Source organism: Klebsiella sp. A52, assembly GCF_018388785.1.
Lineage (GTDB): Bacteria > Pseudomonadota > Gammaproteobacteria > Enterobacterales > Enterobacteriaceae > Klebsiella > Klebsiella aerogenes.
This window is the reverse complement of the sequence record NZ_CP074437.1, coordinates 573676-630635: the sequence shown is the minus strand read 5'-3', so window position 1 is coordinate 630635 and position 56960 is coordinate 573676. Positions and strand designations below refer to the sequence as shown.

57 protein-coding genes, 3 tRNA genes and 1 other annotated feature (2 of these 61 only partly in view) are annotated in these 56960 nt (G+C 54.3%); of the genes, 42 read left to right on the top strand and 18 right to left on the bottom strand.

Translation table 11 applies throughout. The features are described from left to right. The 4 genes from pobA to bglJ all read left to right on the top strand — a co-directional run. Positions 1–659 carry the 3' portion of a 4-hydroxybenzoate 3-monooxygenase gene (pobA, locus tag KGA69_RS02890; RefSeq protein WP_063447351.1) on the top strand. Its footprint begins 526 nt before the window's first position, so only the last 659 of its 1185 coding nucleotides appear in the window; its start codon lies beyond the left edge, outside the window; it ends in the stop codon at positions 657–659. Positions 660–683: 24 nt separating this feature from the next. Then, a complete protein-coding gene (locus KGA69_RS02885; protein WP_045395518.1) occupies positions 684–1553 on the top strand; it encodes a helix-turn-helix domain-containing protein in 870 nt (289 codons plus the stop codon). A gap of 257 nt (positions 1554–1810) precedes the next feature. Then, on the top strand, positions 1811–2533 hold the full coding sequence (locus KGA69_RS02880) for a helix-turn-helix domain-containing protein (RefSeq protein ID WP_045395520.1): 723 nt from the start codon (positions 1811–1813) through the stop codon (positions 2531–2533). Beyond that, positions 2494–3174: a DNA-binding transcriptional activator BglJ gene (gene bglJ / locus KGA69_RS02875; RefSeq protein ID WP_045395522.1), complete on the top strand. Its 681-nt coding sequence runs from the start codon at positions 2494–2496 to the stop codon at positions 3172–3174. Before KGA69_RS02880 ends, bglJ begins: the two co-directional genes overlap by 40 nt. 8 nt (positions 3175–3182) lie before the next feature. Here the strand turns inward: bglJ and KGA69_RS02870 are convergent, their stop codons facing one another. Beyond that, positions 3183–3641: a YbaK/EbsC family protein gene (locus tag KGA69_RS02870; RefSeq protein ID WP_045395524.1), complete on the bottom strand. Its 459-nt coding sequence runs from the start codon at positions 3639–3641 to the stop codon at positions 3183–3185. Between the two features lie 336 nt (positions 3642–3977). Between KGA69_RS02870 and KGA69_RS02865 the strand changes: the two genes are divergently transcribed. Continuing rightward, the gene (locus KGA69_RS02865; RefSeq protein ID WP_045395526.1) at positions 3978–5321 is read left to right on the top strand and encodes a PTS sugar transporter subunit IIC; all 1344 of its coding nucleotides are present in this window, start codon (positions 3978–3980) and stop codon (positions 5319–5321) included. A 37-nt stretch (positions 5322–5358) separates the two neighbouring features. Here the strand turns inward: KGA69_RS02865 and fhuF are convergent, their stop codons facing one another. Together fhuF and KGA69_RS02855 are read right to left on the bottom strand one after the other, a co-directional pair. Continuing rightward, on the bottom strand, positions 5359–6147 hold the full coding sequence (gene fhuF / locus KGA69_RS02860) for a siderophore-iron reductase FhuF (protein ID WP_049061349.1): 789 nt from the start codon (positions 6145–6147) through the stop codon (positions 5359–5361). Between the two features lie 112 nt (positions 6148–6259). After that, positions 6260–7306 (bottom strand): GGDEF domain-containing protein, encoded by a 1047-nt coding sequence (locus KGA69_RS02855; protein ID WP_045395530.1) that lies wholly within the window; start codon positions 7304–7306, stop codon positions 6260–6262. 265 nt (positions 7307–7571) lie between these two features. On the opposite strand from KGA69_RS02855, the gene KGA69_RS02850 reads away from it, so the two are divergent. After that, on the top strand, positions 7572–7811 hold the full coding sequence (locus KGA69_RS02850) for a DUF1435 domain-containing protein (protein ID WP_045395533.1): 240 nt from the start codon (positions 7572–7574) through the stop codon (positions 7809–7811). A 21-nt stretch (positions 7812–7832) separates the two neighbouring features. Here the strand turns inward: KGA69_RS02850 and KGA69_RS02845 are convergent. The 4 genes from KGA69_RS02845 to rsmC all read right to left on the bottom strand — a co-directional run bounded on the left by KGA69_RS02845 (position 7833) and on the right by rsmC (position 9351). Beyond that, a tRNA-Leu gene (locus tag KGA69_RS02845) sits at positions 7833–7919 on the bottom strand. A gap of 29 nt (positions 7920–7948) precedes the next feature. Next, positions 7949–8035, bottom strand: a tRNA-Leu gene (locus KGA69_RS02840). Positions 8036–8063: 28 nt separating this feature from the next. Beyond that, positions 8064–8150: transfer RNA gene (locus KGA69_RS02835), tRNA-Leu, on the bottom strand. A gap of 172 nt (positions 8151–8322) precedes the next feature. Next, the gene (gene rsmC / locus KGA69_RS02830; protein WP_045395931.1) at positions 8323–9351 is read right to left on the bottom strand and encodes a 16S rRNA (guanine(1207)-N(2))-methyltransferase RsmC; all 1029 of its coding nucleotides are present in this window, start codon (positions 9349–9351) and stop codon (positions 8323–8325) included. A 102-nt stretch (positions 9352–9453) separates the two neighbouring features. Between rsmC and KGA69_RS02825 the strand changes: the two genes are divergently transcribed. From KGA69_RS02825 to deoD, 12 genes are all read left to right on the top strand, one after another. After that, the gene (locus KGA69_RS02825) at positions 9454–9867 is read left to right on the top strand and encodes a DNA polymerase III subunit psi (protein ID WP_045395927.1); all 414 of its coding nucleotides are present in this window, start codon (positions 9454–9456) and stop codon (positions 9865–9867) included. Next, entirely contained in the window at positions 9836–10282 is a 447-nt protein-coding gene (gene rimI, locus KGA69_RS02820; protein WP_015368389.1) for a ribosomal protein S18-alanine N-acetyltransferase, read from the top strand. The genes KGA69_RS02825 and rimI overlap by 32 nt, the downstream gene beginning before the upstream one ends. 14 nt (positions 10283–10296) lie before the next feature. Further along, a complete protein-coding gene (yjjG, locus tag KGA69_RS02815) occupies positions 10297–10974 on the top strand; it encodes a pyrimidine 5'-nucleotidase (RefSeq protein ID WP_045395924.1) in 678 nt (225 codons plus the stop codon). A 91-nt stretch (positions 10975–11065) separates the two neighbouring features. Beyond that, positions 11066–12655, top strand: a complete 1590-nt coding sequence (prfC, locus tag KGA69_RS02810; protein WP_045395922.1) for a peptide chain release factor 3 — start codon at positions 11066–11068, stop codon at positions 12653–12655. 217 nt (positions 12656–12872) lie between these two features. Further along, entirely contained in the window at positions 12873–13484 is a 612-nt protein-coding gene (osmY, locus tag KGA69_RS02805) for a molecular chaperone OsmY (RefSeq protein WP_213292785.1), read from the top strand. A 123-nt stretch (positions 13485–13607) separates the two neighbouring features. Next, positions 13608–13769: a DUF1328 domain-containing protein gene (locus KGA69_RS02800; protein WP_015368384.1), complete on the top strand. Its 162-nt coding sequence runs from the start codon at positions 13608–13610 to the stop codon at positions 13767–13769. Positions 13770–13920: 151 nt separating this feature from the next. After that, a complete protein-coding gene (locus KGA69_RS02795) occupies positions 13921–14994 on the top strand; it encodes a patatin-like phospholipase family protein (RefSeq protein ID WP_045395919.1) in 1074 nt (357 codons plus the stop codon). Then, positions 14991–15776, top strand: a complete 786-nt coding sequence (locus tag KGA69_RS02790; RefSeq protein WP_213292784.1) for a metal-dependent hydrolase — start codon at positions 14991–14993, stop codon at positions 15774–15776. The genes KGA69_RS02795 and KGA69_RS02790 overlap by 4 nt, the downstream gene beginning before the upstream one ends. Before the next feature lie 408 nt (positions 15777–16184). Further along, entirely contained in the window at positions 16185–16964 is a 780-nt protein-coding gene (deoC, locus tag KGA69_RS02785; RefSeq protein WP_045395915.1) for a deoxyribose-phosphate aldolase, read from the top strand. A 113-nt stretch (positions 16965–17077) separates the two neighbouring features. Beyond that, entirely contained in the window at positions 17078–18400 is a 1323-nt protein-coding gene (deoA, locus tag KGA69_RS02780; protein WP_045395933.1) for a thymidine phosphorylase, read from the top strand. Positions 18401–18452: 52 nt separating this feature from the next. Further along, positions 18453–19676 (top strand): phosphopentomutase, encoded by a 1224-nt coding sequence (deoB, locus tag KGA69_RS02775; protein WP_213292783.1) that lies wholly within the window; start codon positions 18453–18455, stop codon positions 19674–19676. 197 nt (positions 19677–19873) lie between these two features. Beyond that, positions 19874–20593: a purine-nucleoside phosphorylase gene (gene deoD, locus KGA69_RS02770; protein ID WP_002887789.1), complete on the top strand. Its 720-nt coding sequence runs from the start codon at positions 19874–19876 to the stop codon at positions 20591–20593. A 79-nt stretch (positions 20594–20672) separates the two neighbouring features. Here the strand turns inward: deoD and lplA are convergent, their stop codons facing one another. Further along, entirely contained in the window at positions 20673–21689 is a 1017-nt protein-coding gene (gene lplA / locus KGA69_RS02765) for a lipoate--protein ligase LplA (protein ID WP_213292782.1), read from the bottom strand. Between the two features lie 17 nt (positions 21690–21706). After that, positions 21707–22339 carry a YtjB family periplasmic protein gene (locus tag KGA69_RS02760; protein ID WP_015368377.1) on the bottom strand — a complete coding sequence of 211 codons (633 nt, stop codon included), beginning with the start codon at positions 22337–22339 and terminating at the stop codon, positions 21707–21709. Between the two features lie 104 nt (positions 22340–22443). Between KGA69_RS02760 and serB the strand changes: the two genes are divergently transcribed. The 3 genes from serB (at position 22444) to nadR (ending at position 26107) form a co-directional block, all read left to right on the top strand. Then, complete coding sequence (serB, locus tag KGA69_RS02755) at positions 22444–23415, top strand: phosphoserine phosphatase (RefSeq protein ID WP_015704324.1); 972 nt, start codon at positions 22444–22446, stop codon at positions 23413–23415. A gap of 9 nt (positions 23416–23424) precedes the next feature. Further along, positions 23425–24807 (top strand): DNA repair protein RadA, encoded by a 1383-nt coding sequence (radA, locus tag KGA69_RS02750; protein ID WP_015368375.1) that lies wholly within the window; start codon positions 23425–23427, stop codon positions 24805–24807. A 67-nt stretch (positions 24808–24874) separates the two neighbouring features. Beyond that, positions 24875–26107, top strand: a complete 1233-nt coding sequence (gene nadR / locus KGA69_RS02745) for a multifunctional transcriptional regulator/nicotinamide-nucleotide adenylyltransferase/ribosylnicotinamide kinase NadR (RefSeq protein ID WP_045395907.1) — start codon at positions 24875–24877, stop codon at positions 26105–26107. 503 nt (positions 26108–26610) lie between these two features. Here the strand turns inward: nadR and ettA are convergent. Continuing rightward, entirely contained in the window at positions 26611–28278 is a 1668-nt protein-coding gene (gene ettA / locus KGA69_RS02740; RefSeq protein ID WP_023291900.1) for an energy-dependent translational throttle protein EttA, read from the bottom strand. A 219-nt stretch (positions 28279–28497) separates the two neighbouring features. Between ettA and sltY the strand changes: the two genes are divergently transcribed. Next, positions 28498–30435 carry a murein transglycosylase gene (gene sltY / locus KGA69_RS02735; protein WP_047043908.1) on the top strand — a complete coding sequence of 646 codons (1938 nt, stop codon included), beginning with the start codon at positions 28498–28500 and terminating at the stop codon, positions 30433–30435. A gap of 87 nt (positions 30436–30522) precedes the next feature. Next, positions 30523–30849, top strand: a complete 327-nt coding sequence (trpR, locus tag KGA69_RS02730) for a trp operon repressor (protein WP_015368371.1) — start codon at positions 30523–30525, stop codon at positions 30847–30849. Here the strand turns inward: trpR and yjjX are convergent. Then, positions 30836–31351, bottom strand: coding sequence for an inosine/xanthosine triphosphatase (gene yjjX / locus KGA69_RS02725; protein WP_045395903.1), 516 nt, complete (start codon positions 31349–31351; stop codon positions 30836–30838). The genes trpR and yjjX overlap by 14 nt on opposite strands. Positions 31352–31464: 113 nt before the next feature. Here yjjX and gpmB point away from each other — a divergent pair, with 113 nt between their 5' ends. Continuing rightward, positions 31465–32112, top strand: coding sequence for a 2,3-diphosphoglycerate-dependent phosphoglycerate mutase GpmB (gene gpmB / locus KGA69_RS02720; protein ID WP_015368369.1), 648 nt, complete (start codon positions 31465–31467; stop codon positions 32110–32112). Here gpmB and robA read toward each other — a convergent pair. Continuing rightward, positions 32109–32978, bottom strand: a complete 870-nt coding sequence (gene robA, locus KGA69_RS02715) for an MDR efflux pump AcrAB transcriptional activator RobA (RefSeq protein WP_045395899.1) — start codon at positions 32976–32978, stop codon at positions 32109–32111. The genes gpmB and robA overlap by 4 nt on opposite strands. Before the next feature lie 208 nt (positions 32979–33186). On the opposite strand from robA, the gene creA reads away from it, so the two are divergent. From creA to creD, 4 genes are read left to right on the top strand one after another with little or no spacing between them, the layout of a single operon-like run. Beyond that, positions 33187–33660 (top strand): protein CreA, encoded by a 474-nt coding sequence (gene creA, locus KGA69_RS02710; RefSeq protein WP_020079661.1) that lies wholly within the window; start codon positions 33187–33189, stop codon positions 33658–33660. Positions 33661–33672: 12 nt separating this feature from the next. Then, positions 33673–34362 carry a two-component system response regulator CreB gene (gene creB, locus KGA69_RS02705; RefSeq protein ID WP_213292781.1) on the top strand — a complete coding sequence of 230 codons (690 nt, stop codon included), beginning with the start codon at positions 33673–33675 and terminating at the stop codon, positions 34360–34362. Further along, entirely contained in the window at positions 34362–35786 is a 1425-nt protein-coding gene (creC, locus tag KGA69_RS02700; RefSeq protein WP_047043913.1) for a two-component system sensor histidine kinase CreC, read from the top strand. The genes creB and creC overlap by 1 nt, the downstream gene beginning before the upstream one ends. A gap of 59 nt (positions 35787–35845) precedes the next feature. After that, a complete protein-coding gene (gene creD / locus KGA69_RS02695; protein ID WP_213292780.1) occupies positions 35846–37201 on the top strand; it encodes a cell envelope integrity protein CreD in 1356 nt (451 codons plus the stop codon). Positions 37202–37266: 65 nt separating this feature from the next. Here creD and arcA read toward each other — a convergent pair whose 3' ends face one another. Continuing rightward, complete coding sequence (gene arcA / locus KGA69_RS02690; RefSeq protein ID WP_002887843.1) at positions 37267–37983, bottom strand: two-component system response regulator ArcA; 717 nt, start codon at positions 37981–37983, stop codon at positions 37267–37269. Positions 37984–38078: 95 nt separating this feature from the next. Between arcA and yjjY the strand changes: the two genes are divergently transcribed. The 7 genes from yjjY (at position 38079) to KGA69_RS02655 (ending at position 44834) form a co-directional block, all read left to right on the top strand. Then, positions 38079–38219, top strand: coding sequence for a YjjY family protein (gene yjjY / locus KGA69_RS02685; protein ID WP_001541509.1), 141 nt, complete (start codon positions 38079–38081; stop codon positions 38217–38219). A gap of 395 nt (positions 38220–38614) precedes the next feature. Next, positions 38615–39301: a tRNA/rRNA methyltransferase gene (locus KGA69_RS02680; RefSeq protein WP_047078009.1), complete on the top strand. Its 687-nt coding sequence runs from the start codon at positions 38615–38617 to the stop codon at positions 39299–39301. Between the two features lie 210 nt (positions 39302–39511). Then, positions 39512–39580, top strand: coding sequence for a thr operon leader peptide (gene thrL, locus KGA69_RS02675; RefSeq protein WP_004222578.1), 69 nt, complete (start codon positions 39512–39514; stop codon positions 39578–39580). Then, positions 39519–39637, top strand: a sequence feature (Thr leader region). (Overlaps the previous gene by 62 nt.) A gap of 25 nt (positions 39638–39662) precedes the next feature. Then, complete coding sequence (gene thrA, locus KGA69_RS02670) at positions 39663–42125, top strand: bifunctional aspartate kinase/homoserine dehydrogenase I (protein ID WP_045395882.1); 2463 nt, start codon at positions 39663–39665, stop codon at positions 42123–42125. 1 nt (position 42126) lies between these two features. Further along, positions 42127–43056, top strand: a complete 930-nt coding sequence (gene thrB, locus KGA69_RS02665; RefSeq protein ID WP_045395879.1) for a homoserine kinase — start codon at positions 42127–42129, stop codon at positions 43054–43056. Positions 43057–43059: 3 nt separating this feature from the next. Beyond that, positions 43060–44340 (top strand): threonine synthase, encoded by a 1281-nt coding sequence (gene thrC, locus KGA69_RS02660; protein ID WP_047078008.1) that lies wholly within the window; start codon positions 43060–43062, stop codon positions 44338–44340. A 194-nt stretch (positions 44341–44534) separates the two neighbouring features. Then, positions 44535–44834 (top strand): DUF2502 domain-containing protein, encoded by a 300-nt coding sequence (locus KGA69_RS02655; protein ID WP_045395872.1) that lies wholly within the window; start codon positions 44535–44537, stop codon positions 44832–44834. 38 nt (positions 44835–44872) lie between these two features. On the opposite strand, the gene yaaA is transcribed toward KGA69_RS02655, so the two are convergent. After that, positions 44873–45646, bottom strand: a complete 774-nt coding sequence (gene yaaA, locus KGA69_RS02650; protein WP_045395869.1) for a peroxide stress protein YaaA — start codon at positions 45644–45646, stop codon at positions 44873–44875. Positions 45647–45723: 77 nt separating this feature from the next. Next, positions 45724–47154 carry an alanine/glycine:cation symporter family protein gene (locus tag KGA69_RS02645; protein ID WP_213292779.1) on the bottom strand — a complete coding sequence of 477 codons (1431 nt, stop codon included), beginning with the start codon at positions 47152–47154 and terminating at the stop codon, positions 45724–45726. Between the two features lie 202 nt (positions 47155–47356). Between KGA69_RS02645 and tal the strand changes: the two genes are divergently transcribed. The 3 genes from tal to KGA69_RS02630 all read left to right on the top strand — a co-directional run bounded on the left by tal (position 47357) and on the right by KGA69_RS02630 (position 50426). Then, on the top strand, positions 47357–48310 hold the full coding sequence (gene tal / locus KGA69_RS02640) for a transaldolase (protein WP_045395864.1): 954 nt from the start codon (positions 47357–47359) through the stop codon (positions 48308–48310). Positions 48311–48420: 110 nt separating this feature from the next. Beyond that, on the top strand, positions 48421–49008 hold the full coding sequence (gene mog / locus KGA69_RS02635; protein ID WP_045395860.1) for a molybdopterin adenylyltransferase: 588 nt from the start codon (positions 48421–48423) through the stop codon (positions 49006–49008). 113 nt (positions 49009–49121) lie between these two features. Next, positions 49122–50426 carry an MFS transporter gene (locus KGA69_RS02630; protein ID WP_045395857.1) on the top strand — a complete coding sequence of 435 codons (1305 nt, stop codon included), beginning with the start codon at positions 49122–49124 and terminating at the stop codon, positions 50424–50426. 40 nt (positions 50427–50466) lie between these two features. On the opposite strand, the gene satP is transcribed toward KGA69_RS02630, so the two are convergent. Then, a complete protein-coding gene (gene satP, locus KGA69_RS02625) occupies positions 50467–51033 on the bottom strand; it encodes an acetate uptake transporter (protein ID WP_045395854.1) in 567 nt (188 codons plus the stop codon). 442 nt (positions 51034–51475) lie between these two features. Here satP and dnaK point away from each other — a divergent pair, with 442 nt between their 5' ends. From dnaK to KGA69_RS02605, 4 genes are all read left to right on the top strand, one after another. Further along, a complete protein-coding gene (gene dnaK / locus KGA69_RS02620; RefSeq protein WP_045395850.1) occupies positions 51476–53392 on the top strand; it encodes a molecular chaperone DnaK in 1917 nt (638 codons plus the stop codon). A gap of 87 nt (positions 53393–53479) precedes the next feature. After that, a complete protein-coding gene (dnaJ, locus tag KGA69_RS02615) occupies positions 53480–54622 on the top strand; it encodes a molecular chaperone DnaJ (RefSeq protein ID WP_045395847.1) in 1143 nt (380 codons plus the stop codon). Between the two features lie 169 nt (positions 54623–54791). After that, positions 54792–55736, top strand: a complete 945-nt coding sequence (locus KGA69_RS02610) for a LysR family transcriptional regulator (RefSeq protein ID WP_015704338.1) — start codon at positions 54792–54794, stop codon at positions 55734–55736. A 126-nt stretch (positions 55737–55862) separates the two neighbouring features. After that, the gene (locus tag KGA69_RS02605) at positions 55863–56207 is read left to right on the top strand and encodes a phage holin family protein (RefSeq protein ID WP_015704339.1); all 345 of its coding nucleotides are present in this window, start codon (positions 55863–55865) and stop codon (positions 56205–56207) included. Between the two features lie 60 nt (positions 56208–56267). Here the strand turns inward: KGA69_RS02605 and KGA69_RS02600 are convergent, their stop codons facing one another. Together KGA69_RS02600 and KGA69_RS02595 are read right to left on the bottom strand one after the other, a co-directional pair. Then, positions 56268–56801 (bottom strand): glycoside hydrolase family 108 protein, encoded by a 534-nt coding sequence (locus KGA69_RS02600; RefSeq protein WP_045395844.1) that lies wholly within the window; start codon positions 56799–56801, stop codon positions 56268–56270. A 15-nt stretch (positions 56802–56816) separates the two neighbouring features. Further along, a protein-coding gene (locus KGA69_RS02595; protein WP_045395843.1) for a winged helix-turn-helix domain-containing protein crosses the window boundary here: on the bottom strand, positions 56817–56960 show its 3' end. 300 nt of this gene lie beyond the right edge of the window; 144 of the gene's 444 nt are visible here — the last part of the coding sequence; its start codon lies beyond the right edge, outside the window; its stop codon occupies positions 56817–56819.

Below are 56960 nucleotides of genomic sequence, written 5' to 3'. Positions count from 1 at the left end.
AGTATGAAAGCGTGTGGCCGTTTGGTTGGTTAGGTTTGCTGGCGGATACGCCGCCGGTGAATCCGGAACTGATTTACGCCCATCATGAACGCGGGTTTGTATTGTGTAGTCAGCGCTCACTCACCCGCAGCCGCTATTACCTGCAGGTGCCGCTAAGCGATAGCGTCTCGGCGTGGTCTGATGAACGCTTCTGGGATGAGCTAAAACGCCGTCTGCCGGAGGATCTGGCAAATAAGTTAGTGACTGGTCACTCACTTGAGAAAAGTATTGCGCCGCTGCGCAGTTACGTCGTTGAGCCGATGCAGTACGGCAGACTGTTTCTGGTCGGCGATGCCGCGCATATCGTGCCGCCAACCGGCGCAAAGGGGCTGAATCTGGCGGCGTCGGATGTCAATTATTTATGGCGGATCCTGCGTGAATATTATCACCATGGCCGCGAGGACCTGATCGCCAGCTATTCACGCTTTGCTCTCGACCGCGTGTGGAAAGGAGAAAGATTCAGCTGGTTTATGACTCGCCTGTTGCACGACTTTCCTGAACAGAATGAATTCGATAAAAAAATGCAGGCCGCCGACCGCCGCTACTATCTGGGTTCTCGCGCTGGGCTAACGACCATTGCCGAAAACTATGTGGGGTTGCCGATGGAGCGCGTCACGTAACGACAAACGAAAACTGGAGAGACCATGTTAACCGCGAACACGATTCCCGTTTTTACCTTGTATGGCGAAGAGCGCGGTTGGCCGACGCCGGATCTGCTGCATTGCGAATCCATTTTGCAGCGCAGCAGCCTTTATGAGTGGCATATCCGCGTACATCAACATGCCGAAATGGTACAGCTGTTATATCTGCATAAGGGGCGTGCTGAAATTGAAATTGAAGGCGTCACCAGGGTGATGACCGAAGCCTGTATTCAGGTCGTGCCGGCATTATGCATCCACGGCTTTCGTTTCTCGCCCGGTACCCAAGGGTTTGTCCTGTCGCTGTCGCAGCCGTTGCTGAGCCGCTTTGAAAACCAGTTTGGGCGTACGCTTGATGTGCTATCGCAGCCGCAATGCGTTGCGGTGAAACGCTCCCGCGGCCATATTCGTTCACTGTTTACCGCCTTGCGTGAAGAGTATTGCGAGGAGCATGATGCGCGCGAAATGATGCTGCATTCGCTGCTGGGAGCACTATTGGTATGGTTAAATCGCCAGTGCCAGCCGACACCAATGACAGAGGACAAAGCAGAGCGTAAGCGCAGCGTCATGCGGCATTTTTCACGTCTGATTGAAAGCCACTATCGGGAACATCTGCCGCTGGCTGAATATGCAAGGCTAGTGGGGCTCTCCACAACGCATTTAAATTATTTGTGTCGTGAATTTCATGGCTGCAGCGCATTAGGCGTATTACATCAACGTTTAATGTTAGAAGCACGGCGTAACCTACAATATACCAGCATGACTATCACCCAACTTTCTGATTATTTAGGATTTACTGATGCTGCTTATTTTTCGAGATTCTTTAGGCGCTATAGCGGGATCTCACCGAAAGCATTTAGGAAAGAAATTAAATAAGTTATTTATTTAATTTTTAAGGTAATTTTACTAATGAGGGTTTTAATTTTTTCTAATTTATTGATGACATCATTTTGTGTTAGGGTAAATCGCTGGTGAGAGTAATGCTAATATATCTCTCATGGTTATGGAATGAAGTTCAGGGCATACGTCATGCCCGCCAGGGACGATAAAGATTCAATTGGCAAATAATATTATTGTAGCCATTAATCCATTACTTATTTGGGTTTGAATCTTTGACAGGAGGTGGAGGTTTTATGTTGCCAGGACAAGGTAAGTTTGGCGTCATCATTAGTAGAATACCGGTTATGCAATCGGGTTTGAACGCTATTTTAAGGGAGCATCTCCCTGATTACGATTTGAGTTTCTGTGCTTCACAGGATGAACTCACGCTACTTCAGCTTCGGCGCGCCGTGCTGATCCTCGTCGACCTCTCCGGTCACATTGAACACCCGCGAGATATTTGTGAGCATTATTATTCATTAATGAATCAATACCGGGACATTCACTGGATCTTTATGGTTGGTCACTCCTGCTTTCCACTGGCAGTTGAGTTTTTGATGCGGCCGGAAAGCTCTCTGATTTCTGATAGCGAGCCGGTTAAACGTTTCATCGAGGTCATCCGTGCTGGTAAAGCTTCTGCCGAAAGAATTAGTCAGACACTTTTTTCACCCGAGATGGACAACTTAGGTGATGATGCTAGTGATACGGTCATCTTAACCTTTTCAGAGCGTAAAGTTTTGCGGCTACTGGCAAAAGGGTGGGGAATTAACCAAATTGCTGCCTTGCTGAAAAAAAGCAATAAAACGATAAGCGCGCAGAAAAATAGCGCCATGCGCCGACTGTCGTTACGCAGTAATGCAGAAATGTATGCCTGGATCAATAGCGCTCAAGGAATGAAGGAACTGAATCTGTATTCAGCCTATGGAGATAACACGGAATGGAAAAAAATCTCACAACACGATGTGTCGCTATCGTAGAAAAATGCGCAATGACTGAAATGGCGCTTCGTTATATTTTAGATAACGAAGCAGGTAAAAAATATAGCATTCATTTTTATAAAAATACTCAGGCCTTAAAGCGTGAATTCGCTTCCAAAAACTTTATCGCCGTTATCTTTTCCCTTTCCGGTAGTCGACGTATTCGTCTGGAAAGCCTGCTTTTTTTACATGAAATAGCGCAAACACGCCCCGAAATACAGCGAATTGTACTGGCGGATAATACTGCGGAAATGCGTCTAATCAGTCATCTGACACCTTCAAGCCCGCAAACTATTTTGAATAAATCATCTTGTCTTACTCGTTTGCAGGAGCGTTTACTGCAGCTGATCGAGCAGGCGCCGCTGGATAAAGAAAGCATTCTGGAGCGTAGCAATAGCTCCTGCGGGCAAATTCTTAGCCCGACGGAGCATACGATACTTCGTTATATGACCTATGGTTATTCGTTGCCCGAAATCGCTACCCAGCTTGATAGAAATATCAAAACTATTCGCGCGCATAAATTTAACGCGATGACCAAACTGGGCGTTAACTCTGATATTGGCCTGCTCAGCGCGGCGGACATTCTGCTGTGTCTGCCGGCGAATAACGACGATGGGCAGGGAATGTGCCTGGCGCAATAACTGGCAATTTACAGACAGACGTCAACCCAGTCGGCTTCTGTCAGTTGTGCCATGCGCTCAGGCGAAATTCGTACCGCGCTATGAATGGCACCTGCTGCCGGTAGAACCTCGGCATACTGCTTGAGTGAAACATCACAATAGACCGGCAGAGGGTTTTCCAGGCCAAACGGACAGACGCCGCCGACGGGGTGGCCGGTTAGCGTAACAACTTCATCACTGCTGAGCATCCGCGCTTTTGCGCCGAAGGCGTCTTTCAGCTTCTTGTTATCAAGGCGAGCATCGCCTTTAGCGACGATCAATATAACCCGATCTTTTACCTTTAAAGATAAAGTCTTAGCGATTTGCCCCGGCTCGACACGATGCGCGGCGGCGGCAAGCGCAACGGTCGCCGTACTTTGATTCAACTCGATGATTTCAATATCGGGGGCATGTTCAGCAAAAAACTGCCTCACGGACTGCAGACTCATGGGGTTCTCCTGGTAGTTATCCGCTTAAATCTGTCACAAGGCCGGAAATCTGTAAATATTGTCGATGGATAATCAGGAATTATTCCGATTTCTGGATCTTCTTCACAATCGCCGCAACCGGTTACTGTAACCGGTTGCAGGATCGCGCTCGTCGATGAATACTGACAGGGTAACTCCCTGTTCCAAAGATAACTAACAGCCGCGCATGAGATGTTCCTGCTGACAATATGGCGACCTGACATCCCGGTCAGCCACAATCCGTAGGCAGTTAATTTCAGCATAGCGGCAAGATTACCGTTGTTGGGCCTGTTTCGATAGCCTGTCAGGAGGGCTGCTATGTCTGCAAACCATGCTGCGTTTAATCTGATATTTCGCTTTGTAGAGAACTATATAAGTCCCGTTGCCGGGCGCATTTCTTCGCAGCGCCACGTCATGGCTATTCGTGACGGATTTATCTCGGCCATGCCGTTTATGATCGTAGGTTCCTTTCTCTTAGTCTTCGCTTATCCGCCTTTTTCACCGGACACCACCTGGGGCTTCGCCCGTGCCTGGTTGGATTTAGCCAAAGAGTTCGAAGGACGCATTCTGACGCCTTTTGATATGACCATGGGCATCATGTCCATTTATATCTGCGCGGCAATTTCCTACAACCTGGGCAAACATTATGAAAAGGCGCACCAGCTCGATCCTTTCATGTGCGCCATGCTGTCGATCATGGCGTTCCTGCTGATCGCTGCGCCAAAAACCAATGGTAATCTGCCGGTTGATAGTTTGGGAGGCACCGGGATCTTTACCGCGATCCTGGTGGCGATTTACTGTGTAGAGATGATGCGTTTCTTAAAGGCGCACAACATCGGGATCCGTCTGCCGGATCAGGTGCCGCCGATGATTAAAAACTCATTTGATCTGTTGATCCCAGTTCTGGTGGTGGTACTGACGCTTTATCCGCTGAGCTTGTTTATCCAACATCATTTCGACATGCTGATCCCGCAGGCAATCATGGCTATCTTTAAGCCATTGGTCTCTGCCGCAGATTCATTACCGGCTATTTTACTGGCTGTTTTGATTGGCCACCTGCTATGGTTTGCCGGGATTCACGGGGCGGCGATAGTCTCCGGTATGCTGCAGATGTTCTGGCTCACTAATCTGGGGATGAACCAGCAAGCACTGGCACAGGGCGCACCGCTGCCGCATATTTTTATGGAAGCGTTCTGGACGTTCTTTATTGTCGTTGGCGGTTCCGGCGCCACGATGGGGCTGGTGTTCTGTTATTTGCGCAGTCGTTCTGCGCATTTGCGCTCGATCGGTCGTTTAAGCGTGGTGCCAAGCCTGTTTAACATTAACGAACCGGTTATCTTCGGCACGCCCATCGTCATGAACCCGGTATTCTTTATTCCGTTCCTGTTGGCGCCGATGGTTAACGCAGTCATTGCCTGGGCGGCCATGAAGTTAGATCTGATCGGCCGTGTTATCTCCGTTGTGCCGTGGACGGCGCCGGCGCCGATTGGCGGCGCATGGGCTTTGGGATGGGATTTCCGTGCGGCGATCCTGGTCGTTATTCTCGCTTGCGTGTCGGCTATCATCTACTTCCCGTTTTTTAAGGTGTACGAAAAGCAGCTGCTGGCGCAGGAAGCTGAAGAGGCGCAGCGCGCGGCGCAGGAGAACGAGCAGACCGCGTAAAATAACAACGGGCGGCATATTGCCGCCCGTCAGATGATTACTTTAACGTGCAGTCGCCGCATTGCTGAACGTCCGGCAGGCGATAACGCTGACAGCAAGTTCGGCGTACCAGTAGACCTTCACGCAAGACCACCGTTCGCCACAGCGGGTTATCCTCGCCACTGGTCTGCTGCTTTGCAAAAAAACAGTGTTGACGTAACGCGTTCACCCGCTCGTCGCCAAGCAGATTTTTCATTTCACCGAGATACCAGTTAATCAGATAGCCGGTATTGCTCCAGATAAGCTTACCGTTAATGTCGCCGGTCGCTTCCAGCGCTTCCACCACCGGTTTCAGCGCTTTATTGACCAACATATCCATACGCGCTTGTGCGGAAAGCGTCAACGCATCATGGTTGGCATGCACGTCAATCCAGAAGCAGGCCGCGCGCCCGCTTTCATGGAATTCAACGCGGAAATGCTCCGGTTCAAGGCTAATAGCCTGTTCTTCAGTGAGTAACGCCAGCATCAGCGGCGGCACCAGCAGGCCGATATACCACTGCGCCCACAGTGAAAGCAGGGGTTTTTGTTCGCGCGGCTGGCTGGGTTGGTGACGGTAAATATGGTCGGAATAGGTGGCCAGCAGCGAAGTAAGGGTAGTAGGTTGTGACCATTCCGCGAGGGTTAGGGCACGCGGCGGCGCTTCTTCATCCAGACGCAGGAAATCCAGCAGATGCGGGCGTACCGCCACGATCTTTTCCCGTACCGCATTCGCCAATGCATGCTCGACGGGCGCAAGCGGCGCACGCCAGATGATTTCATCGCTGAAGGAGAAGGTACGGTAAGCCATCAGATTTCCAGATACAAATCTAAATGATAATGATTGCTGATACTAGTTGTTCGTTGCAGGGAGCGCAAGCGATTTGTCAGCGCCGCATATCCCTCGCGGCGGGCTGGAGGGGTTAGTTGACGAGAATGATATTACGCCCCTGGTTTTTGGCTTCATATAGCGCGCTATCGGCGCGTTTTATCGCACTGTCGATATCGCCATTCACCAACGGGGTCATACCGATACTGATGGTGACATTGGTGGCGACGCTTTCATTAAAACGGTGTGCGATTTTTAAATCGTAAACCCGCTGGCGAATACGCTCTGCTGTCTGGAATGCGGTTTCCGCCGTGCTACTGGTCAGTACCACCATAAACTCTTCACCGCCAAAGCGAGCGACGATATCGCGCGAGCGCACGGAATTACGAATCGCCGCCGATACCTGAATTAGCGCCTGGTCGCCCATCATATGGCCATAGTTATCGTTGTAGGCTTTGAAGTGATCAATATCCAACAGCAGGATGAAATGTTCGCGCGAATCCACTGTCAGGATGTTATCCAGCCGGTTTTGCAGGCCACGACGGTTATACAGGCCGGTCAATGGATCAAGCATACTGAGATCGTTCAGGGTGTTACGCTCTTGCAGCAGTTTATCCATTAGCCCTTGGGTAAAATTATCGCTGCGCTTTTGCATAATGTTCTGCAACGTAATTCCGGCAACCGGCAGGACAAAGCAGTAAAACATCCGCATCCATTGTTCTCCGCCAGCCAGCGCCAGACACACAATAAAAGTGGGTAGGGAATGTAGAGTAAAGGCAATGATATTGTTAGAAAAAGCGATAGTTCCAATAAACAGAATGCTTAATAAGGCGATAACCAGGAAGTTAAAATGCGGTGGCGGTAACAATGAGGCTTTTATTACGATGTGCCAGGCCCATAGCATGCCAAATAACAGAGAAATAACAGGAATATTTATTTTCTGTTGTGGGAATTTCCAATTCCATAACAAGAGGCCCAGGCTGGCCGCGCATATCAGCGCACACGGTAGCGTGACGGTGACAATGGTAAACAGCGGGCTGAGCAGCGACAGAGCGGCAGAAACACAATTAAGTAATAAAAAAAGTCGTAAGGAATACTGATATTTTTGCTCGTAATGAGCCCGCCAGGTTTGTGCAGTCATATTGGTACTATCATTATTAGTAGTTAAGTTTCAAGATGATGGCTGCCAAAGGGGAAAAATATAAAACAACACGTAATATAAGGCTATCTGCGCAAATGATCAGACAATTTAATATATAGATTTAATTTGCTTAATTTATCATCCCAATGAATGTATGTCATTACTCCTGAGTGCAAGAGTAATAAAAGTTAAACGGCTCGGCATGACAAATGATAAAAATTATCATATGATATTGGTTATCATTATCGTTGTGAGAGGCGAAACCATGTTGCAGCGAGCTTTAGGGAGTGGTTGGGGAATTCTGCTGCCGGGCGTACTGGTGATGGCGTTAGGCATAATTGGCCTGCCGGTAGAAGCCTGGCGCGTGATGATTGCTCTGGGATTACTACTATCGGCGGCAATGATCTGGCACCGTCAGTTGCGTCATTTCGTACTGTTGCCGTCAAGCGTAGCGCTGATCGGTGGAATGATGCTGATAATGTTGAATTTGAAGCTGATGGGATAAAACAGAGAAGGGTAAGAATATTGGTGCGAGGGGGGGGACTTGAACCCCCACGTCCGTAAGGACACTAACACCTGAAGCTAGCGCGTCTACCAATTCCGCCACCTTCGCACAGTATTCTTAATCTGATATCGCCTCGTTGGTGCGAGGGGGGGGACTTGAACCCCCACGTCCGTAAGAACACTAACACCTGAAGCTAGCGCGTCTACCAATTCCGCCACCTTCGCACAGTGCGAGCGATATCAACGTGGATTATGGTGCGAGGGGGGGGACTTGAACCCCCACGTCCGTAAGGACACTAACACCTGAAGCTAGCGCGTCTACCAATTCCGCCACCTTCGCATACCATCGACACTATAAAAGTATCGTTACCACGGAGGCGCATTCTAGTGGTTTTCGGCGACACGTCAATAGTTAATTATGCAGGTTTTCTCGATTGCTGCAAAAATGGGCTATTCAGAGCGTAGGGAAGTACCGGCGGCACGTCGAGCATGCCGCCGATGAGAAACGAAGATTATTTCTTCGCCTGGCGAGTCATCACCGTGCGGTAAACTTTGAAACGGCCGGTTTGGGCGATCACTTCATGAAAACCAAACGTCTCATCCAGCACCTGCGGATAGGGCAGGAAGGCGTTGGCCACGATACGCAGTTCGCCGCCGCTGTTCAGATGGCGGACCGCGCCGCGGATCAGCGCCTGCGCCGCTTCAAGGCTGGTTTGCAGGCCGTCGTGGAATGGCGGATTTGAGATGATCATGTCAAAACGGCCGTTGACCTCAGAGAAGACGTTGCTGGCAAAAACCTCGCCTTCAAAACCATTCGCGGCAAGCGTCGCGCGGCTGGCTTCGACCGCCGGAGCGCTGACGTCGCATAGCGTCAGGCGTACCTTCGGCGAATGGCTGGCCAGTACCGCGGCCAGCACCCCAGCGCCGCAGCCGACATCGAGCACTTTGCCTTTGGTATGCGGTTGTAGAGTCGACAGCAGCAGTTGGCTGCCAACATCAAGGCCGTCACGGCTGAACACGCCCGGCAGCGTTTTAATGGTCAGGTTATCGAGCGCGTACTCGTTCCAGTACTGTTCGGCGTTGAAGGAGGGCTGTTTTTCCAGACGGCCGTGGTAGAGACCGCAGCGGCGGGCGCTATCCACTTTATTCAGCGGCGCGTATTCGGCGAGCATTTGCTCGGCGCTACGCACGCCGCTGCGGTTTTCGCCGATCACGAAAATATCGATCCCCACCGGCAGCAGAGAGAGCAGGTTCATCAGCTGGAACTGCGCTTCCGGCTTGTTCTTCGGCCAGTAGTAGATCAGGGTGTCGCAATCGGCGACGTCGGCGGCCTCGGCGACTAAGCTAAAACGAACGTTATCGCCCATCTGGCGATTCAGGACCTGCCAGTGGTGGAATTGTTGGGTATGAGCGCGGCTGGCCGCGGTATCCAGACGTGCAGGCAGGTCATCCTGCAGGTCACCGGCAAACAGAACGCGGGCGGACTCGAAATCATCACTGTGGCGCAGCAAGACTTCACTTGCCGGGGTAAAAGCTGACATGAAACACTCCTTCAATAAGACTGGCGCCGATTATAGTAGTTTGTTGGCGCAGATACGACGGATTTGCTATATTGCGCGCTTGTTTAACAGGAGTGTTTCGCTATGACTTCCCGACGAGACTGGCAATTACAGCAACTGGGGATTACCCAGTGGTCGCTGCGTCGCCCGGGGGCGTTGCAGGGCGAAATCGCTATCTCGCTTCCTGAACATATTCGTCTGGTGATGGTGGCGGAAACCCCGCCGTCGCTGACTGAACCGCTAATTAGCGATATTCTGCGCGCGCTCTCGATTAATGCCGATCAGGTGCTGCAACTTACGCCGGATCGGGTAGCCATGCTGCCGCAAAATAGCCGCTGCAACAGCTGGCGACTGGGCTGCGAGACGCCGCTGTCGCTGGCGGGCGCCCAGGTCTCGACGCCCGTTTTTGATGAACTTCAGAGCAGCGTGCCGGCTCGCATCGCGCTCTGGCAACAAATCTGCGCACATGAACACGATTTCTACCCTCAGCACGGCTGATTTATCCAAAGCCTGGCAAATCGAAAAACGCGCCCACGCTTTTCCGTGGAGCGAACAAACCTTTGCCAGCAATCAGGGTGAACGTTATCTGAATTACCAACTAGCAGTTGATGGGGAAATGGCGGCCTTTGCCATCACCCAAATTGTCCTTGATGAAGCGACGCTTTTTAACATCGCCGTCGACCCCGCATACCAGCGCCGCGGCCTGGGACGGGAACTGCTGGAACATGTTATTGATGAAGTCGAAAAACTCGGCGTCGTTACGCTGTGGCTGGAGGTGCGGGCATCGAATGTCGCCGCCATCGCGCTCTACGAAAGCTTAGGCTTTAACGAGGCGACTATCCGCCGCAATTACTACCCTACGGCCGATGGGCGTGAGGACGCAATTATCATGGCTCTGCCAATCAGTATGTAAGACAAGGTGAAACGATGAAATGGGACTGGATTTTCTTTGATGCCGATGAAACGTTGTTTACGTTTGACTCTTTCAGCGGCTTACAGCGGATGTTTCTCGACTATAGCGTGACATTTACCGCCGAAGATTTTCAGGACTATCAGGCCGTTAATAAGCCGCTGTGGGTGGATTATCAAAACGGCGCCATCACCTCGCTACAATTACAGCATCAGCGTTTTGATAGCTGGGCGGAACGTTTGAACGTCCCCCCGGGCGAACTGAACGACGCTTTCATGAATGCGATGGCCGAAATCTGCGCGCCGCTGCCGGGCGCCGTATCGCTGCTGGATGCGCTGCAAGGCAAGGTAAAAATGGGCATCATCACCAACGGTTTTACCTCGTTGCAGCAGACTCGTCTGGAGCGTACCGGCCTGCGCGATCACTTTGATTTGCTGATTATTTCTGAGGAAGTCGGCGTCGCGAAGCCGGATGCGCGTATCTTCGATTATGCCCTGGCGCAGGCGGGTAATCCGTCGCGCGACAGGGTATTGATGGTCGGCGATACCGCCGAGTCGGATATCCGCGGCGGCGTCAATGCCGGGCTTGCCACCTGTTGGCTGAATGCGCACCAGCAAACGCTGCCGGCAGACCTGCAGCCCGACTGGACGGTGACCTCTTTAAGCGAACTGGAGCAACTCCTGTGTAAACACTAATTGCCTCCCCCCCATTGATGGGTAAAATAGCCGCAATTTTTCGTATTCCACATGCGCGGCCCATTGCCGCGTTTACTTAGAAGATTGAATTATGACGTTGTCTCCTTATCTGCAAGAGGTGGCCAAACGCCGCACTTTTGCCATTATTTCTCACCCGGATGCCGGTAAGACCACCATCACTGAAAAAGTGCTGCTGTTCGGACAGGCGATTCAGACCGCCGGTACCGTGAAGGGCCGTGGTTCCAGCCAGCATGCAAAATCCGACTGGATGGAAATGGAAAAGCAGCGTGGGATCTCGATTACCACCTCGGTGATGCAGTTCCCGTATCATGACTGCCTGGTTAACCTGCTGGATACCCCGGGGCACGAAGACTTCTCCGAGGATACCTACCGTACCCTGACGGCGGTTGACTGCTGTCTGATGGTTATCGATGCGGCGAAAGGCGTCGAAGATCGTACCCGCAAGCTGATGGAAGTTACCCGTCTGCGCGATACGCCGATCCTCACCTTTATGAACAAACTCGACCGTGATATCCGCGATCCGATGGAATTGCTGGATGAAGTCGAAAATGAGCTGAAAATCGGCTGCGCGCCGATTACCTGGCCTATCGGCTGCGGCAAGCTGTTTAAAGGGGTTTATCATCTTTATAAAGATGAAACTTACCTCTATCAGACCGGTAAAGGGCACACCATTCAGGAAGTGCGCGTGGTTAAAGGGCTGAATAACCCTGAACTCGATGCCGCGGTGGGCGACGATCTGGCGCAGCAGCTGCGCGATGAACTGGAACTGGTACAGGGCGCATCGAACGAGTTCGATAAAGATCTGTTCCTGGCGGGCGAAATTACTCCAGTGTTCTTCGGGACCGCATTAGGCAACTTCGGCGTGGATCATATGCTGGATGGCCTGGTGGAGTGGGCGCCGGCGCCGATGCCGCGTAATACTGATACCCGTGAAGTGACGGCCGCAGAAGAGAAATTCACCGGCTTCGTGTTTAAGATTCAGGCCAACATGGACCCGAAACACCGCGATCGCGTGGCGTTCATGCGCGTGGTTTCCGGCAAATACGAGAAAGGCATGAAGCTGCGTCAGGTGCGTATCGGCAAAGACGTGGTGATTTCCGACGCGCTGACCTTTATGGCGGGCGACCGTTCGCACGTTGAAGAAGCCTACCCGGGCGATATTATCGGCCTGCATAACCACGGCACCATTCAGATTGGCGACACCTTTACCCAGGGCGAAATGATGAAGTTCACCGGTATTCCGAACTTCGCGCCGGAACTGTTCCGTCGTATTCGCCTGAAAGATCCGCTGAAGCAGAAACAGCTGCTGAAAGGGCTGGTTCAGCTCTCTGAAGAGGGCGCGGTACAGGTCTTCCGTCCTATTGCTAATAACGATCTGATCGTCGGCGCCGTCGGCGTGCTGCAGTTCGATGTGGTAGTTGCGCGTCTGAAAAGCGAATATAACGTTGAAGCGATTTACGAATCCGTCAACGTGGCCACCGCGCGCTGGGTTGAATCAACTGACGTGAAAAAATTCGAAGAGTTCAAGCGTAAGAACGAAGTTCAGCTGGCGCTGGATGGCGGCGATAATCTGACCTATATCGCCCCGACGATGGTTAACCTGAACCTGACGCAAGAGCGTTATCCTGATGTGGTGTTCCGCAAAACGCGCGAGCACTAATGTCTCTCTGGAGCGCGGCGATGCTGCGCTCCAGCCCGTTTTGTCCGCCTTCATCCTTACCATAGAAAGTTCTTAAATCTGCGCAAATCGTAGCTTTTTTATTCAAACCCTCCGCCGCATCTCCGCTCATCTACTATATTTATTAAGCACTTTTCAGAAACCTGGCTGAATAAATAGCCATTTGTTTTACCAAAGCAGACATCGTGAGGGCATACCAATGACCAGACTAAAGAGCGCCAGGCTATTGCTGCCTCTCTTCTTAGGCTCAGCGTTGATAAGCGCCTCGACCTATGCGGAAACCACCGCAACCGATAGCGCGAAGGCTGCCGCGACCAGCGCCGGAGAAAGCGTCGATAAGTCGATCAACAAGGTTGGCGATTTTATGGATGACAGCACGATCACTGCCCGTGTTAAAGCGGCGCTGATTGATGACAAAAGTATCCGTAGCACCGATATCTCGGTGAAAACGGAAAACAAAGTCGTGACCTTAAGCGGGACCGTGGAGAGCGCTGAGCAAAAATCACAGGCCGTCAGCGCGGCGAAAGGCGTCGAAGGAGTGAGTTCGGTAAGCGATAAGCTGACCGTGGCGGGGGAAAAATCAGCCAGCCTGAAGGGCTATGCTGGCGACACCGCAATCACCAGCGAAGTCAAAGCCAAACTGCTGGCGGACGATATCGTTCCGTCGCGTAAGGTTACGGTGGAGACCAGCAACGGGGTAGTTCATCTCTCCGGGACGCTGGAATCCAGCAAGCAGGTCGATCGCGCGGCAGACATTGCCAAAGCGGTAACCGGTGTTAAGGGCGTGAAGAACGATCTTAAAGTGCGGTAAGGGTATTCATTAAAAGATATTCGCCAGCGGCGAGACCGCTGAGCGAGTTGTACGCAGGGTTGATGTATGCGCGGCCTGAGCGCGCAGAAAAGCGACCGTTAATCATATGGTAAGGAGAACAGTATGTTTAGATGGGGCATTATTTTTCTGATCATCGCGTTGATTGCCGCCGCATTGGGCTTTGGTGGTCTGGCGGGTACCGCGGCGTGGGCGGCTAAAATCGTCTTTGTTGTCGGTATTATCATTTTCCTGGTCAGCCTGTTTACCGGTCGAAAACGACCCTAGAGGCGATATGCCGAAAGGCGTGAATCAATAACCGCGCAGTGATGACATAACGTCTTACATAAAGCCAGTCAATGTGACTGGCTTTTGCGGTTTCAGGGGACGACAATTTGCGTTACTTTAATGACAGAAAATAAACAAACAGGAAAGCAGGGTGGGGCAGCGCATTCCCGTGACGTTGGGCAATATTGCCCCGTTAGCGGTAAAACCCTTCCGTCCAGGCAAACTTGCTCTGGTGTGCGAAGGCGGTGGTCAGCGAGGTATTTTCACAGCCGGGGTTCTGGACGAATTCATGCGCGCCGGATTTAACCCTTTCGACCTGATGCTTGGCACTTCCGCTGGCGCGCAAAACATCTCCGCTTATATCTGTAATCAGCAGGGCTACGCCCGCAAAGTCATTACGCGTTATACCACCTCAAGGCAGTTTTTCGACCCGATGCGCTTTGTTCGCGGCGGCAATCTTATCGATCTCGATTGGCTGGTCGATTCCACTTCGCAACAAATGCCGCTGGCGATGAACTATGCCGAGGAGCAGTTTGCGCTGGGTAAAGAGCTGTGGATGTGCGCCTGCCGCGGTGACGACTACACGGCAAACTATTTTTCCCCCACCCGCCAGACCTGGCTCGACCTGATCCGCGCCTCCAGCGCCATTCCCGGCTTCTATCGTAGCGGCGTCCTGCTGGATGGCGTGAGCTACCTCGATGGTGGCGTCAGCGATGCGATCCCTGTGCAGGAGGCGGCGCGCCGCGGCGCGCAGACTATCGTGGTGATCCGTACCGTCCCTTCGCAGATGTTCTACACGCCGCAGTGGTTTAAACGAATGGAACGCTGGCTGGGAGAAAGCAGCCTGCAGCCTTTTGTGAACCTGGTACAGCACCATGAAACCACCTATCGCGCGACGCAGCAGTTTATTGAAAAACCGCCGGGTAAACTGCGGATATTCGAAATTTATCCGCAGCGGCCGCTGCGCAGTATGGCGCTTGGCAGCCGTCTGCCGGCGCTGCTGGAAGATTATAAAACCGGGCGCCAGTGCGGCCGCTACTTCCTCGCCACGGTAGGGAAGCTGCTGACCGAACAACCGCCTCTGTTACGCCATGCGCCGCGTGTGGCAAGGCCGACGCCGGTGGTGGTGCCGCCGCTGCCGGTGGCTAACGAAACGCCGCAACAGGCGATTATCACCGCGCCGCAGGCTAATGACCCCAGCTTTAATAACGAGGATCTGGCGTGACGTTACGCTTTATTGATACCCACTGTCACTTCGATTTTCCCCCGTTTACAGAGGATGAACCCGCAAGTATCGCGAGGGCGGCGCAGGCCGGCGTTGGGCGTATTATCGTGCCGTCGATATCCGCCGCGCGCTTTGCTCGCGTGCTGGCGCTGGCGGAGCAACACGAGCCGCTGTATGCCGCGCTAGGGATGCATCCTATTGTTATCGAACAGCATGATGACCGCGGATTAGCGCAACTGGAAAGCTATCTTGCACAGCGTCATCCGAAACTCGTGGCCGTCGGAGAGATTGGCCTCGATCTCTACCGCGACGATCCGCAATTCGATCGCCAGCAGGCGCTGCTGGAAGCGCAGCTGCGGCTGGCGAAGCGTTACGATTTGCCGGTGATCCTGCATTCGCGGCGCACCCACGATAAGCTGGCGATGTTGCTAAAAAAACATAACCTGCCGCGCGCCGGGGTGGTGCATGGTTTTGCCGGCAGCCTGCAGCAGGCGGAACGTTTTGTACAGCTGGGCTATAAGATTGGCGTCGGCGGCACCATTACCTATCCCCGCGCCAGCAAAACTCGTGATGTCATGGCGCGTCTGCCGCTTTCTTCGCTGTTGCTGGAAACCGATGCTCCGGATATGCCGCTCAATGGTTTTCAGGGGCAGCCGAACCGCCCGGAACAGGCGGCCCGCGTCTTTGACGCGCTCTGTGAACTGCGCGCGGAACCGGCGCAGGAAATTGAAGCGGCGCTACTGGCGAATACCAAAAGCCTCTTTACCGCGCTAACCCTCTAACGCCCCCACATTCTGGACAAAATCGTCCCGGTTTTGACGGATTGTGACAATCCCATCATTTTTGGTATATATAAAATCTATTAAATTTCAATACGAAAGTGTTTTTATGTCCCGGTATTGCACAATTTGTGCGCCACGACGTCGAGATAATACGTTTCGTTATGTTAGAATAATAACATCATCATGAGCTTCGATTTGCCAATTATGCTTAAACAGGACCTCACGGTGAGGATCGAAGTAAATGGTAGGTAATTGTGATTTGAATCACGTTACAGTAATGCAAATTAGTAACTAGTTTTTATTAACTGTGATGAATGTCGAAGTGTAATGGCGAGCAGATGTTACAATAGTAACAGGCTCGCATGGTGAACAAACTATTGAACCGGCAACACGCCGTCGGAGTATGAAATGACTGATTTAAAAGCAAGCAGCCTGCGCGCGTTGAAACTGATGGATCTGACCACCCTGAATGATGACGACACCAATGAGAAGGTGATCGCGCTGTGCCATCAGGCAAAAACCCCGGTGGGCAATACCGCTGCAGTCTGCATTTACCCGCGTTTTATCCCGATTGCCCGTAAGACGCTGAATGAGCAAGGAACACCGGACATCCGTATCGCGACGGTGACCAACTTCCCGCATGGTAACGACGATATCGATATCGCGCTGGCGGAAACCCGCGCGGCAATCGCCTATGGCGCGGATGAAGTGGATGTGGTTTTCCCGTACCGCGCGCTGATCGCTGGTAACGAGCAGGTGGGTTTTGATCTGGTGAAAGCCTGTAAAGACGCCTGTGCGGCGGCGAATGTGCTGCTGAAAGTGATCATCGAAACCGGCGAGCTGAAAGAAGAAGCGCTGATTCGTAAGGCATCTGAAATCTCTATTAAAGCGGGCGCGGATTTCATCAAAACTTCTACCGGTAAAGTGCCGGTGAATGCGACGCCGGAAAGCGCGCGCATCATGATGGAAGTCATCCGCGATATGGGCGTTGAGAAAACCGTTGGCTTCAAACCTGCCGGCGGCGTGCGCAGCGCGGAAGACGCGCAGCAGTTCCTGGCGATTGCCGATGAACTGTTCGGCGCCGACTGGGCTGATTCCCGTCACTACCGTTTTGGCGCATCAAGCCTGTTGGCTAGCCTGCTGAAAGCCCTGGGTCACGGCGACGGTAAGAGCGCCAGCAGCTACTAATCCCTTGATATGCCGGATGGTAATGCGCTTATCCGGCCTACGAATTGATGCCTGTAGGCCGGATAAGGCGCCCGCGCCGCTATCCGGCAATTTATACCCGTTGGGAGGTTACCGTGTTTCTCGCACAAGAAATTATTCGTAAAAAACGTGATGGTCATGCATTAAGCGATGAAGAAATTCGCTTTTTCATCAACGGCATCCGCGATAATACTATCTCTGAAGGACAGATCGCCGCGCTGGCGATGACCATCTTCTTCCATGATATGTCTATGCCGGAACGTGTCTCGCTGACCATGGCGATGCGGGATTCAGGGACCGTTCTCGACTGGAAAAGCCTTAACCTCAACGGCCCGATCGTTGATAAACACTCGACCGGCGGCGTGGGTGACGTTACCTCGCTGATGCTGGGGCCAATGGTTGCCGCCTGCGGCGGTTACGTACCGATGATCTCCGGGCGCGGCCTCGGCCATACCGGCGGTACGCTTGATAAACTGGAAGCGATCCCGGGCTTCGATATCTTCCCGGACGACGCGCGATTCCGCGAAATTATTAAAGATGTCGGCGTGGCGATCATCGGGCAGACCAGCTCGCTCGCGCCGGCTGACAAACGTTTCTATGCCACCCGCGATATTACCGCGACGGTGGATTCCATCCCGCTGATTACCGCATCGATCCTGGCCAAGAAACTGGCGGAAGGTCTGGATGCGCTGGTGATGGACGTTAAAGTCGGCAGCGGCGCCTTTATGCCGACTTATGAGCTTTCAGAAGCGCTTGCCGAAGCGATCGTTGGCGTCTCCAACGGCGCCGGCGTGCGCACGACCGCACTGTTAACCGATATGAACCAGGTGCTGGCCTCCAGCGCAGGTAACGCCGTTGAAGTTCGCGAAGCGGTACAGTTCCTGACCGGGGAATACCGTAACCCGCGTCTGTACGACGTCACCATGGCGCTGTGCGTGGAAATGTTGATTTCCGGCAAGCTGGCGGCGGATGACGCCGAGGCGCGCGCGAAATTGCAGGCGGTGCTGGATAACGGTAAAGCGGCGGAAGTCTTTGGCCGCATGGTGGCGGCGCAGAAAGGGCCGAACGACTTTGTCGAAAACTATGCGAAATACCTGCCGACGGCAATGCTGAGCAAAGCGGTCTATGCTGAAGGCGCCGGATTTGTCTCTGATATGGATACCCGCGCGCTGGGGATGGCGGTGGTGTCGATGGGCGGCGGTCGTCGTCAGGCATCCGATACCATTGACTACAGCGTTGGTTTTACTGATATGGCGCGCCTTGGCGATAAAGTCGATGGCGAACGTCCGCTGGCGGTGATTCATGCGAAAGATGAATCCAGCTGGCAGGAGGCGGCCAAAGCCGTGAAAGCGGCAATTAAACTGGACGCTCAAGCCCCAGAAATTACACCGACGGTCTATCGCCGAATCACCAAGTAGCGATATACTGATCTGATCGCTTTTTTGCAGCGCATGATGTATGGAGAACAAGATGAAACGTGCATTTATTATGGTGCTGGACTCCTTTGGGATTGGCGCAACGGAAGACGCTGACCGCTTTGGCGATGTGGGCGCCGATACCATGGGCCACATTGCGGAAGCCTGCGCCAAAGGTGAAGCTGACAATGGTCGTAAAGGCCCGTTGAATTTACCTAACCTGACCCGCCTGGGCCTGGTGAAAGCGCATGAAGGTTCTACCGGTAAAATTGCCGCCGGTATGGACGGTAATGCTGAAGTCGTTGGCGCTTACGCCTGGGCGCATGAACTCTCTTCCGGTAAAGATACGCCGTCTGGCCACTGGGAAATCGCCGGCGTGCCGGTGTTGTTTGACTGGGGTTACTTCAGCGATCATGAAAACAGCTTCCCGCAGGAACTGCTGGATAAACTGGTTAAGCGCGCGAACCTGCCGGGCTACCTCGGCAACTGCCACTCTTCCGGTACCGTGATTCTGGACCAGCTGGGTGAAGAGCATATGAAAACCGGGAAACCGATTTTCTATACCTCTGCTGACTCGGTATTCCAGATCGCCTGTCACGAAGAGACTTTCGGCCTCGACAAGCTGTATGAGCTGTGCGAAATCGCCCGTGAAGAACTGACCGAAGGCGGCTATAACATTGGCCGCGTGATTGCTCGTCCGTTTGTTGGCGACAAAGCCGGTAACTTCCAGCGTACCGGTAACCGTCACGATCTGGCGGTCGAGCCGCCGGCGCCGACCGTGCTGCAGAAGCTGGTCGACGAGAAAAACGGCCACGTGGTTTCCGTGGGTAAAATCGCCGACATCTACGCCAACTGCGGCATCACTAAGAAAGTGAAAGCCACCGGGCTGGACGCGTTGTTCGACGCGACCATCAAAGAGATGAAGGAAGCGGGCGACGAGACTATCGTCTTCACTAACTTCGTCGATTTTGACTCCTCCTGGGGCCACCGTCGCGACGTCGCTGGCTACGCGGCGGGTCTGGAGCTGTTCGACCGTCGTCTGCCGGAGCTGATGGAGCTGGTTGGGGAAGACGACATTCTCATCCTCACTGCCGACCACGGCTGCGACCCGACCTGGACCGGTACCGACCACACCCGCGAACACATTCCGGTGCTGGTGTACGGCCCGAAAGTGAAGCCGGGTTCGTTAGGCCACCGCGAAACTTTCGCCGATATCGGCCAGACGCTGGCGACATACTTTGGTACGTCGCCAATGGAATACGGTAAAAACATGCTGTGATACCCGTTGTCTTTCGCGCTGTAGATGCGTTGACTTCATTCGCTCACCCCGGTCACATAGTTAATCTATGCTCCCGGGGATTCACGAATTCGTCGCCTTCCTACAACGCGAAATCCTTAGGGTATTTGAATACGTTTTGTAGGCCTGATAAGGCGTAGCCGCCATCAGGCACGAACAATTTATATAAGGATAAAACGATGGCTACCCCACACATTAACGCAGAAATGGGCGATTTCGCTGACGTAGTTTTGATGCCGGGCGACCCGCTGCGCGCGAAGCACATTGCCGAAACTTTCCTTGAAGACGTGCGTGAAGTAAACAACGTGCGCGGCATGTTGGGCTTCACCGGTACCTACAAAGGCCGCAAAATCTCCGTGATGGGCCACGGTATGGGTATCCCATCCTGCTCTATCTACACCAAAGAGCTGATCACCGATTTCGGCGTGAAAAAAATCATCCGCGTTGGATCCTGCGGCGCGGTACGTGAAGATGTCAAACTGCGTGATGTGGTTATCGGCATGGGCGCGTGCACCGACTCTAAAGTCAACCGTCTGCGCTTCAAAGACCATGATTTCGCGGCGATTGCTGATTTCGGCATGGTGCGTAACGCGGTAGACGCGGCGAAAGCGCTGGGCGTTGACGCGCGCGTCGGCAACATCTTCTCTGCTGACCTGTTCTATACGCCGGACCCGTCTATGTTCGACGTGATGGAAAAATACGGCATTCTGGGCGTGGAAATGGAAGCGGCCGGCATCTATGGCGTCGCGGCGGAGTTCGGCGCGAAAGCGCTGACTATCTGCACCGTTTCCGATCATATTCGTACCCACGAGCAGACCACTGCCGCTGAGCGTCAGACGACCTTCAACGATATGATCAAAATCGCGCTGGAATCCGTACTGCTGGGCGATAAAGAGTAAGACCTGTTGTGCCGGGTGGCGGCTTCGCCTGACCCGGCCTACGGTTTCCCAGGCCCGCTAAGCGCAGCGGGCTTTTTTATTAGCGCACCGCGCCAGCCATCCACGCCGACAGTTCTTTCAGTTCCGCTTCCTGCTCAGGGTAATCTCTAATCAACGCCTCACACTGCTGCTGCAGGACCTCCGCCCGATACTGACAGCCGGCTAAGTGTGCCGCCAGCGCCTCCAGCGGCGCCGGATTCAGGCTATCGGTAAAAGCCTGGGCGCGGGTGATATGGCCCTTCTCGACGTCAAAATGCAGCTCGACGCCGCCCCAGCGAAAGCGCTCATCCAGCAGGTGGGAGAAAGCGGGCGCCTGGCCGAAGTTCCACTCCCAGCTGCTCTGGCGGGCGAAGGTCTCGGCAAAATTCGGCAGATCCGGCGTGTTGTCCGGCGAAATGACTTCCGCCTCTACCCGTTCGCCGTAATGGCTGAAAAATGCCTCCTGAATGGCTTCGCAAATCTGCTGATGGGTAATGCCCGGTAGGAGTTCAACCAGGTTCGCTACGCGCCCGCGCACCGAGCTAATGCCTTTGGCCTGCAGCTTTTTCTTGTCCGGATTGAGGTAGTTAGCGAGACGGCTTAGGTCGGCGTTCAGTAGCAGGGTGCCGTGATGAAAACCGCGGTCCATCGTTTCGCGATAGGCGGATCCAGACACCTTGCGGTCGCCGTTGTCGGTTTTGACCACCAGATCGTTGCGCCCGGAGGCTTCGGCCGTTACGCCGAGCGAATTCAACGCCGCCAGCACGATAGCGGTGGAGACGGTTTTGTCGTATTCCGGTTTACCCGCCATAAAGGTAAAGCAGGTGTTGCCGAGGTCGTGGAATACCGCGCCGCCGCCGCTGCTGCGCCGGGCCAGCCGCACGTTATCTTCTTCCATGCGCCGGGTATTGCACTCCTTCCACGGATTCTGCGCGCGACCAATAACGACGGTGTCGGCGTTGCGCCACAGAAACAGCACCCGTTGGGTGGCCGGCATCTGGCGGAAAATACACTCTTCGACCGCGAGGTTAAACCAGGGGTCGTAGGAGTCGGAGAGCAGCAGGCGGAGCGTCGGCATAGGATATCCTTGTCTGGTTAATCTTTATCTTCGTCCTGGACGGGCTTATTCGCGGTGAGCAGGAAGGGCGATTGCTGCCAGCGGGTACGTTTGCCCTGCAGCAACGTGCGGGTCAGCACCACGCCGATGGCCAGCGACAACAGCAGCATCAGGCGTAAGATATTGGTGGTATTATCCACCTGTTTCGCCTCGGTCGCCAACGTGTGGGTATCCAGCGTCAGGCGCAGATAGCCGACCGGGCCGTTTTTGCCGAGGATCGGCTCGACGATTTGCTGGTTAAAGTAGCCGCCGGCTTTTTTGCCATCCAGCGCCAGGCGGTCGCGCACATCAACGCTTTCGCCGGAGCGAGCCACCAAATCGCCTTGTTCATCATATACCCCGGCATCGAGCACCCGACTTTTATCCGTCAGCTGTTCCAGCAAGCGGGTAATGCGCTTTTCGTCGGGCGTTTCGCTGCGCATCAGCGGCGCCAGGTTCAGCGTAACCTGCTGCGCCAGCGTCCGCGCCAGCTCTTCCAGCTGCGGATTACGCTGCTTTTGGCTATTCTGACTGAACCACGAGGCGCCCTGCATCAGCGCGACGAGAAGCGCGAGACAGATCAGAACAATGACGGCGCGATGCAGTCGGAATTTCAGTTTTGCTCGTACCATATTCCACCTTTGAAAATTTGCAGCTTAATGTTGCCAGAAGCGCTGGTTACAAGGTAGCCTCATGCGTTATTTTCCTCGCCTGAATGAAGAGATGTGGAGCCGTAATGCCTAACAGTTTGACCTGGTGCGACCTGCCCGAAGATGTTTCCTTGTGGCCTGGGTTGCCGCTTTCCCTGAGCGGCGACGAGGTCATGCCGCTGGATTATCACGCCGGGCGCAGCGGCTGGCTGCTGTATGGTCGCGGTCTCGATAAACGTCGGCTGACGGCGTGGCAGCGCGAACTCGGCGCGGCGCTGGTTATCGTCTCTTCCTGGGTCGTGGAAGACTATCAGGTGATCCGTCTGGCGGGCTCGCTGACGCAGCGCGCCACGCGCCTGGCCCATGAAGCCGGGCTGGACGTCGCGCCGCTGGGCAAAATCCCGCATCTGCGCACGCCGGGCCTGTTGGTGATGGATATGGACTCCACGGCGATTCAGATCGAATGTATTGATGAAATTGCTAAGCTTGCCGGCACCGGCGAGCTGGTTTCGGAAGTGACCGAACGCGCGATGCGCGGCGAGCTCGACTTCACCGCCAGCCTGCGCCAGCGCGTCGCCACCCTGAAAGACGCCGACGCGAACATCCTGCTGCAGGTGCGGGAAGCGCTGCCGCTGATGCCGGGGCTGACGCAACTGGTGCTGAAGCTGGAAACGCTGGGCTGGAAGGTAGCCATCGCCTCCGGCGGCTTTACCTTCTTTGCCGAATACCTGCGCGATAAGCTGCATCTCGACGCGGTATTCGCCAACGAGCTGGAAATCATGGACGGCAAGCTCACCGGCAACGTTATCGGCGACATTGTCGATGCCAAATATAAAGCCAATACTCTGCGTAAACTGGCGGAAAAATATGAGATTCCGCCGGCGCAAACCGTGGCGATTGGCGATGGCGCCAACGATCTGCCGATGATCAAGGCGGCAGGCCTCGGCATTGCCTATCATGCGAAACCAAAAGTCAATGAACAGGCGGAAGTCACCATCCGCCACGCTGACCTGATGGGGGTATTCTGTATTCTCTCCGGCAGCATGAATCAAAAGTAAGAGGTTAACGTGGCGAAAGCTCCAAAACGCGCATTTGTCTGTAATGAATGTGGTGCGGATTATCCGCGCTGGCAGGGGCAGTGCAGCGCATGCCATGCCTGGAATACCATCACCGAGATGCGCATCGCCGCCTCGCCGCAGGTGGCGAGAAACGAGCGTCTGTCAGGCTACGCCGGTAATGCCGGCGTGTCGAAGGTACAGAAGCTGTCGGAGATAAGCCTGGAGGCGCTGCCGCGTTTCTCCACCGGATTTAAAGAGTTCGACCGCGTGCTCGGCGGCGGCGTGGTACCGGGTAGCGCCATTCTAATCGGCGGCAACCCCGGCGCCGGGAAATCGACGCTGCTGCTGCAAACCCTCTGCAAGCTGGCGGAAGGAATGAAAACGCTGTACGTCACCGGGGAAGAATCCCTGCAGCAGGTCGCGATGCGCGCGCATCGTCTCGGGCTGCCGACGGCGAATCTGAATATGCTCTCGGAGACCAGCATCGAGCAAATCTGTCAGATCGCCGATGAAGAAAAGCCTCAGCTGATGGTCATCGACTCCATCCAGGTGATGCATATGGCTGATGTCCAGTCGTCGCCGGGGAGCGTGGCCCAGGTACGCGAAACCGCGGCCTATCTGACGCGCTTTGCCAAAACTCGCGGCGTGGCGATTGTGATGGTTGGCCACGTCACCAAAGACGGCTCGTTGGCCGGTCCGAAAGTACTGGAACACTGTATTGACTGCTCGGTGCTGCTGGACGGCGATGCCGATTCCCGTTTCCGCACGTTGCGCAGCCATAAAAACCGCTTTGGCGCGGTCAATGAACTCGGCGTCTTCGCGATGACCGAGCAGGGCCTGCGCGAAGTCAGCAACCCCTCCGCCATCTTCCTCAGCCGCGGCGATGAAGTCACCTCTGGCAGCTCGGTCATGGTGGTATGGGAAGGCACCCGTCCGCTGCTGGTTGAGATCCAGGCGCTGGTCGATCACTCGATGATGTCTAATCCGCGTCGCGTCGCGGTAGGCCTGGAGCAGAACCGTCTGGCGATCCTGCTGGCGGTGCTGCACCGCCATGGCGGCCTGCAGATGGCCGATCAGGACGTCTTCGTTAACGTGGTTGGCGGGGTCAAAGTCACTGAAACCAGCGCCGACCTGGCGCTGCTGCTGGCGATGGTTTCGAGCCTGCGCGATCGCCCGTTGCCGCAGGATCTGGTGGTCTTTGGCGAAGTCGGATTAGCCGGTGAAATTCGCCCGGTGCCAAGCGGCCAGGAACGTATTTCCGAGGCGGCGAAGCACGGGTTCCGTCGCGCCATCGTACCTGCGGCAAACGTGCCTAAAAAAGCGCCGGAAGGGATGCAAATCTTTGGCGTGAAAAAACTGGCCGATGCGCTGAGCGTTTTTGACGACTTATAATGATACCCGTCATACTTCAGGGTATGACGGGTATCAAACCCGAGTTTGCAGGAGGCACGCATAAACTATGTCGTCATTCGACTATCTGAAAAACGCCATTAAGCAAAAGGGTTGTACGCTGCAGCAGGTGGCGGAAGCCAGCGGGATGACCAAAGGTTATCTCAGTCAGCTATTAAACGCGAAAATCAAAAGCCCGAGCGCCCAGAAGCTCGAAGCCTTACACCGCTTCCTCGGCCTTGAATTCCCGCGCAAACAGAAAAGCGTCGGGGTGGTTTTTGGTAAATTTTATCCGCTGCATACCGGGCATATTTACCTGATTCAGCGCGCCTGTAGCCAGGTCGATGAGCTTCATATCATCATGGGCTATGACGACACTCGTGACCGCGAGCTGTTCGAGGAGAGCGCCATGTCGCAACAGCCGACGGTTCCCGATCGTCTGCGCTGGCTGCTGCAAACCTTTAAATATCAAAAAAACATTCGCATCCACGCCTTCAACGAAGAGGGGATGGAGCCGTACCCGCACGGCTGGGACGTCTGGAGCCGCGGGATCCGCGCCTTCATGAGCGAGAAAGGGATCGAACCTAACTGGATCTACACCTCGGAAGAGGCCGATGCGCCGCAGTATCTGGAGCATCTGGGGATCGAAACCGTGCTTATCGATCCGAAGCGAACCTTCATGAGTATCAGCGGCGGCCAGATCCGCGAAAACCCGTTCCGCTATTGGGAATATATTCCGACCGAAGTAAAACCGTTCTTTGTGCGTACGGTGGCGATCCTAGGCGGCGAGTCGAGCGGTAAATCGACGCTGGTGAATAAGCTCGCCAATATCTTCAATACCACCAGCGCCTGGGAATACGGCCGCGATTACGTCTTTTCACACCTCGGCGGCGATGAAATGGCGTTGCAGTATTCCGATTACGATAAAATCGCGCTGGGGCACGCACAGTACATTGATTTCGCGGTGAAGTATGCCAATAAGGTGGCGTTTATCGATACCGACTTCGTCAGCACTCAGGCCTTCTGCCTGAAGTACGAAGGCCGCGAGCATCCGTTCGTGCAGGCGTTAATCGATGAATACCGCTTTGATCTGGTGATCCTGCTGGAGAACAACACGCCTTGGGTGGCCGATGGGCTGCGTAGCCTCGGTAGTTCGGTAGATCGCAAAGAGTTTCAGACGTTGCTGGTGTCACTGCTGAAAGAAAACGGCATCGAGTTCGTGCACGTGGAAGAGTCGGATTACGACGCCCGGTTCCTGCGCTGCGTTGAGCTGGTGAAGCAGCTGATGGGCGAGCAGGGGTAGAGGCTCTGCGGGCTGTAGCCCTCACCCCAACCCTCTCCCAATGGGAGAGGGAGCAAACACTAAAAAAGGCAACTTGCGTTGCCTTTTTACATTTACCTTACCCTCACCCCGACCCTCTCCCAATGGGAAAGGGAGCAAACACTAAAAAAGGCAACTTGCGTTGCCTTTTTGCATTTACCTTACCCTCACCCCAACCCTCTCCCAATGGGAGAGGGAGCAAACACTAAAAAAGGCAACTTGCGTTGCCTTTTTACATTTACCTTACCCTCACCCGGGCCCTCTCCCAATGGGAGAGGGAGCAAACATTAAAAAAGGCAACTTGCGTTGCCTTTTTACATTTACCTTACCCTCACCCCGACCCTCTCCCAATGGGAGAGGGAGCAAACATTAAAAAAGGCAACTTGCGTTGCCTTTTTGCATTTACCTTACCCTCACCCCGGCCCTCTCCCATTGGGAGAGGGAGCAAACACTAAAAAAGGCAACTTGCGTTGCCTTTTTGTATTTTATTTTGAGATACGTTTGTACTTGATACGCTTCGGCTCCAGCGCATCGGCGCCGAGGGTGCGTTTCTTGTACTCTTCGTACTCGGTAAAGTTACCTTCGAAGAACTCAACTTTACCTTCATCCTGGTAATCCAGAATGTGGGTCGCAATACGGTCAAGGAACCAGCGGTCGTGCGAGATAACCATGGCGCAGCCCGGGAACTCCAGCAGGGCGTTTTCCAGCGCGCGCAGGGTTTCGATATCCAGGTCGTTGGTTGGTTCATCGAGCAGCAGTACGTTACCGCCGACCTGCAGCAGCTTTGCCAGGTGCAGACGACCGCGTTCACCGCCGGACAGCTCGCCAACGCGTTTGCCCTGGTCGACGCCTTTGAAGTTAAAGCGGCCAACGTAGGCGCGGCTTGGCATCTCTGTGTTGCCGATCTTCATGATATCCAGGCCGCCGGACACTTCTTCCCAAACGGTCTTGCTGTTGTCCATCGCGTCACGGAACTGATCGACAGAGGCCAGCTTAACGGTTTCACCCAGCGTGATGGTGCCGGAATCAGGCTGTTCCTGGCCGGACATCATGCGGAACAGGGTAGATTTACCCGCGCCGTTCGGACCGATGATACCAACGATAGCGCCTTTCGGTACGGAGAAGCTCAGATCGTCAATCAGTACGCGGTCGCCGTAAGATTTGCGCAGATTGCTGACTTCCAGAACTTTATCGCCCAGACGCGCTCCTGGCGGAATGAACAGTTCGTTGGTCTCGTTACGTTTCTGGTATTCGACGTTATTAAGCTCTTCAAAGCGCGCCAGACGGGCTTTGCCCTTAGACTGACGGCCTTTCGCGCCCTGGCGAACCCACTCGAGTTCTTTCTCGATAGATTTGCGGCGTGCGGCTTCCTGAGAAGCTTCCTGCGCCAGACGCTGATCTTTTTGCTCCAGCCAGGAGGAGTAGTTGCCTTCCCACGGAATACCTTCGCCGCGGTCAAGCTCGAGGATCCAGCCGGCGACGTTATCGAGGAAGTAACGGTCGTGGGTAATCGCCACTACGGTGCCTTCGAAATCGTGCAGGAAGCGCTCCAGCCAGGCGACGGACTCGGCGTCGAGGTGGTTGGTCGGTTCGTCGAGCAGCAGCATGTCTGGTTTTTCCAGCAGCAGGCGGCACAGTGCGACGCGGCGGCGTTCACCACCGGAAAGATTGGCGATTTTCGCATCCCAGTCCGGCAGGCGCAGGGCATCGGCCGCACGCTCCAGCTGCACGTTCAGGTTATGGCCGTCGTGCGCCTGGATGATCTCTTCGAACTTGCCCTGTTGCGCGGCAAGCTTATCGAAGTCGGCATCCGGCTCGGCGTATTTGGCATAAACTTCGTCCAGGCCTTTCAGCGCGTTAACCACTTCGGCGACCGCTTCTTCAACGGATTCGCGTACGGTGTGCTCCGGATTCAGCTGCGGCTCCTGCGGCAGGTAGCCGATTTTGATCCCGGGCTGCGGGCGCGCTTCACCTTCGATCTCGGTGTCGATACCGGCCATGATGCGCAGCAGGGTAGATTTACCGGCGCCGTTCAGACCGAGAACACCGATTTTCGCGCCAGGGAAGAAACTGAGGGAGATATTTTTCAAAATATGACGTTTCGGCGGAACCACTTTGCCGACACGATGCATGGTATAAACGAATTGAGCCACGTTGGACTTCGCCTCTTTCTATTCTGATAGATAGTTCAAAGGCGAAGTGTAGCCTTTTTCGCGCGGTAATCCCAGCGAGGCGACAGGATTCACAGAAGCGTAAAAAAATGTTCAGGACATGGCATGTTTTCAGTTGTCTGATTAGCATAACTAAGCAATACCTGATTTTTTTGAAGCGGCACGATGCCGCGGTGATGCACCAAACTAGAGGAAGAGCTTGTGGAAAAAGCCAAAACTACGGCATGGCGTCTTCTGGCTGCCGGCGTGAGTCTGCTGACGCTAAGCCAGCTGGCGCATGCGGATTCACTGGATGAACAGCGCAGCCGCTATGCTCAAATTAAACAGGCGTGGGACAACCGCCAGATGGATGTCGTCAACCAGTTGATGCCCACGCTCAGCAGCTATCCGCTGTATCCCTACCTGCAATATCGACAAATTACCGATGACCTGATGAACCAGCCGCCGCTGGTGGTCACTAATTTCATTGCGGCGAACCCGACGCTACCGGCGGCGCGTTCGCTGAAATCACGCTTTGTTAATGAGCTGGCGCGGCGCACCGACTGGCGAGGCTTACTGGCGTTCAGCCCGGATAAACCGGCGACAACCGAAGCGCAGTGTAACTACTACTACGCCAAACTCAGCGTCGGCCAGTCGCAGGAGGCGTGGAGCGGGGCGAAAGAGCTGTGGCTGACTGGTAAGAGCCAGCCAAATGCCTGCGATCCGCTGTTCAGCGCATGGCGCGATTCCGGGCAGCAGGATCCACTGGCCTATCTCGAACGAATCCGCCTGGCGATGAAGGCCGGCAATACCAGCCTGGTCCGCGTGCTTGCTCAGCAGATGCCGTCAAACTATCAGAGCATCTCTTCGGCGGTGGTGGCGTTGGCCAACGACCCCAATAGCGTGATGACCTTTGCCCGCACCACCGGGGCCACCGACTTTACCCGCCAGATGGCGGCGGTCGCTTTTGCCAGCGTCGCGCGTCAGGATGTGGAAAACGCCCGTCTGATGATCCCATCGCTGGTGCAGGCGCAGCAGTTGAATGAGGATCAAACCCAGGAGCTGCGCGATATCGTCGCCTGGCGTCTGATGGGCAGCGATGTGACCGAAGCGCAGGCGGAGTGGCGCGATGACGCGATCATGCGTTCGCAATCGACCCCGCTTGTGGAACGCCGGGTTCGTATGGCGCTTGGCAACGGCGATCGTCATGGGCTGAACACCTGGCTGGCGCGTCTGCCGATGGAGGCGAAAGAGAAAGACGAGTGGCGCTACTGGCAGGCGGATCTGCTGCTGGAGCGCGGGCGCGATGACGAAGCGAAAGCCATCTTGCATTCGCTGATGCAGCAGCGCGGCTTCTATCCGATGGTTGCCGCTCAGCGTCTGGGTGAAGAGTACACCTTCCGCATTGATAAAGCCTCCGGCACTATCGACCCGGCGCTGGCCTCTGGCCCTGAGATGGCGCGCGTTCGCGAGCTGATGTACTGGAACATGGACAACACCGCGCGCAGCGAATGGGCGAACCTGGTGAGTAGCCGGACCAAATCGCAGCAGGCGCAGCTGGCGCGTTACGCTTTTGATCAACACTGGTGGGATCTTAGCGTACAGGCGACGATCGCCGGTAAATTGTGGGATCAGCTGGAAGAGCGCTTCCCGCTGGCGTACAACGATCTGTTCGCGCGTTATATTAGCGGCAAAGATATTCCGCAGAGCTACGCGATGGCGATTGCGCGTCAGGAGAGCGCCTGGAACCCGAAAGTGCGTTCACCGGTCGGCGCCAGCGGCTTGATGCAGATTATGCCGGGCACCGCGACGCATACCGTTAGCATGTTCAGCATTCCTGGCTATAGCGGTCCGTCGCAGCTGCTGGATCCGGAAACCAATATCAACATTGGTACCAGCTATCTGCAGTACGTCTACCAGCAGTTCGGCAATAACCGTATTTACGCTTCCGCCGCCTATAACGCCGGGCCTGGACGCGTGCGAACCTGGCAGGGCAATAGCGCCGGGCGCATCGATGCGGTGGCATTTGTCGAGAGTATTCCGTTCTCGGAAACCCGCGGCTATGTAAAAAACGTCCTCTCTTACGATGCCTATTACCGCTACTTTATGGGCAAGCAGGATAACTTGCTGAGCGACGCCGAATGGCAACAGCGTTACTGATTGTTCGGAAGTATGTTATTCTTTGTACTCGTTGATGAGTACATTCGACGGGCAGCCTGGCTGCCCGTCTCAACATGGCGACGTAACATGACCCAACAATCTCCCTATTCAGCGGCCGTGGCCGAACAACGTCATCAGGAGTGGCTACGTTTCGTGGCGCTGCTGCAGCAAGCTTACGCCGAAGACCTTCACCTGCCGTTACTGCAGCTGATGCTGACGCCCGACGAGCGCGAAGCGCTGGGCACCCGGGTGCGTATTATTGAAGAGTTGCTGCGCGGCGAGATGAGCCAGCGCGAGCTCAAAAACGAACTCGGCGCCGGTATTGCCACCATTACCCGCGGTTCGAATAGCCTGAAATCGGCGCCGGTAGAGCTACGCCAGTGGCTGGAACAGACCCTGCTTAACGATAAATAGCGTTATGGAATGGGCTGAGTGCCAGCACGACCGCCTGATGGTAGACGCTGCTGCGCGTCAGCTTGCCGCCGGTAAAGACGCCAATAGCGCCCTCTTTGCGGCCTATCTCATCGATACCGGTATGCTGCGACATGACCGGCCCCAGCGCTTCCCCGGCGCGAACCTGCGCAAGAATGACTTCCGGCAGCGGCAGGGTTGCCGAGCGCGCTTCGCCGCGCTGCTGCTGGCTCTCAATTACCACCCAACTGAAGGTGCTGCCTTCATCGATCCCGGCTTCTATCGCCACCCAAAAATCGGCTTGCGGCTGCGCGATACGGGCATTAGCGACGCGATTTCGTGCGCCAGCCCGCGTTTCCTCGCTGCCGAAGGGCTGTTCCGGCACGCCGCTCTCGACGGCGACGGACTCAATGTGGCAGGATCCTTCGCCGAAGATCTCGTTAAAAGCCTGCAGAATTGCCTGAATTTTGGCGGGATTAGTGGTAGCTGAGACAACATGGTGCATAATCAAAACAACTCAGAATTAATTAACGTCATCGCAGTATACTCTAAATCACTCTGGCGGTAGCCGATAGCGCCGATCGTCGATTGATGAAGGGTTCAGAACGGAAAATAAGCATGTTACAGGTATACCTTGTTCGCCACGGTGAAACGCAGTGGAACGCCGAGCGACGTATTCAAGGCCAGTCCGATAGCCCACTGACCGCTCACGGCGAGCGCCAGGCATGGCAGGTGGGCGAGCGCGCCAGAACGTTGGGGATCACCCATATTATCGCCAGCGACCTCGGACGTACCCGCCGCACGGCAGAAATTATCGCTGAAGCCTGCGGCTGCGGCGTCGTTACCGATCCGCGCCTGCGCGAGCTGGATATGGGGGTGCTGGAGAAGCGCCATATCGACTCGCTTAGTGAGGAAGAAGAGGGCTGGCGCCGTCAGTTGGTCAACGGTACGCCGGATGGGCGCATACCGCAGGGCGAATCCATGCAGGAGCTGAGCGAGCGTATGCGCGCGGCGCTATCATCCTGTCTGGAATTACCGCCAGGTAGCCGGCCGCTGCTGGTGAGTCATGGGATGGCTCTGGGCTGTCTGGTGAGCACAATCCTCGGGCTGCCTGCTTATGCGGAGCGCCGTCTGCGCCTGCGCAACTGTTCGATTTCACGCGTTGATTATCAGCAGAGCCCGTGGCTGGCGTCAGGATGGGTGGTGGAGACCGCGGGGGACGTTTCGCATCTCGATGCCCCCGCGATGGACGAACTACAGCGTTAACGACGAATCGGAATCAGGTATTCGCAGCGCAGCTGAATTGGCGTGGCCTGGTTCCGGTTATCATCTTCCGGATAGAAGCGCTCAATATCCAGGCCTTTGCGGCGGGTGAGGTTCAGCATCGGCATACAGGTGCCGTATACCGTCAGGATAAACTCCTGCAGCCCGGTGCCTAATCCTTCGTAAGTGAACATCACATACTCGCCGCCTTCCAGAATCACCGGATGAGAGTTATGCAGGTGCCCGTTCGCCATCTCCGGCGTTAGCGCGGTGGTGTAGAACACCTCCTGCTCGTCATCTTTTTCCAGACTTGGACGCGGTTCATGCAGGCCGTACAGCGTTGGCGGAATGCTGGGCGCATTACCGAGGAATTCGCGCCAGAACTGAACGCGCATCTGGTTACGGAATTCAGAAATCTCTTCAAGCTTACAGGTATAGCTTTGGGTCACGCCGACCAGTTGCGTGGTGCTCAGGGTCACAAACTCATGCTTCGGCATGGTAAATTCGCCGAGCCGCAGCGGCGGACGCATACCGAACGAGCTCCAGTCCGGAGAACGGCGGTAGAGCGCTGGGGTCAAATTAAACTGTTTTTTAAAGGCGCGGGTGAACGTCTGTTGAGAATCGAAGCGATACTGCAGCGCGATGTCGAGAATCGGGCGTGCGGTCAGGCGTAGCGCCACGGCGGATTTGGAGAGACGGCGTGCGCGAATATAGGCACCGATGGCTTGACCCGTGACGTCTTTAAACATACGTTGCAAATGCCACTTGGAATAACCTGCCTTCGCCGCCACATTATCCAACGAGAGGGGCTGATCCAGGTGACCTTCCAGCCAGCTCAGGAGATCGCGAATAATCCCAGCTTGATCCATAAAATGTCCCCATCCTTTAAACTCAGGTACCTATATTAAGGTAGCGGATAATAGCATTTTTTGATGTTTTAGCATTCAGTGTTTTTTTTGCTTATAAATGCGATTATCTGGTGGATATCGTTGGTAATTTTGTAAAGCTGTGATCTTTAAACCTTTTCCACAGCGTTTGTGATTATCACGCAGCGGAATTTTAAGAAATGGTAACAATATGAAATACAAGAAGTTAGTGGCAGGTTTGTTCTTGCTGGCCGCAGGCCAACTGGCGCACGCCGAGCAAATCGGCTCCGTCGATACGGTATTTAAATGGCTGGGGCCGGATCATAAAATCGTGGTCGAAGCCTTCGACGATCCCGATGTACAAAACGTCACCTGCTATATTAGCCGGGCAAAAACAGGCGGCATTAAAGGCGGGCTGGGGCTGGCGGAAGATACCTCAGACGCCGCCATCTCCTGCCAGCAGGTCGGGCCGATTGAGTTGACGGATAAAATCAAAAACGGCAAAAGCCAGGGCGATGTGGTATTCCAGAAACGTACCTCGCTGGTGTTCAAAAAACTGCAGGTCGTACGCTTCTATGACGCTAAACGCAATGCGCTGGTGTACCTGACCTATTCGGATAAAGTGGTCGACGGCTCGCCGAAGAATGCCATCAGCGCCGTGCCGATCATGCCGTGGAATAAATAAACGGGAGTCACAATGCAACAGCCACGGATTTGGTTAGTTGAGGATGAACAGAGTATCGCCGATACCCTTGTTTACATGCTGCAGCAGGAAGGATTCGACGTGACCGTCTTCGAGCGCGGGTTGCCCGCGCTTGATGCGGCGCTGCATCAGAGCCCGGATTTAGCGATCCTCGACGTCGGCTTGCCGGATATTAGCGGCTTTGAACTATGCCGACGACTGCTGGCGCGCCATCAGGCATTGCCAGTACTGTTTTTGACCGCACGCAGCGAAGAGGTTGATAAGCTGCTGGGGCTGGAAATTGGCGCTGACGACTACATCGCCAAACCGTTTTCGCCGCGCGAAGTCTGCGCGCGGGTGCGTACCGTTCTGCGTCGCCTGCAGAAATTTTCTACCCCTTCGCCGGTGGTGCGCGTTGGCGAGTTCGTGTTGGATGAGCTGGCGATGACAATTAGCTGGTATGGTCAACCGCTGAGCCTGACGCGTTACGAATTCCTGCTGTTGAAAACCCTCATTAACGCCCCCGGTTGCGTGTTCTCTCGCCAGCAGTTGATGGAGCGAGTGTGGAGCGATGCTTACGAGAGTATCGATCGTACCGTCGATACCCATATCAAAACCCTACGCGCCAAGCTGCGGGCGGTGAATCCTGATATTAACCCGATTAATACGCATCGCGGTCTGGGCTATAGCCTGGGGGGCTATTGATGCGTATCGGGATGCGCCTGTTACTGGGGTATTTCTTGATTGTCGGCATTGCCGCGTGGTTTGTGCTCTCTATCTTTGTGCAGGAAGTCAAACCGGGCGTGCGCCGGGCAACGGAAGGCACGCTTAACGATACCGCAACGCTATTGGCGGCGCTGGCCCGGGAGGATCTTCTTTCGGTAAATCCGCAGCAGGGGCGGCTGGCGCAGGCCTTTCAGTCGCTTAATCAGCAGCCCATCAACGCCAATATCAGCGGTATCAGGAAAATGCGCAATGAGTATCGCGTCTATCTGACGGATGCTCAGGGGAAAGTGGTGTTTGACTCCAGCGGGGAGGCGGTTGGCCAGGATTATTCGCGCTGGAATGACGTCTGGCTGACCCTGCGCGGCCAGTACGGCGCCCGCAGTTCGCGCAGTGACCCCAATGATGATAATAGCTCCGTCATGTACATTGCCGCGCCGGTGATGGATAACGGGCGTATCATCGGCGTGGTCAGCGTCGGTAAACCTAATCTGGCAATGACGCCGGTGATTAAACGCAGCGAGCGGCGGATATTGTGGGCCGGTGGCGCGCTGCTGGGGATTGCTTTACTGATCGGCGCCGGGATGGTCTGGTGGATTAACTTCTCTATTGGCAAACTGGTGCGTTACGCCGATTCGGTGACTGCCGAGCGTCCGTTGCCTCTGCCGAACGTCGGCAGTAGCGAGTTAAGCAAGCTGGCGCAGGCGCTGGAGAGCATGCGCGTGAAGCTAGAAGGCAAGAACGCGATCGAAAACTATGTCTACGATCTCACTCATGAACTCAAAAGCCCGCTGGCGGCGATCCGCGGTGCGGCAGAGATCTTGCGCGAGGGGCCGCCGCCTGAGGTCGCCGCGCGTTTCACGGCAAATATTCTTGCGCAGAATACCCGCATGCAGCTGTTGGTGGAAAAACTGCTGCAACAGGCGCGGCTGGAAAATCGGCTGGAGATAACGCCGCAGTTGGTTTCGGTTGATGCGCTTTTCCAACGTCTGGCGGATGAACGCGACATTGCTCTGGAGGCGAAAGCCATCACCCTGCGCTGGCAGAAGAGCGGGGTAACGGTGAATGGCGATAGCGAACTACTGGCGCAGGCGCTGGGCAATCTTATCGATAATGCGATTGACTTTACCCCCCGCGGCGGTGAAATCGCTCTGGCGGTGGAGACGTGCCACGAAGAGGCGCAGCTAAGCGTGACGGATAACGGTCGCGGTATTCCTGACTTTGCGCTGGCGCGCGTCTTTGAACGCTTTTACTCGCTGCCGCGGGAAGATGGCCATAAGAGCAGCGGTTTAGGACTGGCGTTTGTGCGTGAGGTGGCGCGTCTGCATCAGGGTGATATTAGCCTGCGTAATCGCCCTGAAGGCGGCGTTGTCGCGACGCTACAACTTCACCGTCCCTTCACATAGCTTCAAACACACTGCACATAGCCGCCCTACAGTGAGCCCATCACGATAGGGAGAAGGCTATGATGAAATCACCATTATTCTGGAAAATTAGTACGCTGTTGGGCTGTATTTTGCTGTTGTCCGTGCCGCTGATGATGGTCAGAGCGCTTATTAGCGAGCGTGCGGACTATCGCAGCGATGTAGTGGATGCGATAGAGCACAGTACCAGCGGTTCACAAAAGCTGACGGGGCCGCTGGTTGCTATCCCGGTGACCGAGACGCTATTTCGTATGGAGAACCAAAAAGAGGTCGAATATCAGCGTCGCTGGATCTACTACTGGCTACCGGAAACGCTGACGGTTAACGGTGTGCAAAATGTGGAGTCGAGAAAAGTCGGCATATACAGTGGGCAGGTCTGGCATAATGCCCTGCAAATTCAGGCGCAGTTCGATCCTTCGCGGCTGAAAGAGCTGCAAAAGGCAAATATCAATTTAGGAAAACCGTTTTTAGTGCTTAGCGTGAGCGATGCCCGCGGCATCGGCGTGATCAACGCGCCGGTAATTGACGGTAAGGCACTGACCGTTGAACCGGGATTGGGATTGAACGGCGGCGGGGTAGGTATTCATATGCCGATGCCGGCGTTAAACGCAGACAATAAACCGCTGGATATTGCTTTTACCCTCAATCTTAACGGTACCGGCGGCTTCTCCGTTGTACCGTTGGGCCGCAACAGCGAGCTGCAGCTAACCAGTAACTGGCCGCATCCAGGATTCCTTGGCAGATTCCTGCCTACGAAACGCGAAGTGAGCGCCTCGGGTTATAGCGCGCACTGGCAGAGCAGTTGGTTTGCCAACAATATGGGCAACTATTTCGCCGATGACACCGATATTGAGTGGTCGCGTTTACCCGCCTTTAGCGTGGACGTGATGTCGCAGGCCGATCAATATCAGCTCACCGACCGGGCGACTAAATACGCCATCCTGTTAATCGCACTGACTTTTATGGCCTTCTTCGTTTTCGAGAGCCTGACGCATCGTCGTCTGCACCCGATGCAGTATCTGCTGGTCGGCTTATCGCTGGTGATGTTCTACCTCGTGCTGCTGGCGCTCTCTGAGCATATTGGCTTTACCCGAGCCTGGGCGATAGCCAGCCTGATTGGCGCGGTAATCAACGGTATTTATTTACAGGCGGTACTGAAAGGGTGGCGTAATAGTCTGTTATTCGTCGTGGCGCTGCTGCTGCTGGATGGCGTGATGTGGCTACTGCTGCGTTCTGAGGATAGCGCGCTGCTGCTCGGCACCGGGGTACTACTGCTGGCGCTGTGCGCGTTGATGTTCCTGACCCGCCGCGTGGACTGGTATGCCTTATCTCTACCGCAGAGCAAACCGGAAAAACCGCAAAGCAAGGATGACGACACGCTACGTATCTGGAAGTAAAAGTAGCATAAAAAAACAGCGCCAGAAGGCGCTGTTTTTGCATTATAGCTGCGGGATAACCAGAATTATTCCTGCAGATCGCCGCAGAAACGGTAACCTTCACCGTGAATCGTGGCGATGATTTCCGGAGTATCCGGCGTGGATTCGAAATGCTTACGAATGCGACGAATGGTCACGTCCACGGTACGGTCATGCGGCTTCAGCTCGCGACCGGTCATTTTCTTCAGCAGCTCTGCGCGTGACTGGATTTTGCCCGGGTTTTCGCAGAAGTGCAGCATCGCGCGGAATTCGCTACGCGGCAGCTTGTACTGCTCGCCGTTTGGGCTCACCAATGAACGGCTGTTGATATCCAGTTCCCAACCGTTGAACTTGTAGCTCTCAACGCTGCGACGCTCTTCGCTCACGGTACCCAGGTTCATGGTACGGGAGAGCAGGTTACGCGCGCGGATAGTCAGTTCACGCGGGTTAAACGGTTTAGTGATATAGTCATCGGCGCCGATTTCGAGGCCAAGAATTTTATCAACTTCGTTGTCGCGGCCGGTAAGGAACATCAGCGCGACGTCAGCCTGCTCACGCAGTTCACGCGCGAGCAGAAGACCATTTTTACCTGGCAGGTTGATATCCATGATCACCAGGTTGATATCATTTTCAGACAGGATCTGATGCATTTCCGCGCCATCGGTCGCTTCGAATACATCATAACCTTCTGCTTCGAAAATACTTTTTAACGTGTTGCGTGTTACCAACTCGTCTTCAACGATAAGAATGTGCGGGGTCTGCATGTTTGCTACCTAAATTGCCAACTAAATCGAAACAGGAAGTACCAAAGTCCCTGACCTGCCTGGTACATGCCACAAATTAACATGTCCGGCGTAACATGACTAAAGTACGTAATTGCGTTCTTGATGCACTTTCCATCAACGTCAACAACATCATTAGCTTGGTCGTGGGTACTTTCCCTCTGGACCCGACGGTGTCAAAAACGGCTGTCATCCTAACCATTTTAACAGCAACATAACAGGCTAAGAGAGGCCGAACACCCAATAAAACTACGCTTCGTTGACATATATCAAGTTCAATTGTAGCACGTTAACAGTCTTGTGAAATCATTGCATCGATTTGCGATTTATCGTCACATTTCTTACACAGCTCAATTAGTTGCAGCTATGAATTAATAAATGCAATGAATCCAAAGCCCGTAGACAAATGAAAACTGAAATATCATTGCCAAACATATGGATAAATGCGTTCTGTTAACATACTCCGTATTGGTGTCCAATGTGAACAGTTTAGTTTTTTTTAAGAGTAATAAAGCTCATTTTTAGTGATTTTTGTTGCAAATTTGTAAATTTTCGCCGCGTAAAATGGGGGAGACCGCAGAGTCACGCCGCGTAAGTGGATAAGGGAAGCATAATGCGTTTATCGATCATTTTAGTGGCCCCCGCGAGGGCTGAAAACGTCGGCGCGGCGGCGCGAGCGATGAAAACCATGGGATTCAGCGAACTGCGGATTGTCGATAGCGAAGCGCATCTGCAGCCTGCCGCGCGCTGGGTTGCGCATGGTTCGGGAGATATTTTAGATAATATAAAAACCTATCCGACGCTTGAGCAGGCCCTGCACGATGTCGACTTTACCGTCGCCACTACCGCCCGCAGTCGCGCGCGTTTTCACTACTACGCCACGCCGCAGCAGTTGCTACCGCTGCTGGAAGAAAAAGCGCAATGGATGAAACATACGGCGCTGGTCTTTGGCCGTGAAGATTCCGGATTAACTAACGATGAACTGGCGCTGGCCGATGTGCTTACCGGCGTGCCGATGGTCGCCGATTATCCCTCCTTGAATCTTGGGCAGTCGGTAATGGTGTATTGCTATCAGCTGAGCTCGCTGCAGCAGCAGACTGCGGTTCAGGCGCCTGAAACCGACGAAAAACAATTGCAGGCGCTACGTCAGCGGACGCTTTCGCTACTTGGACGCTTGGGTGTCGATGACGACATAAAACTGGCCGACTGGCTACAGCAGCGGATCGGCCTGTTACAACAGCGCGACACCGCCATGTTGCATCGATTGCTGCATGATATTGAAAAAAAACTATCTGAATAAAATCCTGTTATAAGTAATTTTTATGGTTGAATGTACTAATTTCAACGGCAACCGTCTGGCAATGCGGCGGAAATATCGGGGCGCTGTGGCGTAATGACGGTGTTGGTTGAAAAGTCGCCAATTTAGAAATTCGTTGACTTAAGCAGGCAGATACTTTAACCAATATAGGCAGGACACAAGACAGATAAAAATACAGAGTACACAACATCCATGAATCGCATCGGCATGATTACCACCATTATCACCACCACCATTACCACAGGTAACGGTGCGGGCTGACGCGTACAGGAAACAACAGAAAAAAGCCCGCACCTGAACAGTGCGGGCTTTTTTTTTGACAAGAGATCAAGGGGTAAGAACCATGCGAGTGTTGAAGTTCGGCGGTACATCAGTGGCAAATGCAGAACGTTTTCTGCGGGTTGCCGATATCCTGGAGAGCAATGCCAGGCAGGGGCAGGTTGCGACCGTGCTGTCTGCCCCGGCGAAAATCACCAACCATCTGGTCGCAATGATTGAAAAAACCATTAGCGGTCAGGACGCTCTTACCAATATCGCCGACGCTGAACGCATTTTTGCCGACCTGCTGCAGGGACTGGCCGACATTCAACCAGGCTTCCCGCTCGCACAGCTGAAAACTTTCGTAGACCAGGAATTCGCGCAGATTAAACACGTGTTGCACGGTATCAGCCTGCTGGGCCAGTGCCCGGACGGCGTTAATGCCTCGCTGATCTGCCGCGGTGAAAAGCTCTCTATCGCTATCATGGCGGCGCTGCTGGAAGCGCGCGGCCACAAGGTCAGCGTGATTAATCCGGTCGAAAAACTGTTGGCCGTCGGCCACTACCTTGAATCCACTGTTGATATTGCTGAATCTACCCGCCGTATCGCCGCCAGCCAAATCCCGGCAGACCACATGGTGCTGATGGCCGGCTTTACCGCCGGTAACGAAAAGGGTGAGCTGGTGGTTCTCGGGCGTAATGGTTCTGATTACTCCGCTGCCGTGCTGGCAGCCTGTATGCGCGCCGACTGCTGCGAAATCTGGACCGACGTTGATGGCGTTTATACCTGCGACCCGCGTCAGGTACCGGATGCGCGGCTGCTGAAATCCATGTCTTATCAGGAAGCGATGGAGCTCTCCTATTTCGGCGCTAAGGTGCTGCATCCGCGCACTATTGCTCCCATTGCCCAGTTCCAGATCCCATGCCTGATTAAAAATACCGGTAATCCGCAGGCGCCGGGTACGCTTATCGGCGCCAGCCTTGATGAAGACGGCCTGCCGGTAAAAGGGATCTCTAATCTTAACAATATGGCCATGTTCAACGTTTCCGGGCCGGGAATGAAAGGCATGGTCGGTATGGCGGCGCGCGTTTTCGCCACCATGTCCCGCGCCGGTATCTCCGTGGTGCTGATTACCCAATCTTCTTCGGAATACAGCATTAGCTTCTGCGTGCCGCAAAGCGACAGCGCGCGGGCGAAGCGAGTGATGGAAGAGGAATTTTATCTCGAACTGAAAGAAGGGCTGCTGGAGCCGCTGTCAATCATGGAGCGGCTGGCGATCATCTCCGTCGTGGGCGATGGAATGCGCACGCTGCGCGGTATCTCGGCGAAATTCTTCGCCGCGCTGGCGCGCGCCAATATTAATATCGTGGCGATTGCCCAGGGCTCTTCCGAGCGTTCAATTTCGGTGGTCGTCAGCAACGACGACGCGACTACCGGCGTGCGCGTCACGCATCAGATGCTGTTTAACACCGACCAGGTCATCGAAGTCTTCGTGATTGGCGTCGGCGGCGTCGGCGGCGCGTTAATCGAACAGATTAAGCGCCAGCAGAGCTGGTTGAAGGGCAAGCATATCGATCTGCGCGTATGCGGCGTCGCCAATTCACAGGCGCTGCTGACGAACGTCCATGGCTTGAATCTGGAAAACTGGCGTAGCGAACTCGCGGAAGCGAAAGAGCCCTTTAATCTGGGCCGTTTAATCCGTCTGGTGAAAGAGTATCACCTGCTGAACCCGGTTATCGTCGATTGTACCTCCAGTCAGGCGGTGGCCGATCAGTACGCTGACTTCCTGCGTGAAGGTTTCCATGTGGTGACGCCGAATAAAAAGGCCAATACCTCTTCGCTGGATTACTATCACCAGTTGCGTCACGCCGCCAGCAGCTCGCGGCGCAAGTTCCTCTACGACACCAACGTCGGCGCGGGTCTGCCGGTCATTGAAAACCTGCAGAACCTGCTGAACGCTGGTGATGAGCTGGTGCATTTTTCCGGGATCCTCTCCGGCTCGCTTTCCTTTATTTTTGGTAAGCTGGATGAGGGCATGAGCCTTTCTGAAGCCACTAAACTGGCGCGCGAGATGGGCTATACCGAACCGGACCCGCGCGACGATCTTTCCGGCGTGGATGTGGCGCGCAAGCTGCTGATCCTTGCCCGCGAAACCGGGCGCGAGCTGGAGCTCTCGGATATTATCGTTGAGCCTGCGCTGCCTGCCGACTTTGACGCCAGCGGCGATGTCGAAAGCTTTATGGCGCGACTGCCGACGCTTGACGATCAATTCGCCTCGCGGGTTGCTAAAGCGCGCGACGAGGGTAAAGTCTTACGCTACGTCGGCAATATTGAAGAAGATGGCGTCTGCCGGGTGAAAATCGCCGAAGTCGACGGCAACGATCCGCTGTTCAAGGTGAAAAACGGCGAGAACGCGTTGGCATTTTACAGCCACTATTATCAGCCTCTGCCGCTGGTGCTGCGCGGCTATGGCGCGGGGAATGACGTGACGGCGGCTGGCGTGTTCGCCGACCTGCTACGCACCCTGTCATGGAAGTTAGGAGTTTAAGATGGTCAAAGTATACGCCCCGGCTTCCAGTGCCAATATGAGCGTCGGTTTTGATGTGCTGGGAGCCGCGGTGACGCCGGTTGACGGCACCTTGCTGGGGGATAACGTCTCGGTAGAGACGGCGGCGGAGTTTAGCCTACGTAATGTAGGCCGCTTCGCCGGCAAATTACCGTCGGCGCCGCAGGAAAATATCGTTTATCAATGCTGGGAAGCCTTTTGCCGCGAGATCGGTAAAACGGTTCCGGTGGCGATGACCCTGGAAAAAAATATGCCGATCGGCTCGGGCCTTGGCTCCAGCGCTTGTTCGGTGGTCGCCGCGCTGGTGGCAATGAATGAGTTTTGTGGTAAGCCGCTGAATGAAACCCGAATGCTGGCGCTGATGGGCGAGATGGAAGGGCGCATCTCCGGCAGCGTTCACTATGATAACGTGGCGCCGTGCTACCTTGGCGGTATGCAACTGATGATCGAAGAAAATGGCATCATCAGCCAGCAGATCCCGGGTTTTGATGAATGGTTGTGGGTGCTGGCCTATCCGGGGATTAAGGTCTCTACCGCCGAAGCGCGTGCGATTCTTCCGGCGCAGTATCGCCGCCAGGACTGTATCGCCCACGGTCGTCACCTTGCAGGGTTTATTCACGCCTGCTATAGCCGTCAGCCGCAGCTGGCGGCAAAGTTAATGAAAGATGTTATCGCCGAACCGTACCGTACCAAACTGCTGCCGGGCTTCAGTGAAGCGCGTCAGGCGGCGATGGAGATCGGCGCGCAGGCTTGCGGTATCTCCGGCTCCGGCCCGACGCTGTTCGCGTTGTGCGATAAACCGGACACCGCGCAGCGCGTCGCCGACTGGCTGGCCGCGCATTATCTGCAAAATCAGGAAGGCTTCGTTCATATTTGCCGGCTGGACACGGCGGGCGCTCGAGTAGTGGGATAAGTGATGAAACTGTATAACTTAAAAGATCATAACGAACAGGTCAGCTTCGCGCAGGCCGTGACGCAAGGGCTTGGCAAACAACAGGGGCTGTTCTTTCCGCACGATCTGCCGGAATTCAACCTGACCGAAATCGACGAAATGCTGGAACAGGATTTCGTGAACCGCAGCGCGAAAATCCTGTCGGCCTTTATTGGCGACGAGATCCCGCAGAATGAACTACAGGCCCGCGTTGCCGCGGCGTTCGCCTTCCCGGCGCCGGTAAGTCAAGTACAGGATGATATCGGCTGCCTGGAACTGTTCCACGGTCCGACGCTGGCGTTTAAAGACTTTGGTGGCCGCTTTATGGCCCAAATGCTGACGCATATCGCGGGCGATAAGCCGGTGACGATTCTGACCGCTACCTCCGGCGACACCGGCGCGGCCGTGGCGCACGCCTTCTACGGCCTGCCGAACGTCAAAGTGGTTATCCTCTATCCGCGCGGTAAGATCAGCCCGCTGCAGGAGAAGCTGTTCTGTACCCTGGGCGGCAATATCGAAACCGTGGCGATTGACGGCGACTTCGACGCCTGTCAGGCGCTGGTTAAGCAGGCGTTTGACGATGAAGAGCTGAAGGTGGCGCTCGGCCTCAACTCCGCCAACTCGATTAACATCAGCCGCCTGCTGGCGCAGATCTGCTACTACTTCGAGGCGGTCGCGCAATTGCCGCAGGAAGCCCGCAATCAGCTGGTGGTGTCGGTGCCAAGCGGCAACTTCGGCGATCTTACTGCCGGCCTGCTGGCGAAATCGCTGGGGCTGCCGATTAAGCGTTTTATTGCCGCGACCAACGCCAATGACACCGTGCCGCGCTTCCTGCAGGATGGCAACTGGGCGCCGAAGGCGACGCAGGCGACCCTGTCTAACGCGATGGACGTCAGCCAACCGAACAACTGGCCGCGCGTGGAGGAGTTATTCCGCCGTAAAATATGGCGTCTGAATGAACTGGGCTATGCTGCGGTGGATGATGAAACTACTAAAGCGACCATGCGTGAATTGAAAGCCATCGGCTATACCTCGGAACCGCATGCGGCCATTGCCTATCGCGCGTTGCGCGACCAGCTGCAGCCGGGAGAGTATGGGTTATTCCTCGGAACGGCGCATCCGGCTAAATTCAAAGAGAGCGTAGAAGAGATCCTACAGGAGACGTTGCCGCTGCCGAAAGAACTGGCCGACCGCGCCGACCTGCCACTGCTCTCGCACAATCTCCCAGCCGACTTCGCCGCGCTGCGTAAGCTGATGATGGGCTAGCATTGCCATTCCGCTGTTCGTTAAACCGGGCTCCGCGCCCGGTTTTATTACGCCCGAAAATGGAGAGATTGTGTATAACTGACCAATAAATGCGGAAGAGCATAAATTCAGATTGCGGAGAATAAACAGGGTAGTTTTGCAGGGTTAATATTTTGTTATCGACCCATAATGGGGGCGAATAGAAGGGGTTGCTTATGACAATGCTGAAACCTGTTTTGCTGGCGCTTTCTCTGCTGCTGGTCGCTCCTGCGTTGGTTCATGCAGATGAAATTACCCTGATCCCGGCGGTGAAGCTGCAAATCGGCGACCGTGATGATTATGGACGCTACTGGGACGGCGATCGCTGGCGCGATCATGACTGGTGGGCGAGCCATTATGACTGGCGCGACGACCGCTGGCGTCCGCATGATGATTATCGCCGCCACGATCGCGATGACGATGACGATCAAGGCCATCATGGTCATGGCCACGAGCGGCATCACCACGACGACTAATCGTGCCGCCCCCGGCGCCATACCGGGGGCATTCAGGCTTACTGCTCGTGGCGTTTAAACACCAGTTCGCCGTTCTCCGATGCCTGCGCATCAAAGAAATAACCTTCGCTATCAAACTCCTGCAGTTGATCCGGACGGGTTAAACGGTTCTCTATGATAAAGCGGCTCATCAGGCCGCGCGCTTTTTTGGCATAGAAGCTGATCACCTTGAATTTGCCGTTTTTCTCATCGAGGAATACCGGCTTAATCAACTGTCCCTGCAATTTTTTCGGTTTTACCGATTTAAAATACTCATCGGATGCCAGGTTGATAACGATATCGTCGCCCTGCGCCTGCAGCGCCTGATTGAGCTTATCGGTAATGACATCGCCCCAGAAATGATACAAATCTTTGCCCTGCGGATTTTCCAACTTGATGCCCATCTCCAGACGATAAGGCTGCATCAAATCCAGCGGACGCAACACGCCGTAAAGCCCGGATAGCATACGCAGATGCTGCTGGGCGAAATCGAAATCCGCTTCGCTAAAGGTTTCAGCCTGCAGGCCGGTATAAACGTCGCCTTTGAAGGCCAGAATCGCTTGACGGGCATTCTGCGGGGTAAAGTCCGGATGCCAGTCGTGAAAACGGGTGGCGTTGAGGTCGGCAAGCTTATCGCTGATGCTCATCAGCTTACCGATTTGCGGCGCCGTCAGCTTACGGGCGATACCGATAAGCTGTTGAGAATACTCCAGGAGTTCGGGCTGGGTATAGCGCGTCGTTGCCAGCGGGCTTTGATAATCGAGCGTTTTAGCAGGTGAAATCAGAATCAGCATATCCAGTCCTTGCAGGGAATTTCGACGAATTTTAACAAAAAAAGAGTACGGTGGGAGCGATTGCTGCGATTACCGCGCTATTCACGCGGTATCTCATCCCAGGCGCCTGGCGCCAGATGTTGCTGAATTTCCGGATAGCGAGCGGGATCGAAGACCGGCTGTACGCCGAGTTTACGCTGGCGCAGATAATCGCTGGCGAGGATCCGTACCGTTGGCGACAGCAGCAAAATCGCCGTTAAGTTAGTGATAGCCATCAGCGCCATAATAATATCCGCCAATTGCCAGACCACCGGCAGACTTACCAGAGTGCCTACCAGTACCATGAATACGGTAATGACCCGGAGCGTCCAGATATGCAGCGGCTTAGTGAGCCGCAGGAAGATCAGATTATTTTCGGCATAAATATAATTGGCGACAATCGAACTGAAAGCGAAAAGCAGTAGTACGGCAGCCACCAGACCAGGACCCCAACTGCCAATGAGATCGCCCATCGCGTGCTGCATGGTTTGAATCCCACTGACCACATTATCGCGGTTTTCGCGCGGCGCCAGCAGGATAATCACCGCGCTGGCGGTACAGATAACGATGGTATCAATAAAGACGCCAATCATCTGGACGATGCCCTGCGCCGCCGGATGCGGCGGCCATGAAGCCGCGGTAGCCGCCGCGTTTGGCGTGGAACCCATCCCCGCTTCATTGGAAAACATCCCGCGCTGAAAACCGCCGGTAAGCGCCTGGCTGATGGTATAGCCCACCGCGCCCGCCGCCGCTTCCTGCCAGCCGAAAGCGCAGCGGAAGATGGTTTCAAAGACCGCGGGTAGGGCGGAGAAGTGCCAGAGGCCAATCAACAGGCTGGCGCCCACCCATAGCAGGGCCATCAGCGGGACAAACCACTGCATCAATCGCGCCACGCCGCGTAAACCGCGGACGATAATCAACAGCGTCGCGGCAGCCAGCGCGGCGCCGACGGCGACCATCGGAAAATCGAAGGCATAGGCCATGGCGTGCGCCACCGAGTTGGCCTGCACGGTATTGAAAATCACCCCGTAGGCAAGCAGAAGTAGAATCGAGAAGACCACGCCCATCCAGCGCATCTCAAGGCCGCGAGCCATATACCACGCCGGGCCGCCGCGGAACTGGCCTGCGCTATCGCGCTCTTTGTACAATTGGGCAAGCGAGCATTCAGCGAAGCTACTGGCCATACCGAGTAGCGCGGAGATCCACATCCAGAACACCGCGCCGGGGCCGCCGGCGGCAATCGCTAACGCCACTCCCGCCAGATTACCGCTGCCGACGCGCGCCGCCAGACTGGTGCACAGCGCCTGAAAAGACGTTAAGCCGCCGGGCTGCGGGCGGAGGCTTTTTTTAAGGCTTTTGCCAAACTGACGAATATAACGGAACTGCACAAATTGCGTTCGCCAGGTGAACCAAATACCGGCGCCCAGTAACAGATAAATCATTACCGAGCCCCAGAGTATTTCATTGATAAACGAGAGAAAATCAGGCATTAAACGTCCTCTTGTCCATGCCGGCGCGCGGTGTAAGCGCTACCACTCCGGTGACAATCCTTTAGCATTCAGATAATTAATATGTCGAGTTTATCACACTCTGCGCTCTTGCATTGTCGGCGGTTGCGCTGACCCTATGGCGTGTTATCATCTTGGCAGACCGGTTACATCCCCTTAACTGCTGTTTAAGAGAAACACTATCATGACGGATAAATTGACTTCTCTGCGTCAGTACACCACTGTCGTAGCTGACACCGGAGATATCGCGGCAATGAAGCTGTATCAGCCTCAGGATGCCACCACCAACCCTTCTTTGATCCTCGGCGCGGCTCAGATCCCTGAGTACCGTAAGCTGATTGACGACGCTGTTGCCTGGGCTCGCAGCCAGAGCAGCGATCGCGCGCAGCAGATTATCGATGCTTCCGACAAACTGGCGGTGAACATCGGTCTCGAAATCCTTAAACTGATCCCGGGCCGTATTTCTACCGAAGTTGATGCCCGTCTGTCTTACGACACCGACGCCTCTATCGCGAAAGCGAAACGCCTGATCAAACTGTATAACGATGCCGGTATCGGCAACGATCGTATCCTGATCAAACTGGCTTCGACCTGGCAGGGCATTCGCGCCGCTGAGCAGCTGGAAAAAGAAGGCATCAACTGTAACCTGACCCTGCTGTTCTCCTTCGCTCAGGCTCGCGCTTGCGCCGAAGCGGGCGTCTTCCTGATTTCTCCGTTCGTTGGCCGTATCCTCGACTGGTACAAAGCGAACACGGATAAGAAAGAGTACGCGCCGGCAGAAGATCCGGGCGTGGTTTCCGTTAGCGAAATCTACGAGTACTACAAGCAGCACGGCTATGAAACCGTGGTAATGGGCGCAAGCTTCCGTAACGTTGGCGAAATCCTTGAGCTGGCCGGCTGCGACCGTCTGACCATCGCCCCTGCGCTGCTGAAAGAGCTGGCGGAAAGCGAAGGCGCTATCGAACGTAAACTGGCGTTCAGCGGCGAAGTGAAAGCGCGTCCGGAACGCATTACTGAATCCCAGTTCCTGTGGCAGCACAACCAGGATCCGATGGCGGTAGACAAACTGGCGGAAGGTATCCGTAAGTTTGCCATCGACCAGGAAAAACTGGAAAAAATGATCGGCGACCTGCTGTAATCATCCCAGCGTGACCGGGCTGCCGGTCACGCTACTTCTTTTGAATCCTGTCTGTAATTCTCTCCAGCGTGTATCATTTCGCTTAATTGCACTATTTGAACGGAATGAATATGAATAAATTACGCATCGGCTTAGTTTCTATTTCTGACCGCGCCTCCAGCGGCGTTTACCAGGACAAAGGTATTCCTGCGTTGGAAGAGTGGCTGTCGCGTGCGCTGACAACGCCCTTTGAACTGCAGACTCGCCTGATTCCCGATGAACAGCCCATCATTGAACAGACGCTGTGCGAGTTGGTTGACGAGATGGGCTGTCATCTGGTGTTAACCACCGGCGGCACCGGCCCGGCGCGTCGTGATGTGACCCCGGACGCAACTCTAGCCATTGCCGATCGTGTGATGCCTGGTTTCGGTGAGCAAATGCGCCAGGTTAGCCTACACTTTGTGCCGACGGCTATCCTATCCCGGCAGGTTGGCGTCATCCGCAAGCAGGCGCTGATCCTCAACCTGCCAGGCCAGCCGAAAGCCATTCAGGAAACCCTCGAAGGGGTGAAAGACGCTGAAGGTAACGTGCTGGTGCATGGTGTCTTTGCAAGTGTACCTTATTGTGTACAGTTGCTTGAGGGGCCGTATGTGGAGACGGAAGCGAGCGTTGTAGCAGCTTTTCGCCCGAAAAGCGCACGGCGTGAAACTTTATCCTGAATTTAATGCATTGCTGATATAACCTGTATTGCCGGTGGTGTGCTGTTTTATTTACGGTATAGTGTTTTTTACTTTACACATTGCGTAATATTACTGCGGACGAAACGTCAGTTATGTCACAACACACCCGAGCACTGAATCGACAAGATTATAAAACTCTGACGCTGGCCGCCCTCGGCGGGGCGTTGGAGTTTTATGACTTCATCATCTTTGTCTTCTTCGCCGCCGTCGTCGGCGAACTATTCTTCCCGGCGGATATCCCGGAATGGCTACGTCAGGTACAGACCTTCGGTATTTTTGCCGCGGGTTATCTGGCGCGCCCTCTTGGCGGCATTATCATGGCCCACTTTGGCGACCTGGTCGGTCGCAAAAAAATGTTCACCCTCAGTATTCTGCTGATGGCGCTGCCGACGCTGGCGATCGGCCTGCTGCCGACCTATGCCTCAATGGGCATCGTTGCGCCGCTGCTATTACTGCTCATGCGTATTTTACAAGGGGCGGCGATTGGCGGTGAAGTGCCGGGTGCCTGGGTCTTTGTAGCCGAACATGTCCCGGAAAAACGCATCGGTATCGCCTGCGGCACCCTGACCGCGGGGTTGACCGTTGGGATCCTGTTGGGATCGGTAGTGGCGACGCTTATCAACACCAGCATGACGCCGCAGGGTATCCACGACGGCGGCTGGCGTATTCCTTTCCTGCTGGGTGGCGTGTTCGGTCTGGTAGCCATGTACCTGCGTCGTTGGCTGCAGGAGACGCCGATATTTCTTGAGATGCAACAGCGCAAAGCGCTGGCGCAGGAGCTGCCGGTGAAGGCGGTGGCGCTCAAGCACCAGAAGGCCGTTATCGTTTCGATGCTACTCACCTGGCTGCTTTCCGCCGGGGTGGTAGTGGTGATCCTGATGTCGCCGGTGTGGCTGCAAAAACATTATGGCTTTGCGCCGGCGATTACCCTGCAGGCCAATAGCATCGCCACGATTATGCTGTGTATTGGCTGTTTACTCGCCGGTCTGGCGGCAGACCGATTCGGCGCCAGCCGCACTTTTATCGTCGGTAGCCTGCTGTTAGCGGCGGCCAGTTGGGCCTTTTACCACCTTTCCGGCGCCAGCCCGCAGCGGCTGTTCCTGCTGTATGGCACGGTTGGGCTGTGCGTCGGCGTGGTGGGGGCGGTACCTTACGTAATGGTGCGCGCCTTCCCGGCGGAAGTGCGTTTTACCGGCATCTCGTTTTCCTACAATTTGTCATACGCCATTTTCGGCGGCCTGACGCCGATTGCCGTCACGATGCTGATGGGGGTTTCGCCGATGGCGCCGGCCTGGTACGTACTGGCGCTGTCGCTGATGGGGCTGGGTCTGGGTATTTGGCTGCGTCAGGGGTTGACGGCGCAGGCGGTTTTACCGCAAGGAGAACTGCAGCGTTAAATTTAACGCCGCCGCCCGCGTTGTGGGCGGCGGCAGGCCATTAGCGTGGCTCGCCAATCGGCAGGACGGTACGGCCGAACTGCTCGTTCAACACTTCACCCATCGCCAGGTAAATAGCGCTCGCGCCGCATACCAGGCCGATCCAGCCGGCAATTTTAACAATGCCTTCGTTATCAACCAGGTGGCCAATCGCCAGCAGCGCGAACAGCACCGTCAGGCTCAGGAACACGAACTGCAGCATGCGCGCGGCTTTCAGCGTGCCGAAGAACATGAACAACGTAAAGATACCCCACAGGCCAAGATACATGCCCAGGAAATGCGGATTCGGCGCATCAGCCAGGCCCATTTTCGGCATCAGGAGGATCGCGACCAACGTCAACCAGAAGGAGCCGTAGGACGTAAAAGCGGTTAAACCAAAGGTGTTGCCTTTTTTATACTCGAGCAGGCCGGCAAAAATTTGCGCAATGCCGCCGTAAAAAATGCCCATCGCCAGGATAGCTACATCGAATGCGAAAAGGCCGCTATTCGCCAGGTTAAGCAGAATAGTGGTCATGCCGAAACCCATAAGGCCCAGCGGTGCCGGATTAGCCAACTTAGTGTTGCCCATAATTCCTCAAAATAATGATTAGAAAGGGAAGCATTACCCCGCCACTTGCGGTGGGGCGCGGCATAATAATGAGGCGCGCAGAGGCTGTCTATGATCTGGCGGGGTATTTTTCAGCAATTTACCTTTCGCGGCGATAATGGCCAACTCTTCGGCGAACGAGTGCGATATCCAATGAATATGTTCTTATTTACTATTTATTTTTTGTATGGGTTATACCGGCTATTTTTATCGTCTGGCGTGTCGTTTGCTCTCGCGCCTGCGTTTTGCCAGAAAAATTTTTTTTGGCCTGCCCCTTGATGAAAACCAGGGCGACCCCATCTTGTAGTCAACCGCAGTGAAGAACCTGAAAAAAAATGATGTCAGGGCAGTTGAAACCGCACGTTTCGCCCTTATTACAGGTTCACAACCACATGTTGATCGAATTTTTAGTGGAGACGTTTAGATGGGTAAAATTATTGGTATCGACCTGGGTACTACCAACTCTTGTGTAGCGATTATGGATGGCACTACCGCTCGCGTGCTGGAGAACGCCGAAGGCGATCGCACCACGCCTTCTATTATTGCCTATACCCAGGATGGTGAAACTCTGGTTGGTCAGCCGGCTAAACGTCAGGCAGTGACAAACCCGCAAAACACCCTGTTTGCGATTAAACGCCTGATTGGTCGCCGCTTCCAGGATGAAGAAGTTCAGCGTGACGTTTCCATCATGCCGTACAAAATCGTTGCCGCAGATAATGGCGACGCCTGGCTTGATGTGAAAGGCACCAAAACCGCGCCGCCGCAGATTTCTGCTGAAGTGCTGAAAAAAATGAAGAAAACCGCTGAAGATTACCTGGGTGAGCCGGTAACTGAAGCTGTTATCACCGTACCTGCGTACTTCAACGATGCTCAGCGTCAGGCAACCAAAGATGCCGGCCGTATCGCGGGTCTGGAAGTCAAACGTATCATCAACGAACCGACTGCCGCTGCGCTGGCATACGGTCTGGATAAAGAAGTCGGCAACCGTACTATCGCGGTATACGACCTCGGTGGTGGTACCTTCGATATTTCTATTATCGAAATCGACGAAGTTGACGGCGAAAAAACCTTCGAAGTTCTGGCAACCAATGGTGATACCCACCTGGGTGGTGAAGACTTCGATACTCGTCTGATCAACTACCTCGTTGACGAGTTTAAGAAAGAGCAGGGCATTGACCTGCGCAACGACCCGCTGGCGATGCAGCGTCTGAAAGAAGCTGCAGAAAAAGCGAAAATTGAGCTGTCTTCCGCTCAGCAGACCGACGTTAACCTGCCGTATATCACCGCAGACGCGACCGGTCCGAAACACATGAACATTAAAGTGACTCGCGCGAAACTGGAAAGCCTGGTTGAAGATCTGGTTAACCGTTCCATCGAGCCGCTGAAAGTTGCCCTGCAGGATGCCGGTCTGTCCGTTTCCGATATCAACGACGTGATCCTCGTTGGTGGTCAGACTCGTATGCCGATGGTGCAGAAGAAAGTTGCCGAGTTCTTTGGTAAAGAACCGCGTAAAGACGTTAACCCGGATGAAGCTGTGGCTATCGGCGCAGCGGTTCAGGGTGGTGTTCTGACTGGTGAAGTTAAAGACGTTCTGCTGCTGGACGTTACCCCGCTGTCGCTGGGTATCGAAACCATGGGTGGCGTGATGACCGCGCTTATCAGCAAAAACACCACTATCCCGACCAAGCACAGCCAGGTGTTCTCTACTGCGGAAGACAACCAGTCCGCGGTAACCATCCATGTGCTGCAGGGTGAGCGTAAACGCGCTTCTGATAACAAATCTCTGGGTCAGTTCAACCTGGATGGTATTAACCCAGCGCCGCGCGGTATGCCGCAGATCGAAGTAACCTTCGATATCGATGCTGACGGTATCCTGCACGTTTCCGCGAAAGATAAAAACAGCGGTAAAGAGCAGAAGATCACCATCAAGGCTTCTTCCGGTCTGAATGAAGAAGAAATTCAGAAAATGGTTCGCGAAGCGGAAGCTAACGCTGAATCTGACCGTAAGTTCGAAGAGCTGGTTCAGACCCGTAACCAGGGCGACCATCTGCTGCACAGCACCCGTAAGCAGGTTGAAGAAGCAGGCGACAAACTGCCGGCTGATGACAAAACTGCAATCGAGTCTGCGCTGACCGCGCTGGAAGCTTCCCTGAAAGGTGAAGATAAAGCGGACATCGAAGCGAAGATGCAGGCGCTGGCCCAGGCTTCCCAGAAGCTGATGGAAATCGCTCAGCAGCAGCATGCACAGCAGCAGGCTGGCGGTGCTGACGCTCAAGAGAACAGCGCGAAGGACGACGATGTTGTCGACGCTGAGTTCGAAGAAGTGAAAGACAAAAAATAATCGCCCTTTGAACGGGTAAAACACTGGCACGGGCGAAGAGGTTTCCTCTCCGCCCGTGCACGCATGTTAAGGGGCTGAAAAACACCAATGGCAAAGCAAGATTATTACGAGATTTTAGGCGTTTCCAAAACAGCGGAAGAGCGTGAAATCAAAAAGGCGTATAAGCGCCTGGCCATGAAGTATCACCCGGACCGTAACCAGGGTGACAAAGAGGCCGAAGCCAAATTTAAAGAAATCAAAGAAGCGTATGAAGTCCTGACTGATGCCCAGAAGCGTGCAGCCTACGATCAGTACGGCCACGCCGCGTTTGAACAAGGCGGCATGGGCGGCGGCGGTTTCGGCGGCGGCTTCGGCGGCGGCGCGGATTTCAGCGATATCTTTGGCGACGTGTTCGGCGATATCTTCGGCGGCGGTCGTGGTCGTCAACGCGCGGCGCGCGGCGCAGATCTACGTTACAACATGGAATTGACGCTGGAAGAAGCGGTCCGCGGCGTTACCAAAGAAATCCGCATTCCAACGTTGGAAGAGTGCGATGTCTGCCACGGCAGCGGCGCCAAATCCGGCACTCAGCCGCAGACCTGTCCAACCTGTCACGGTTCCGGTCAGGTCCAGATGCGTCAGGGCTTTTTTGCCGTTCAGCAAACCTGTCCGCACTGTCAGGGACGCGGTACGCTGATTAAAGATCCGTGCAATAAATGCCACGGTCACGGTCGCGTTGAAAAAACCAAAACCTTGTCGGTGAAAATCCCGGCTGGCGTCGACACCGGCGATCGCATTCGTCTGGCTGGCGAAGGCGAAGCCGGCGAGCATGGCGCTCCGTCGGGCGATCTGTACGTTCAGGTTCAGGTTAAACAGCACGCGATCTTCGAGCGTGAGGGGAATAACCTGTACTGCGAAGTACCGATCAACTTCACCATGGCTGCGCTTGGCGGCGAGATTGAAGTACCGACGCTGGATGGCCGCGTTAACCTGAAAGTGCCTGGCGAAACGCAAACCGGCAAACTGTTCCGCATGCGCGGCAAGGGCGTTAAATCCGTTCGCGGCGGTGCTCAGGGCGATCTGCTGTGTCGCGTGGTGGTAGAAACGCCAGTGGGCCTCAATGACAAGCAGAAGCAATTGCTTAAAGAGCTGCAGGAAACTTTTGGCGGTCCGACGGGTGAGAAAAACAGCCCGCGTTCCAAAAGCTTCTTCGATGGCGTGAAAAAATTCTTTGATGATTTAACGCGTTAATTGCGTTTAATCACCTTATTAGCACAAGCCTGAATATCCCTGTTCAGGCTTTTTTCTGTCCCAACCTCAGCCTTGAATAGAAACGCTATACTTTGTTTAGCATGTCCGGATTTGATTTATTTTGAGTATTATCTATATTGCTTTTTTCGATAAAAGAGGCTGACAGTGGATGGGATCGAAAGGTGCCAATAAGGGCTTTGATTATAATTTAATCAAGGTTCTTGACGCTGTCATTTCGGCAGGAAATGCCGCGAAGGCGGCGAAAAAATTGGCCATCACTCCCGCCGCGGTCTCTTTGGCATTAAGACGTCTGCAAAACTTCTATCAGCAGGAGCTGTTTGTCAGAAGCAAAGATGGTTTACTGCCAACGGCGAAAGCACTCGAAATACACCAAAGTTTCCGTCAGGCCATGTCGCTTGTCGACAATACTTTTCTGCCGGAAAACAAGGATGATGACACCCGGATTACGATCCTTGGAAGCGATTTCATCGAAAGTTATTACCTTTCCCAACTGTACGGTAGCGCGCTTTTCGAGCAGGGCGTTATCAACCATTTTTCATCCCGCAACATTAGCTGCGATAAAGCTAAAGAGCTTTTATTGACCGCTCAATGTGATTTATCGATCGGTTCTGAACCGCTGGTTGAGCCCGGACTCGATAATCAAATTATTGATAGCTTCAGAAACTTTGTCTGTATTTGTGCCAAAGGTCATTTATTCAGCGAGCTGTCGCAGCTTTCTTTGCATCAATTCTACTCTTCCCGCCATGCCATGTATCAACCGGGGATTACTTCACTCACCATCATCACTGATAACGGATTATTTAAAGATGATGTTTATTATAACGGTTCACGTACTATGGGCTATTGTAGCGATTCTATCACCGGGCTGGTTAGCATGGTAGAAAGAACCGCATTGATTGCACTGTTACCTTTGAAACTGGCGTTGTTTTATAAAAATCAGCGTAAATATGATATAAATTTTATCCAACCGCCCCCTGAGTTGATGTTTAAATCCGTGCAGGTTTATGCTTCATGGAACAAAAGCAGTAGAAATATATCAGCGATAAATGAAACGGTTTCCATGTTACATACGCTGTCCTCATTCAGACGGTAAGTTTCCTCATCTTACCGTCATTAATATGATGTGGTTAGTCATGATGTTCTTTGATTACCTTTCCACTATTCCGCCGCTTACACTCCTGATGAATCTTTTTTAAACTTTAGTTATTCAGGAGCGATTATGTCTATTCCTAATCATTTAGAGACAACGGAAGTTGTACTACTGGAAGTAGAAATACTTCTGACCATTATTTCTATCGGCGCCTGGGGCGGGTTTGTTAGTTTCCTGCTTCGCAGGAATAAAGAAGAGGCTGGCGAAGCCCATCAGGGAATTATGACCTGCCTGACGCAGGTAGTCATATCTTGTTTTACCAGTTTTCTCCTTAGCGCTATTGCTATCGAAAAAGGGTTTAGCTTTAATATGGTGCTGTTAGCCGCTGGTTTAGGCGGTGTATTTGCCGGCCCGATTTTAAAAATCCTCGGAGAAAAAGTTAAAAGTGCTGTTGGCGGTTCGAAACTCAAATAGCATTATCAGGTAATAAAAGGCTCATCCTTGAGTCTTTTATTACGGATTTGTTTGTCTCAACTATGTCACTCGGTTTTTAATCCAGCCGTAAATGAACTCTTCATTTTGTCGGCGATTTTCGCAGATATCCAGATAATAAGCGCCCTGGCTACAGTTGAGCGCTTTCACTAACACCGCTTCTCCTTCTTTACCTCGTTGCGATAAATAGGAATTTAGCGCATGTAGGGTTTGCGGGCCGATACTGCCATCTGCTTTTATATCCGGATAATACTGCTGCTCTCGGTTCATCACGTTAAGCCAGCGCTGTAGCCACGTGCAAGGGTGATGGGGACCAATATTCACGGCGGCATCGCAGAGTTCAAATGCTACCGCCCAGGAAAGTTGCGATACTTGTTCAAAGCCGGGTTTGATCCAGTAATCCGTTTCCAGGATTGCATAGGCTTCATTGTGAGAAAGTTCACTCATTTTCCCCTGGTAACCATGCGCTCGCGCCGTTGCTTCTGTGATACCCCAGTTAGTCTCTCCGCCTTTATCCTTCGGGTTGGTGCTGTAACCGCCTTCCAGCCCCAGAATTCCATCAATAATTGGATTCATTTTTTTCTCCCTGAATTAATGAATATGCATGCACATCATTGTACCTAGCGTGACTGAAAAGACGGTGGTCAGGGCTGCCAGCGTTTTACGGAAAAACTGCTTCCTGGCTCTTGGTTTTTTTGGCTCGACTTTCTCAATGGCGATATCCTTATTGACCTG

Excerpts from the sequence above, each read along its gene's own strand:
- KGA69_RS02885 (WP_045395518.1), top strand. The coding sequence starts at position 684 with ATGTTAACCGCGAACACGATTCCCGTTTTTACCTTGTATGGCGAAGAG.
- KGA69_RS02880 (WP_045395520.1), top strand. The coding sequence starts at position 1,811 with ATGTTGCCAGGACAAGGTAAGTTTGGCGTCATCATTAGTAGAATACCG.
- bglJ (WP_045395522.1), top strand. The coding sequence starts at position 2,494 with ATGGAAAAAAATCTCACAACACGATGTGTCGCTATCGTAGAAAAATGC.
- KGA69_RS02870 (WP_045395524.1), bottom strand. The coding sequence starts at position 3,641 with ATGAGTCTGCAGTCCGTGAGGCAGTTTTTTGCTGAACATGCCCCCGAT.
- KGA69_RS02865 (WP_045395526.1), top strand. The coding sequence starts at position 3,978 with ATGTCTGCAAACCATGCTGCGTTTAATCTGATATTTCGCTTTGTAGAG.
- fhuF (WP_049061349.1), bottom strand. The coding sequence starts at position 6,147 with ATGGCTTACCGTACCTTCTCCTTCAGCGATGAAATCATCTGGCGTGCG.
- KGA69_RS02855 (WP_045395530.1), bottom strand. The coding sequence starts at position 7,306 with ATGACTGCACAAACCTGGCGGGCTCATTACGAGCAAAAATATCAGTAT.
- KGA69_RS02850 (WP_045395533.1), top strand. The coding sequence starts at position 7,572 with ATGTTGCAGCGAGCTTTAGGGAGTGGTTGGGGAATTCTGCTGCCGGGC.
- rsmC (WP_045395931.1), bottom strand. The coding sequence starts at position 9,351 with ATGTCAGCTTTTACCCCGGCAAGTGAAGTCTTGCTGCGCCACAGTGAT.
- KGA69_RS02825 (WP_045395927.1), top strand. The coding sequence starts at position 9,454 with ATGACTTCCCGACGAGACTGGCAATTACAGCAACTGGGGATTACCCAG.
- rimI (WP_015368389.1), top strand. The coding sequence starts at position 9,836 with ATGAACACGATTTCTACCCTCAGCACGGCTGATTTATCCAAAGCCTGG.
- yjjG (WP_045395924.1), top strand. The coding sequence starts at position 10,297 with ATGAAATGGGACTGGATTTTCTTTGATGCCGATGAAACGTTGTTTACG.
- prfC (WP_045395922.1), top strand. The coding sequence starts at position 11,066 with ATGACGTTGTCTCCTTATCTGCAAGAGGTGGCCAAACGCCGCACTTTT.
- osmY (WP_213292785.1), top strand. The coding sequence starts at position 12,873 with ATGACCAGACTAAAGAGCGCCAGGCTATTGCTGCCTCTCTTCTTAGGC.
- KGA69_RS02800 (WP_015368384.1), top strand. The coding sequence starts at position 13,608 with ATGTTTAGATGGGGCATTATTTTTCTGATCATCGCGTTGATTGCCGCC.
- deoC (WP_045395915.1), top strand. The coding sequence starts at position 16,185 with ATGACTGATTTAAAAGCAAGCAGCCTGCGCGCGTTGAAACTGATGGAT.
- deoB (WP_213292783.1), top strand. The coding sequence starts at position 18,453 with ATGAAACGTGCATTTATTATGGTGCTGGACTCCTTTGGGATTGGCGCA.
- deoD (WP_002887789.1), top strand. The coding sequence starts at position 19,874 with ATGGCTACCCCACACATTAACGCAGAAATGGGCGATTTCGCTGACGTA.
- lplA (WP_213292782.1), bottom strand. The coding sequence starts at position 21,689 with ATGCCGACGCTCCGCCTGCTGCTCTCCGACTCCTACGACCCCTGGTTT.
- KGA69_RS02760 (WP_015368377.1), bottom strand. The coding sequence starts at position 22,339 with ATGGTACGAGCAAAACTGAAATTCCGACTGCATCGCGCCGTCATTGTT.
- serB (WP_015704324.1), top strand. The coding sequence starts at position 22,444 with ATGCCTAACAGTTTGACCTGGTGCGACCTGCCCGAAGATGTTTCCTTG.
- nadR (WP_045395907.1), top strand. The coding sequence starts at position 24,875 with ATGTCGTCATTCGACTATCTGAAAAACGCCATTAAGCAAAAGGGTTGT.
- trpR (WP_015368371.1), top strand. The coding sequence starts at position 30,523 with ATGACCCAACAATCTCCCTATTCAGCGGCCGTGGCCGAACAACGTCAT.
- yjjX (WP_045395903.1), bottom strand. The coding sequence starts at position 31,351 with ATGCACCATGTTGTCTCAGCTACCACTAATCCCGCCAAAATTCAGGCA.
- gpmB (WP_015368369.1), top strand. The coding sequence starts at position 31,465 with ATGTTACAGGTATACCTTGTTCGCCACGGTGAAACGCAGTGGAACGCC.
- robA (WP_045395899.1), bottom strand. The coding sequence starts at position 32,978 with ATGGATCAAGCTGGGATTATTCGCGATCTCCTGAGCTGGCTGGAAGGT.
- creA (WP_020079661.1), top strand. The coding sequence starts at position 33,187 with ATGAAATACAAGAAGTTAGTGGCAGGTTTGTTCTTGCTGGCCGCAGGC.
- creB (WP_213292781.1), top strand. The coding sequence starts at position 33,673 with ATGCAACAGCCACGGATTTGGTTAGTTGAGGATGAACAGAGTATCGCC.
- creC (WP_047043913.1), top strand. The coding sequence starts at position 34,362 with ATGCGTATCGGGATGCGCCTGTTACTGGGGTATTTCTTGATTGTCGGC.
- creD (WP_213292780.1), top strand. The coding sequence starts at position 35,846 with ATGATGAAATCACCATTATTCTGGAAAATTAGTACGCTGTTGGGCTGT.
- arcA (WP_002887843.1), bottom strand. The coding sequence starts at position 37,983 with ATGCAGACCCCGCACATTCTTATCGTTGAAGACGAGTTGGTAACACGC.
- yjjY (WP_001541509.1), top strand. The coding sequence starts at position 38,079 with ATGACTAAAGTACGTAATTGCGTTCTTGATGCACTTTCCATCAACGTC.
- KGA69_RS02680 (WP_047078009.1), top strand. The coding sequence starts at position 38,615 with ATGCGTTTATCGATCATTTTAGTGGCCCCCGCGAGGGCTGAAAACGTC.
- thrA (WP_045395882.1), top strand. The coding sequence starts at position 39,663 with ATGCGAGTGTTGAAGTTCGGCGGTACATCAGTGGCAAATGCAGAACGT.
- thrB (WP_045395879.1), top strand. The coding sequence starts at position 42,127 with ATGGTCAAAGTATACGCCCCGGCTTCCAGTGCCAATATGAGCGTCGGT.
- thrC (WP_047078008.1), top strand. The coding sequence starts at position 43,060 with ATGAAACTGTATAACTTAAAAGATCATAACGAACAGGTCAGCTTCGCG.
- KGA69_RS02655 (WP_045395872.1), top strand. The coding sequence starts at position 44,535 with ATGACAATGCTGAAACCTGTTTTGCTGGCGCTTTCTCTGCTGCTGGTC.
- yaaA (WP_045395869.1), bottom strand. The coding sequence starts at position 45,646 with ATGCTGATTCTGATTTCACCTGCTAAAACGCTCGATTATCAAAGCCCG.
- KGA69_RS02645 (WP_213292779.1), bottom strand. The coding sequence starts at position 47,154 with ATGCCTGATTTTCTCTCGTTTATCAATGAAATACTCTGGGGCTCGGTA.
- tal (WP_045395864.1), top strand. The coding sequence starts at position 47,357 with ATGACGGATAAATTGACTTCTCTGCGTCAGTACACCACTGTCGTAGCT.
- mog (WP_045395860.1), top strand. The coding sequence starts at position 48,421 with ATGAATAAATTACGCATCGGCTTAGTTTCTATTTCTGACCGCGCCTCC.
- KGA69_RS02630 (WP_045395857.1), top strand. The coding sequence starts at position 49,122 with ATGTCACAACACACCCGAGCACTGAATCGACAAGATTATAAAACTCTG.
- satP (WP_045395854.1), bottom strand. The coding sequence starts at position 51,033 with ATGGGCAACACTAAGTTGGCTAATCCGGCACCGCTGGGCCTTATGGGT.
- dnaK (WP_045395850.1), top strand. The coding sequence starts at position 51,476 with ATGGGTAAAATTATTGGTATCGACCTGGGTACTACCAACTCTTGTGTA.
- dnaJ (WP_045395847.1), top strand. The coding sequence starts at position 53,480 with ATGGCAAAGCAAGATTATTACGAGATTTTAGGCGTTTCCAAAACAGCG.
- KGA69_RS02610 (WP_015704338.1), top strand. The coding sequence starts at position 54,792 with ATGGGATCGAAAGGTGCCAATAAGGGCTTTGATTATAATTTAATCAAG.
- KGA69_RS02605 (WP_015704339.1), top strand. The coding sequence starts at position 55,863 with ATGTCTATTCCTAATCATTTAGAGACAACGGAAGTTGTACTACTGGAA.
- KGA69_RS02600 (WP_045395844.1), bottom strand. The coding sequence starts at position 56,801 with ATGAATCCAATTATTGATGGAATTCTGGGGCTGGAAGGCGGTTACAGC.